Origin of the sequence: Schinkia azotoformans LMG 9581 (assembly GCF_000307855.1) — a bacterium.
GTDB lineage: Bacteria > Bacillota > Bacilli > Bacillales > Bacillaceae_J > Schinkia > Schinkia azotoformans.
Map to the genome: position 1 here is coordinate 1 of NZ_AJLR01000148.1, position 57,671 is coordinate 57,671.

Genomic DNA, 57,671 nt, shown 5'->3' on the forward strand with positions numbered 1-57,671 from the left:
GCCCGTCGCACAAAAAGACTGACAAAAGTCAGCCCACTATTTCAATATCGTTTTGTGTGTCTTCTCTCTTTTTCCAAAACACCCTGAGGCTCGAGGCGATAAAAGCAACTAAAAATGTGCACAACCCCATTAATAAAAGGACTAAGCAATCCTTCCAAATTAATTCAAAGCCAACACCTTTAATAAAAATATTTCGTACTCCATCAAGAAAATAGGTTAATGGTAATAAGTGACCAATGACACTTAACAATTTAGGCATTGCCTCAAATGGCCAAGTAAAACCAGACAGTAAAAATGATGGAACGGCAATTAACATCGTAATTTGTGTTGCCCCGACTTGGTTTGCAGAAAACAAACTTGCAAGATAACCGATCCCTAATAAAGCAAACGTAAAGGAAACGGCTAATCCAATGGCAGCAAAGAGATTTCCATTTGACGGTAAGTCAAAGCCGTAAATGGCAACTAAAAACGTTGTTATAAAATTAAAGATTCCAATTAAAAAGTATGGTGCAGATTTTGCGTAAGCAATCCGCCAAGGACATTCACGCCATTCTTTAAATCTGTTCCAATTACCTTGTTCTTTATCACGGGTAATCGTTAATGATAAGCCCAACAACAATACTTGTTGCAAGGCAACCCCTATTAAGCCGTAGACTAGAAAAGTGCTGTAATTAAATGTTCCATTATAAAGAACCCTTGAGCGAAAAGGGATGGATTGAAAGGTTAATTGTATTTGCTCTGAATTAAATTTGTTTTGCGCGAGTTTTTTCGCTGCTGTTCCAAAATTGAAATTAGCAATAACCTCATTTGCTGCTTTCGTGGCTGAGTTTGAAATAAGCATATTACTTCCATCAATCATTGTTAAAATAGGCGCTTCTTCCCCGCGCAATACTTTGTTAAACATATTGTTCGGAATAACGATAGCAACCTTTGCTTTTCCCGCTTCAAGCAATGGCTGGATCTCCGCTTCCGAATTCACTAGTTTAATAACATTAAAGCTTTCTGTTTCATCAAAAGCCTGGACTATTTTTTGACTTAATTGACTGCGGTCTCGATCGACTATAACGGTATCCATTTCGGTTACACGATGATGGGAGTAGAGATAACCAAACATGGCTGTATATAATATTGGTATAAGGAAAAGCACAGCAAATAAACGCTTGTCCCTAAAAATATTTCTCCACTCTTCATTAATGATATGACCAATGCTTAATTTCATTTTAGCTCACCATCTCCAACCCATTTTACAGTCATGCCTGTTGGGATTTCAGCAGGTAGGTCCGGTAACTCAACCTTAAGCGCAAATGAACGGATATCAGTTTCACCAATACTTTGCGTAGCCTTTTTTATCGCAAAATCACCGGCAGGAGAAATCGTTTTAATTTTTCCGGCCAATTTTTGATGGGATGCCACTAATTCAACAATAACAGGATCACCTGTTTTTAAATTTACAATTTCCGATTCATCAAAATAAAACTGTGCATACCTCGTATCATTCGTTTCGATTGTAAAAATAGGAAAACCTGTGTTTACGAGCTCTCCTATTTGCGTTGATTTGGTTACAATCACGCCATCTGCAGGAGCAACTAATTCTGTATAGGAAAGGTATGTTTTAGCCTCATCCAAAGCTGCTTGGGCTTGACTTTTTCCGCCTTGGGCTGAAGCAATAGCACCTTCTGCTTGACCGATTGAGGCATTTGCCAATTCCACATCTTTTTTACTTACATCTACTTTGCCACGGTTGGCAATCGCATTTTTTAATGTTGCCTGTGCTTGATCAATTTGTGCAGCTGCTGACTTTTTCTGTTCTTGGGAAGCGAAGTATTCAGCCTTTGCTTGCTCCATTTTTGCTTTTGCTTCATCTACTTGAATTTGTGCTACTGCACCAGCTTTTTGCAATTCTTTCATCCGGTCATAATTAGTTGTTGAAATTTCGTAGAGCTCTTTAGCAGAATTAATTTTAGCATCCAGTGCTTGAACATTTGCCTCAGCTGCCTTTACTGCAGCTTCCGCTTGTTGAATTTGACTTTCAATTGACTGTTCAGTAACCGTAACAGCTTGATTACCCTGTGCTTCTTTAACGGTAGCCGCTTTTTTCGCGCTGCTGGCTTCCGTTATTTTTCCTTCCGCTAATTGAACTGCCGCTTCTGCCTGCGCTACTTTATTTTCTAATTCTTTGCTTTCCAAGCGAGCTATAACTTGACCTTTCTTTACAACTTCTCCTTCTTCCACTAATAACTCAGTTATTCTTCCTCCAATTTTAAAGCTGGCATTAATGGTAGTCCCCTCAATATAGGCTGTCGGACTAGCGGTAGTTAGACCTCCATCTGAGGCTTGACTTGTTAGTAGTACCCCAAAACCACCAGCAATTAAAATGAACATCCCAATAAATATGATCCACCGTAAATTCTTCATCTCGCCATCACTAATCCTTCCATTAAATAAAGCTTAAACAATTCAAAAACCTCTTCATTCGTAAGCATCCCATGCCGAATATCATTCAATTCTACAACCAACGAAACATACATTTTATAAATGACAAATGCTGTTATTTCCGGGTTACATTCTTTGAATTTTTTATTAACGATTGCTTTTTCAATGAAGACCTGTATGTAGGAAAGTAATTCTTTCTCAATTTGAACAAGGACTTGTTTCGCCACTTCTGTCCCAAATTCTTTAACCTCTTGAGAAAGCTTAATCATTAATACATGTTCTTTCCGGTAAAGTAAAACACTGTAAAGCACTTCATGTAAATTTTCAAATGCTGTTCGATCTATTCTTATAGCGTTTTCGGCATTTTCCTTCATTTCGCGAATAAGGGCTTGGATGATTTCCTGAAGAATGACCTCTTTATTTTCAAAATATGTATAAATCGTACCTTTACCTACCCCTGCAATCTTAGCTATATGGTCTACCGTAGTCCCTTTAAAACCAAACATTGAAAAAGATTGAGTTGCCGCTTGCATGATTTTTTCTCTTTTATCCACTTTCTCACCACCGATTGACCGTTTTAGTTTTTTGGTCAGTTTTCAAGAAATAATTTACCATATTTAATACACCTCGACAAGTTTTAACTTCATTCAACTGAATCGCTCAGGCTTCCGTAAATATCCATTTAAAGACAGAATTATGAATATTTTTCAGAAAATTGTTAAGATATTGTGAAATTATCACCAAAATAGTTGAAAATGTGATAAATATCATATATTGTCGAATTAAGCAGACATTATAATAAAGGCATAAACAAAATATTAGAAAAACACGTAATTTGCCCACAATGGCAAATTGCGATGTATTTTCTTATACTATCGACAAATAAAAATATAAATTCTGATAGTATAAAGAAATTAGAATAAATTACTATGGAGGATCATGAATAATGAAAAAAAGAATTCCATCTTTCGAGGAGCTAGTAAGGGAGAACAAATTAGAATTAATGCGTGATGAAAAAGAAATAGATCGCATTGAAATGAAATTAGAAAAGAAACGCGAAAAACAACTAGTTGCAGCTACATCAAGAAGATAAAGTAAGGGTCAGGCACCTTACTACGAATTAAAATGTTAGAATCTTTCTAATATTTCGATTCAAAGGAGCCAGACCCTCTTTTTTTAGAGTACATATTAGTAGCAAATACACCTGCAATGATAAAAAACGTTACTAATAATCCACCTTCAGGACCAAAGTTTCCCCCTGTCAAGAGCTTCGCACTACTTTCTGTAGTTATTTGATATAGCCCATGCGGGTCTGTACCGCTAACCGGAAAACCAAACACATTCCCTTGAAAATAATTCCATGTAATATGATACCCAATTGGCATCCATAGACTTTTTGTAGCATCATACATATAAGAAAATAACAGCCCTACAAGACCAATGTTAATCAATCCAAAAACCGAGACATTGGGATTCATACCATGGAATAAAGAGAAAATTAGAGCTGACATTACATATAGGAGCCATTTCGAATTATGACGATCTTCCATCGTTTTCATGATATAGCCGCGAAAAAATATTTCCTCGGAAAAGCCGACGGCAATAAATAAAATTAGAAAAGTTAACGAATAAATAGAAAAGTCTGGTGCAAATAGACTCACTTTTAACGATAGCTGCCCCGTCAATAACAATAGGATAAAAATAAGCGTCATCGAGGCCCCACCTAAAAATAACCCGAACACAAAATCCTTCATATTTAAACTATTAAGTTCTAAACCAAGCGCTACAATTTTCTTTTTATTAATATATCTCCAAATTAGCAAACTGCTAAAAATAGCACCTACTACCCCACCGCCATTCATTAAAAGCTCGATCCATGGGTAATATCCTGGATCGAAAATCTCCCTATGCAAAAATATCCCCGGCAAGGAGAAAAGCACTTGAAAAACAATTAGCATCAGACTAGCTAAAAATATAAGCCACCCCGACCGTACTAATCCGAATCGATTTCTAAAAATAATTATAATCCCCCCTATACTCCTTACACGCTTGTATTATGTTTACGCAGCTTTGGTTGAAATATTCTAATTCGTTTCGCATTAGATAAAGAATAAATGACAAGTGCAAGCCAAATAAAAGCAAAAGCAATAAAGTCGATCTTCGTAAATTGTTCATGGTAAACAAATATGCCTAAACACAATGTTATCGTTGGTGAAATGTACTGAATAAAACCAATCATTGATAAAGGTACCCTTTTTGCAGCTTCCGCAAATAATAATAGTGGGATAGCAGTCACAATTCCTGTGCCAATTAATAATAAATTAGTAGTATTAAAAGAGAGAAGTGCAAATTCTCCTTTTCCATCTAAATAAAGACTAATTAAATAAACTACGGCTATTGGAGTTACTACCATAGTTTCAACTGTCAATCCAGTAGTTGAACTTAAGTTTGCTTTCTTTTTAACTAAACCATATAAGCCAAAGCTTAATGCCAATAATAATGCAGCCCAAGGAATTTTCCCGTATTGGAACATCAGCACCAAGACACCAATTGCCGCCAAGATAAAAGATAGCACTTGAATGAAGCTAAGCCTCTCTTTAAGAACAATGACCCCTAATAACACACTAATTAATGGATTAATATAGTATCCAAGGCTAGTTTCAAGGACATGATTGTTATTTACAGCCCAAATATAAATAAGCCAGTTGCCGCTTATAAGAATCCCAGACATAATAACAGATAATGCCAATATAGGCTTTGAAATAATAACTTTTAATTCTGTTAGAAACTGCTTCCCCTTTTTGAAACATAGTAATACTAAGATCATAAGGGCAAACGACCAAAAAATACGGTGGGCTAATATTTCTTCTGCAACGATAGTATCTAATGCTTTCCAGTATATTGGGAGGACCCCCCAAATCATATAGGCAAAAACCCCATTTAACACACCTATCGTTTGTTGTTTTTGTTCCTCTTCCATTTAAAATCCTCCGATTCCAAAAAAAAAAATAATAAAGTAATTATATGACTGCTGTTTAGTTATTGCTAGTTTAAATTATTTCTATAAAATATAAAAAGGTAGGCTCTAATTCATGTAAGGAGTGGAGAGGCTTGAAAAACTATCTTAACTACAAAGATATGGTTGATATTTGCAACGAAATAAATGAACAACATATTCCAGCCGAGGATGCTTTTTTAAATAAAATTGATGAGTTATTCGAACATACAAATTTAGAAGGAAAGGAGCTAATTCTTTACTCCTTCAAAGAATTGTTAAAGGTCGTCGATTCTGAGATCAATAATATAGAAAAGAAAGTGAATATTTCTCCAAGCTGCGAAAAAGGCTGCGCCAATTGCTGTTATTTCCCAATTATTACGACAAAATTAGAGGCTAAGCTTATGATTGGCGTGATTAATCGTATGCCTGATGAACGAAGAAACCAAATCATGAACCATTTACAAACATATTTTACCAAACATCATGATGCTATTAATAAACTTTGTTCTATTAATTTTGAAGAAATAAGCGACTTTAAGCTTCAATATATTTCAAGTCAGCTGCCATGCCCTTTGCTGAATGTGGAAACGAATGAATGTATCGCTTATGAAATTCGTCCACTACCTTGTCGAACATATTTAAATTATTGTAACCCTATCGTTTGTAAAGATGATTTCATTCCAAGTGAACCTTTTAGCTACGAATTTTTACGTGACTATTATATAGAAGCTTTAAATGAACTCGTTCAAACTATACTTTATGAAGATCATGATGATTATGGAATTCAATATCCAGATGATGTATTCCAAGTAGACTATTTGCCTACTTTGTTAAAAAATGAACAATTTATGAAAAAAGCGAAATAGGTACTGATCTATTTCGCTTTTTTTATTTTTTAATCAATATTTGTTTGGCAATATAAGGTATAATAATGGTGAAACTTGTCATATAAGGTGGGTGATTTTTGTGAAAAAAGGAAGATTTGTGGTAAATACTATAATTTCAGCTTCTCTTTTATTATCACTACTTGGTTGTACTTCTGAGCAAACAAACAAGAAAGTTGAACAAAGTAACCCAGATTTAACGACTATTCACATCATTGCGGAATCTCCTGAAGCAATCACTTTATTTCGGATGGAAGAACAAGAAATTTTAGAAAAGTATCATATTAAGCTCGTTTATAATTATCCGCAAAGGATTACAGATCGTTTAGAAGACTATCTTTTCTCAACAGACGATACGTATGATATATTTGTTGTTTTTCCAGCGAAAATACCTTTATATATTGAAAGAAATATGCTCCTCCCACTAGATTCATATATGGCTAAAAACAAAGAATTCGATAATGAAATTATCCCTGTATATCGAAAACTTTATATGAATTATGACAACCATGATTATGGCGTGGTTTATGACGGCGACACCCGCCTACTGTTTTATCGAAAAGACTTATTTGAGAAGTATAATAATGAATATAAACAACAATTTGGAGTTGACCTTACTCCTCCTGAGACATGGGAGGAATATGAACAGGTTGCAAAATTTCTAACCCGTGACATCGATGGGGATGGAAAAATAGATATATATGGTACGGCAACGCTTAATGCCGATTCGAAGCGGTACATTTGGTTTGCTGAACGTTTCATTTCAATGGGCGGCAAATATTTCGATGAAGACATGCATCCGCTAATCACATCTAAAGAAGGGATTCGTTCCATCGAGGAGCAGATGGCATTAGAAAACAGTGGAGCAACACCACCGCAATCGATGTTTGACTGGGTCGATCTGAACAACGCTTTTCTTCAGGGCAATATTGCTATGGTTGTTCAGTTCAGTGATACGGCAAGGTTTTCATTTGATGAACATGAAGAAACTTGGAATTCAAAAATACCCGGTAAGGTTGGATGGTCATTAGTTCCAGGAGAAACCCCAGAATCATCTAGAGGTGGTACCTGGATCGGTCGTGTCCTTTCCATATCAAAAGACTCCAAACACCCGGATCAAGCTTGGCAGGTTATTGAACATATCACATCATTTGATGCTAGTAAGGATGCAATTGGATCATTTGAAACAATCAATGACCCTTATCTTAATAGTCATTTAACAGCAAATGGGAAGGGCCCTTTCCCTAGTGAAAAAATGAATCAAAACTTTCTGGATACGGTAAAAGAAAGCCTAGAAAATCCGAATGTCGATTTAATGATCCCAGGCGGTTGGGAGTATATGCAAGTGTTAGACCACTACTTAAATCTTGCGATGATTGGTAAAATTACTCCAGAAGAAGCACTTCAAAGTACAGCTGGTGAGTGGGAGAAAATTACCGACAAGTTCGGTCGAGAAGAACAAAAAAGATTTTATAAAGAATGGTTACAAAAACTGGAGGAAATAAAAAATGTTAGCAAAGAGAAATAGCATTACATTTCGAATATGGCTAACGATGAACGCCCTTCTTCTAATATGTATTGTTTCACTTGGCTCCATGTATCTTTATCATGAAGCCGATAACTTAGAAGATGGGTTAAGAAGTGAAGGACGTACAGCAGCAACTACTTTACGTTCAGCCATTTCTCTTTCAATGCTTAATGAAGATTATAGCAGCATCTCTCCCCTTGCTTACTCACTATTGGATCAGCCAAATATTCAGTATGTTATCGTAAGAGATCAGGCTGGGACAGTTGTCAATCAAAAAGGAGAAACATTTACAAATAAGGAACTATTTATTGAAACCGTGCCATTAGTTTATTTTAATTCGGATTTGGGTGAAATTGAAATCGCCCTTAAAAAAGATAATTTATTGTCAAAACAAAGGGATTTATACACATATACAATCTTGATTATGTTAATTGTTTCTGCTTGTTCCATGTTCATTTCCATTATTTTGAGCAGAAAATTGACTTTACCATTAAAGGAACTCATGGCTGCAACAAAAGCTATGAGTGAAGGAAAACGCCATATACAGGTAAAAGAAGTGGGTACGAATGAAGTCCATTCCTTATCTGTCGTCTTCAATCAAATGGCAACAACGATTGAGCAAAATGAGGATAATTTGAAAAAGGAAGTATTACGGGCGACTACTAGACTCTCTGAAAAAGTGAAGCAATTAAAAACGCTCGGTAATATTTCTCAAGCTGTACTAAAACAAAATTTAAGTCACTATGATGTTGTAAGTATTATATTAAAAGAAATAAAAGCGTTTATTAATCCTGACAGACTTTCAATCTCATTATTCGAGGACAATAAAGATATTGTTTATATTTACTATATTACACATAATAACAGTATTACGATAGGTGAAGTCCCGTATACTGATACCCCCTTTGAAATCGTAGCAAAAACACACAAGCCCTTTGTTCGGAATGACCTTTCAATGAACAAAATATTACCTTGTGAACAAGTTCCATTAAGACAGGGCATCAAATCAACGATTTCATTGCCATTAATTATTAACGAAAGAGTTATCGGAACATTAAATATAGGAAGCCTACAAAAAAACTTTTTTAACGAAAATGGCAAGGAAGATACACTCACCGTTTTCGCAAATCAGATTGCAATTGCGATAGATCGAGTTTCAGCATATGAATCATTAAAAATTTCTGCTTATCACGATTATCTAACAGATTTGCCAAACTATCGCTATTTTAAAGCAAGTTTGAACAGAGCTTTAACGTCGATTAAAAATCAAAGTAATTCCTATATGCTTGGAGTCATGTTTCTAGACCTAGATCGTTTTAAAATTATTAATGATTCACTTGGACATGAATTTGGCGACCTTCTATTAAAACATGTTGCTCATCTTATTGATTCATGTGTTGAACCTGATCATACTGTTGGTAGAATTGGCGGAGATGAATTTATTATCCTCCTGCCTAAAATTAAAGATGGCAATGAAGCGATACAGCTTGCTGAAACAATTACCAATGTGATCAATCATCCGATTACGATATCGGGGTATGAAGTGCACATTACATGCAGTATCGGTATTGCTATCTATCCGACTGACGGCGAGGATGCCGATACACTTATCAAGCATGCTGATATTGCGATGTACAGGGTGAAGGAGTTAGGACGAAATAATTATAGTATTTATTCGCCATTGGAAAAGGACTCCACTTATGAACAGCTTATTTTCGAAAATGATTTAAGAAAAGCATTGGAGCGAAATGAATTTACAGTCTATTATCAGCCAAAGGTGAATATCCAAACTGGAAAAATTAGTGGCATTGAAGCACTTGTTAGATGGATTCATCCGGAAAAAGGAATTATCCCTCCTGGCAAATTCATCTCCATTGCAGAAGAAACTGGGCTGATTATTCAAATCGGAGAATTTGTTCTAAGAACTGCCTGTAGGCAAGTGGTAGAGTGGCAGAAGAATGGAATGCATCCTATCATTGTCTCAGTCAATTTATCGACCAAACAGTTTTTACAAACAAATCTGGTTAAAATGGTCGAAGAAATCTTATATGAAACCGGACTTGCCCCGAGCCAGCTTGAGCTTGAAATAACAGAGAGTATGACAGTGGACTTTAATCAAGCCATTACTACACTTAATCATTTAAAACAATTAGGGATCCAAATTAGTGTTGATGATTTCGGTACAGGCTATAGCTCGCTTAATTATTTAAGAATGCTGCCAATCGACCGCCTAAAAATTGATCGTTCTTTCATTAGTGATATTACGACAAATGCTGAAAATGCTGCCATTGTCTCGACGATCTTAACGATGGCTTATAACTTGAAATTGGATGTTATTGCTGAAGGTGTTGAGGAGGAAAATCAAGTGGACTTCCTTCAAAAAATAAATTGTGATGAAGTCCAAGGTTATTATTTCGGTCATCCACTTCCAGCCGACGAACTGGAGCAAAAATTTCCTGAAATTTACGACAAAGCTAAGCTTTGGACTAAGGTTATTGACTAATATAAAAAACCGAACTAGACACAAAGTTGTTTAAAAATAGACACAGAGATGTTATAATTAAAATATTCAGATAAGATGAAACAGAAGGGAAGTATTTGGATTTGTATCGTGCTGGGACTGCTTTATTACTTGGGTTAGGTTTAATTTTAGTTGAAGCGTATATTGTTATGGTCATTAAAGATTACAGTGCGGTCAGACTGGGTACTATTGGGCAATTCTTAACTGTGTGGGTTATTAATTCTTTATTGGCTTTCGCGATTTTGACAGACATCAAACAATGGTTGTCCAAGCGCGATAATACAGATTTACAACACGAACTTTAATAACATGATATTTTCGGGGGCTGTTCAATAAGAACGGTCTCTTTTTTCGTCTATAACATTATTGCATACCCATTATTCAAAATATATATTTTCAAAATAGGCTGACAACTCTTATAATGAAAATATTAAAGAAAAATAGAGATAAAAAAATATTTTTATGTTCAGGAGAGAACTATCTTATTTAGAAACGATTTAATTTAGGAGGAAATAGAAAATGACTAAATATGTAAAAATCGGTAATTTACAGGTAGCTTCGATCCTTCAAGACTTTATTAATCATGAGGCCCTTCCTGGAACACGGGTCACCTCTGAACAATTTTGGAACGGCTTAGAATCACTAATAAAGGATTTATCACCCGAAAATAAAGCATTGTTATCCCGTCGGGACGAGCTGCAAAGAAGAATTAATGAATGGCATTTGAAAAATAAGGATTCGTTTGAATTTGAAAAGTACAAATCCTTTTTACAAGAAATTAATTATCTTGAACAAGACGTGGAAGATTTCGAGATTGCTACTCAAAATGTAGATGATGAGATTGCTATCCAGGGCGGCCCTCAGCTTGTAGTGCCAGTTGATAATGCCCGCTATGCAATCAATGCAGCCAATGCACGTTGGGGAAGTCTTTATGATGCGCTTTATGGGACAGATGCCATTAGTGAAGAAAATGGAGCAGATAGAAGCGGTGCTTATAACCCTCTACGTGGTGAGCTTGTTATTAATTTCGCTAAAGATTTCCTTGATCAAACAATTCCTTTAAACAATGGGTCCCATAAGGAAGCTGCAGCATACCAAATCGTAGATAATCAATTATATGTGCTTCTTACTAATGGAGAAACTACAACTCTTAAAGACAAAGAAAAAGTGATTGGGTATCAAGGGGAAGCCCAAAACCCTTCCGCAGTATTATTTAAAAATAACCGCCTTCATTTTGAAATTCAAATCGATCGAGAGCATCCCATTGGTAAAACCGATCAAGCAGGCGTAAAAGATGTGCTTATGGAAGCTGCAACGACAACGATTATGGATTTTGAAGATTCCATCGCAGCTGTTGATGCTGAAGATAAAGTAGGCGTGTATCGCAATTGGTTGGGTCTTATTAAAGGAGACCTCGCAGCTACTTTCCAAAAAGGCACTAAAACAATGACACGGGTTATGAATTCTGACCGCACTTATACATCCCTAACTGGTGATACTATTACGCTGTCTGGAAGATCATTAATGTTTTGCCGTAATGTAGGACATTTGATGACAAGCAATGCTGTTTTAGATCAAAATGGAGAAGAAGTTCCAGAAGGAATTTTAGATGCAGCGATTAGCAGTTTAATTTCAACACATGAGTTGATCGGAAATTCTAAACATGTAAATTCACAAAAGGGTTCAATCTATATCGTTAAACCAAAAATGCACGGTTCCGAGGAAGTTGCCTTTGCCAACAAGCTGTTTGAACGTGTTGAAGATATCCTTCAGCTGGAACGCAACACCATTAAAATCGGTGTTATGGACGAAGAGCGCCGCACTTCATTAAATTTGAAAAATTGCATTTATGAAGTTAAAGACCGGATCGTATTCATTAATACAGGATTCCTTGACCGTACAGGTGATGAAATGCATACATCAATGGAAGCTGGTCCAATGATTCGTAAAGGTGATATGAAGTCTGCTACATGGCTTGGCTCTTATGAAAAATCAAATGTAAATGTGGGCTTAACTTGTGGACTTCAAGGCCACGCCCAAATCGGTAAAGGAATGTGGGCTATGCCAGATTTAATGGCCGAAATGCTAAAGCAAAAGATCGGCCATCTAAAAGCAGGCGGTAATACAGCATGGGTACCATCACCAACGGCTGCCACACTACATGCATTGCACTATCATCAAGTAAATGTAATTGATATTCAAAATGAAATTGCTAAAAACATTACGGACCTGCGTGATGATATTCTACAATTGCCTGTCGCAGAAAATCCAAATTGGTCACCTGAGGAAATCCAACAAGAGCTTGATAATAACTGCCAGGGTATTCTCGGCTATGTTATTCGTTGGGTAGAACAAGGTGTTGGGTGTTCTAAAGTACCGGATATCAACAATATCGGATTAATGGAAGACAGAGCAACACTTCGTATTTCCAGCCAACATGTTGCGAACTGGTTACACCATGGAATTTGTACGAAGGAACAGGTGGAAGAAACATTGAAGCGAATGGCAAAAGTTGTTGATGAGCAAAATGCAGGCGATTCTGCCTATCGTCCAATGGCACCTGATTATGACAGCTCTGTAGGCTTTCAAGCTGCTTATGACCTTATCTTTAAAGGCTATGATCAACCAAGCGGTTACACTGAGCCGATTCTACATCAAAGACGTGCGGAGGCAAAAGCTAAATTTGCCGTTCAAAATTAAGAAAAGCGGAAGCACCCGCTGGGGGCTGGAGCTAGACAAGTAAAAAAGACATGAGGGCATTTAAGTGCCTTCATGTCCAATTAATGTTGATTACCCGTAAACTTTTTTGCTATATCTATAAATTCTTGAACAGCAAAGGACTGGTATTTATTTTTCTTCCAAATCATCCCTAGCTCTAAATAAATTTCCGGATGTTCAAAAGGGATGGCAACAATATCATTTTTTAATTCCTGACAAATCTTGCTTGGCAACAATGCAATCCCTAGTTTTGCTCCGACCATCTCAACAATAAAGTCCTTCTGAGAGGTTTCACAGACAACATTTGGTGTAAATTCATTTTTCAAACAAACATCTAGGATTCGATCATGAAGTGAAAAATCTTTTCGATATAGGATAAACGGTTCGTTTTCTAACTGAGAAAAACTGATAACTTGATTAGCGGCTAACGGGTTTTCTTTGTGAACGATAACCATTAAGGGATCTTTTAAAAGTTTAATAACTTCAAAGCTATCATTTTTAATCGGGATATTACAAATTAATCCAATATCTAAATTTCCATCCTCTACTCCCTCTTTTATTACCTTTGAACCAACTTCAGTAAGATGTATGTCAATTAAAGGGTAAGTTTCTTTATATTGACTGATTAAAGCGGAGAAAAAAGCCGCTCCCATGATTGGTGGGATCCCAATTTTAACTTCACCTTTCTTTAATTCAGCAATATTATTCAATTCCGATGTCAAATTATGAAAGGCATCTAATACATTTTTTGTATTAATTAAGACAGCCTTCCCAGCATCTGTAAGCTCAAGTTGTTTTGGCGAACGATAAAATAAAGGAACCCCCAACTCACCTTCTAAATTTTGAATTGCCTTACTTAAAGATGGCTGGGATACATGTAGTGTTGATGCTGCCTTTGTAAAGCTTAAGTGTTTGGCTACCTCAGCAAAGTATTCTAAATGCCGAATATCCAATTCATTCACCCCGTTTTAAGCTCTGTCAAACCTATAATCATCTTTTATATACTTACCTATAAAGTGAATAATTCGGTCCTCATAAGCTTTCTTTTGATGTTTGTAATTTCGAATATGTCCACCTTTTTTTGTAATCCATAATTCCGCATTAGGAGCATTATGATAGATTTGCTCACTTTCTTTGTACGAAATAGCCCCGTCCTTTTTGCTATGAATGAGCATTAAGCCCTTGTCCTTATAGGCTTTAGCTGCAACGTACGGTTTAACCTCTTTTAAATCTAAATCAAGAAAAACATTTTCCGCAATATCGATCATATACTTGCCAATCGGATTGGGAAGACCTGTCCAGTACGTAAAGTTTTTCTTCGTGTATTCCTCCAAGTCCGCGAATGGGCTGTCAGCGATAACAGCCTTCACATCATCTGACTCGCTTCCGACTATGATCGAAGTGGCTGCTCCCATTGACCAACCGATAAGGGCAATATTATGAATTCCTTTTGTTTCTTTTACATATTGAATAGCTGACATTAAATCCGTTCTTTCTTTTGCTCCGATCGTTGTGTAGCTTTTCTCCGACTCACCGCTATTGCGGAAATCATACATAAACACATGAAAGCCTTCAGTTGAAAACCTTTTTGCAAGTTTAAGCGTATCAATCGGCATATTTTCTCTGTTATCTCCATAGCTGTGGGAAAAAATCACAGCCTTCTGGCTAATAAAATCATGATTAGTACTTGGAATCCACCAACCTTTTAATCGGACATCATCATAAATATTAGGAAAGGTTACATTCTCATATTCTAAATCATATTTAGAAGGTAGCTGCAAGATGGCAAGTTTCATCGGGTTCATGACCTTATAACCTGTATATACCGATACCCCGGTTACAACGATAATTAATACTAAAAAGACTATTAAAACGTCTAATAATAGGGCTCTTCTTTGATCCTTTGTTAAAATAAAGATTGATCTCATGATGGCTCACCAATTCTGCTTTCATCTTTTATATTTATTATTATAATATATTTTCAGAAAAATGAGTTAAAAACAAGCAAAAAAGCGTCTCAATTTTAAAAATTGGAGACGCTATATAATGTTATAATATTCACAAATTATAAGACAATGCAACCGTGCGTATCGCTTATAATAAAAATTACTCAACATTTATTAGATATCTTTTTGTTATATTAATATCATTATGTCCAGCAAGCTGGGCCACTACTGCAATATCTAACCCTTTTTCAATTAAATCCCTGCAAAATGTATGACGCAATTTATGAGGATTAATTTCATATTTTTCTAACATATATTGAATAGATCTTGTCGTTAATCGATTATTCTGTTTTGAAATAAATAACGGTCCTTCATAATCCTTCGGTAGCGTTTCCAAATAATTCTTCAAAACTTTCAGCGCATCCTTTGGAATCGGGACTATTCGTTTCTTATCCCCCTGGGGATTCGTAATCGTTACTGTTCCTATTTGTCCATTTATATTAATATCACTGCGATCTAAATTACATAATTCAGTTAACCGTACCCCCGTATACAAAAGCATGTGCACGATTGTAGTATTTCGAATATCTTTATCTTTTTCTACATCTTTTAAAAGCTTTATCCGTTCATCTTCTTTTAAAAACTCAGGGATAGTTTGATAAATATTTTTTTCTTTTTCCTTACGTTTAATATTATCCGCCATTGCAGGATGCTCCAGGAATTGGGCAAATACACGAATAGTAGCATAAATTTTGTCAATTGTTGATGCACTTTTTCCTTCTGCCTCAAGCTCATTCATATAGTTTTGAATACTGCTATGATTAAGCTTCCCTAAACTTAAATTTCTTTCTTCCAACCAATAACTCAATTTTTGAATAGCACTTTTGTAAGTATGAATTGTATTAGGAGATTTCTCTTGATGAAATAGCCATTCTTCAAAACCATCTATTAGACTAGCATCTGAATTCAAATTGATCACCCCATTACCAGACTATTACCATTATACTCTTATTATTCGTGGAAGTAAAATAATAACATGGAATTATCGGAATTCTTTAATCAAATACGCCAATGAAGTTAAACCTTTTCAACCTTAACCGTGCGGTTTCTTCCTAAATTTTTCGCACAATATAGAGCATCATCTGCTTTTACAATCATTAATTTGGGCTCCGGATTTACAGTTTCACTGGACACAACCCCGACACTAATGGTTACATATTTACTAACTTTTGATTGGCTATGAAGGATCTTTATATCTTCAACGGCCTTTCTAACTTTCTCAGCGACCTTGGCAGCACCTTTCAGGTCTGTTCCAGGAAGAACAATGGCGAATTCTTCTCCCCCATATCTTGCAAACAAATCACTTGAACGATTAATTTTCGGGCTTATCGTGCTGGCAATAAGCTTCAAACAATCATCGCCTGCCTGATGACCATACGTATCATTGTATAATTTAAAGAAATCAATATCGAATAAAATAAGTGAGATGGGCAGACCGCTATCTATGGATCGCGCACATTCAACTTCCATGAACTCATCGAACCTCCGTCGGTTCGCAATTCCCGTCAGCCCATCCATTGTTGATAACTGTTTAAGGAATTCATTGGTTCGCTGAAGCTTTTCTTCAAATAATTTTCGCTCTGTAATATCTCGGGAAACAGCGATGAATCCAGCAATTTTATTTTCTTCTTGGTCATAAAAGGCTTTTATCGTGCTTTCCAAAAAAATAAAGTTCCCATTTTTCGTTTGCATTTCATAGCTAAAGGTATATATTTCACCTTTTTTCAAATTTAACACCCGATGATCCACTAAATTAATAATGCTTCTTGTTTTCGGCGGATTTTCAACGAAGCTTTTCATTAATTCATTGGGTGTATAGCCGAGGATGTTTTCAACTATAGGCGAAATATACACAATCGAACCGTCTGCGTTATGGCGTGAAATGATATCTGTTGAGTTTTCTGTGATAAATCGATAACGTTTTTCGCTTTCAATCAAATCCATCTCAACCTGTTTTTGTTTTGTAATATCGATCGCATATCCAATAATTCCGACTACCACATGATCAACAATGATTGGAACAGCCGTTACATTCATATCGAGTAAATGCCCATCCTTATGAACAATCTTCGTGTAAAAACTAACGGAATTCCCTTGTAGTACTTTTGAAAATTGCTCATTAATAATGGGATATTGGTTTTTATCAATAAAACTATAGATTGGTTTTCCAATAAGGTCCACTACCTTATAACCAGAAACTGTTTCCGTAACTTTATTTAACTTATGAAAATGCCCATAAAGATCTAATGAAAAGCAAATTTCTGGATTATTCTCAAATAATGATTGATAGCGTAGCTTACTTTCTTTTAATTCCGTATTTAGCTTGATTAATTGATCCTTAAAATTAATTTCATTCGTTTTATCGGTTATGATTGAGAATAATAGTTTTCTTCCTCTAATATTAACAACCGATGAAAATACTCCTACATCCCTAATTGTTCCGTCAACTAATCTATGTTTAAATATAAATTCTTTATTTTCACCACGTTGAACTTGCTCCATTCTTTTGAACAGCTCCCCATTGGTTAAACTATTTATATCCTTTATTTTCATTTCTTTTAAAATTTCAATTGGGTAACCATAAAATTTGCTAGCCGCCGGATTGGCGTCTATTATTCTTCCGTCATTTTCAGGGTCAATTAATAGCATGATCGCACTATGGGAGTTAAAGATATCGGTCCATAGATCATTTTTGTATAGTAATGCCTCTTCAAAAAGCTTAGTACTCGTTATATCGAATAATGTAGCAAAACCAATATACTCACCATTTTGATTAACAGTGGTTGTTCCTACTTTTAGCCAACGAACTTCATTACTTTTTGTATAAAATTTATACGTATACTCTTTAGTAGGCATTTTATTTATCAATCTATTATGAATGCCGGTCATAAAAGGCTCTTTTGCATCCTCTTCAAAGAAATCCCAAACGTATTTATTTTCAAGATCTTCCTCGTTATATCCGCTCATTGTAAAAAATGCTTCATTCGCATATATGAATTTTTCTTTATATAAAACCATTGGAACTGGAGATGCATTTAAAAAATTAAATTCCATTTCATTCTCGCTCCTTTTGGAAGACTCCACTTTTGAGAAAAATATCCTTCTTTACATTTTAATATAAGATTTGTCTCTATATAATACTTTTATTCTTTGTTCCTTAATTTGTAACAGACTGCCTAATCATTAAGCCTTTCAAAATTTTATAATTATAATAATGGATTGCATTTGATTATGGGACAGGATAGGTGATTAAGAGTGGAAAAAAAAGGACATCCACATGGAATGGGACATGGAACGATGATCGATTATAATTTGAATCCATTTATAGTAATTTGGGAGGTTACAAGGGCCTGCCAATTAAAATGTGTTCATTGCCGTGCTGATGCACAAACGACACCAGACCCGAATGAATTAAGTCATAATGAAGGAATTAAACTAATTGATCAAATTTATGAAATGGATAATCCAATGCTTGTATTTACAGGTGGAGACTGTATGATGCGGGAGGACCTATTTGAGCTTGCTGATTATGCAGTTAAAAAAGGAATGCGAGTTTCTATGGTACCTAGTGCCACTGATAATGTTACTAAGGAAAAAATGGAAAAGGCAAAATCTGTCGGTCTTTCCCGCTGGGGCTTCAGCCTCGATGGACCAACACCTGAAATCCATGACCATTTCCGAGGCACACCTGGTTCATTCAAGCTTACTTTAGAAAAAATTAAATATTTAAATGAACTTGAAATGCCACTGCAAATAAATACGGTCATTTCCCGCTACAATTATCATCATCTCGAACAAATGGCCGAGCTTGTCAAAGATTTAAAAGCAGTGATGTGGTATATATTCTTACTTGTTCCGACTGGTCGAGGTCAACTCGAAGATTGCCTAACATCGGCTGAACATGAAAAGGTATTTTTATGGCTATATGAATTGAGTAAAACAGCACCCTATGATATTAAGACTACCGCTGCCCAACATTATCGTCGCGTAGTTATTCAACAAAAAGCAAAAGAACATAAAATTGCCAAAGGTGAAATTCACTATGAAGATAGTATTACGACAGATGCTGCCTCTCTAGTAGATGGCCTAAAACGTGCACCTAAAGGGGTAAATGACGGTAATGGCTTCATCTTTGTTTCTCATACCGGCGATGTTATGCCAAGTGGATTATTGCCGCTTGTGGTGGGAAATGTGCGGGAAACTTCTTTAAAGGAAATTTATCGTGAAGCACCAATATTAAAAGAATTGCGGAATCCAGACCTTTATAAAGGAAAATGCGGTGTATGTGAGTTCCGAAATGTATGTGGTGGCTCCCGTTCCAGAACATATGCAATCACCGGTGATTACTTAGAAAGCGAACCTTTCTGTGTCTATATACCGGAAGCCTTACGGAAAAAGGCCCAGCCATCGGTATAGAGAGTTAGTTATTAAATAGCTGTCAAATCGTTGACAGCTATTTTATTTTTGCGACATGGGGACAGGCACCACCCAGCAGTCCGTACTTCACTTTAAAGCGCTCAAGGATGGTTTTCCACCTTGTACTAAAGACGTACAGGAAAAATAGATTGGATAGGGCATGGGCTAAATCAAAATAAAAGCTTGATACCATACCAGCTACCACCATACCCAGCGTTATATTCTCCCCAAACCCGACAAGATACCATAAATCCATAATCCAGCCGAATAGAAAGCCCCAGATAAAGCCAAATGGGAGTAATAATAGCCTTCTCCGAGGCCAGAGCCAATCCTTTAATAGTCCAGCCGAAAGCCCCATCATCCCCCATGAAAACATTTGCCAAGGCGTCCACGGCCCTTGCCCAAGAAATAAATTAGATACTAACGCTGCAATTGCCCCAACTAAGAAGCCCGTTTCTGCACCAAATACAATAGCCGCGATAATAATTACAAACGAAGTGGGCTGAACGCTAGGTATGGCGGCAAAGGGGACACGGCTAACAGCAGCAATTGCAGCTAAAATGGCAATTAACACAATTCCTCTTGAATCAAGCTCTTTCCTTTCAAACCGAGCAAAAAAAGGAAACATGATAACAAACAAGGTCAAAAAACTAAGAAGCATATAATGGTCTCCTTCTAGGAGCACCATTACAAACAATAAAAGAACGACTAATAATGTGGAAATAATTAATAGCAGCCTACTGCGTCCCATGCCTTTAACACATCCTCATAATTTAGTGCTTGAGGGAGATCGCCTCGCACCAGCCGATTAATAGCTGTTGTATAAAAATAATTGTCGCTAAACATCTCTTTCGCCGTACCTTCGGCCACAATCGAACCTGCAAACAAAAGTGAACAATGATCCGCGTATTTTGCAGCAAATTCAATATCATGTGTAACCATTAATATGGAGATCCCCTTTCGTTGCAGCTCCTTTAATAAATTACCAACATCCAACTTCAATATCGGGTCAAGTCCCTTTGTCGGCTCATCAATTAATAAAATCTCTGGATTTTTCAATAAAACACTAGCCAGCGCCAGCTTTTGTCTTTCTCCCCCGCTCAAATCATAAGGGTGTTTATGCAACGCCCTCTCTAACCCAAAAAATTCAATCGCTTCGGCCAAAGCATTAGTGGAACGTTTTCCATCAACCAATTCTTCAGCAACAGTTAACTCTTCTTTTACGGTGTCTTGCGTAAAAAGGGCCAGTGGATTTTGTGATAGATAGCCTATTTTGTTATAACGTTCTCGTACTTTCATTTTATGTAGGGGGTGACCCTCGATCAAAACCTTTCCACGTCTCGGATTCTCTATACCGGCTAAAATCTTAAGCAACGTCGACTTCCCAGCACCATTTCCACCGATAATCGCTGAAAACATCCCCTTCGTCATTCCATACTGAACACCTTCCAGCACCATCTTGCCACTTCGATCATATTGAAAAAAAACATCCTTACATTCAAGAATCGAAGTCCCTGTTACTTCTTTTTTATTAATTAATAAATTCCCTTGCACCCCTTTTGGAAAATGCCGATCATTTTGCTTTGAAAGCCATTTTCGCCCCTCTCTAACAGTAATCGGAACTTGATCCTGTAACAGCCAGTTTTCGTCACTGATCAGAAATAGCTTCGTAATTTCAGGTAAATATTGAAAGTAAGCATCATTTTTGTCAATTTGCTTAATAACTTGTTGTGGTGTGCCCTGTAGCTTTATTTTTCCATCCTCTAAAATGACAACACGGTCAACAATCGGAAAAACTTCCTCTAATCGATGTTCAATAATGACAATGGTCGTATTAAACTCCTGATTGATGCGATGAATCATTTGCAAAAATTCCCGCGCAGCAATTGGATCAAGCTGAGCTGTTGGTTCATCTAAGAGCAAAACCCGTGGCTGTAAAAGCAAGACTGAAGCTAAATTTACAAGCTGCTTTTGTCCGCCAGAGAGCTCATGAATGGATAGGTTCAACCAAGCTTCAATGCCAAAAAACGAAGCCATTTCTGCCACTTTTTTTCGAATATCAAAGGTTGAATAACCAAAGTTCTCTAATGAAAAAGCAAGCTCATGCCAAACTGTACTAGTCACAATTTGATTTTCCGGGTCTTGAAAAACAATCCCGATTTCTTTTGCGGTAATAACGGATGGAATGGAGTCCATTTCTTTTTGATCAAAATAAATACTGCCAGATCTCGTTCCAATAGGGGCAATCTCTTTTTTCATTTGCCTTAGAAGGGTAGTCTTTCCACATCCCGTTGGACCGCAAAGTAACACCATTTCACCTTCTTCAACTAGTAGGGATATATCTTTTAATAATCGCTTATCCTCACCCGCATACGTAAAGGAAAAGTTTCTTATTTCGATAAGCGCCATTTACAGTACTCTCTCCCTTCAATAAAATGAGGTGTGAATAAAAACAATAGAACTAAAACAAATAAATTATTTTCACGATTTGAAAGGGGCAGTGCTTCTAGCTGTGGGTAGATTTCCAGTTTCCCATAGCCTGATATTCCTTGGATAATGAAAATAACCATAAGCAGACTGAACCAAATAAGAAAAAAAACATCCTGCTTATAGAAACGATATACATTAAATGAACTTCGTTTTCCTAGTCCATATCCTCGCGCCTTCATCGAATCAGCTGTTTGCAACGCTTCTTCCATTGACCATGTCATCAATATAAACAGGATGCTCATTCCGGCTTTCGCCCTTTGTTTAATTGTGCCTGACTTTATACTGATTCCTCTAGTTTTTTGGACATTTGCAATTTCTATTAATCTTCGTTTTAATAATGGCACGAAACGAAATGCCATCATAATTAAAAGCGCTGTTTTCGGTGCAAAGGATGAAAATAAATAAATAAATTTATCCTCTGTAATGATGAAATTAAAAGATAAAAAAGTAATTATAATCGTAACGATCGATAACATCATTAAAAAGCCAAACATCATACTTTCTAAAGTGATGGGCTGATCAAATAAGTAAAATAAAATAGTAGCCCCGCGGTGTGAAAACAAAGGATTTATGAGTAAGATGACAACACCAATAAAAATATAAAATTTAGCACCTTTTCGTATTTCTTTTCCACGATTATGGAAAAAATTTAATAGGATTACAGATACTAAGGCTGCAAGTAAAAAATAAGGGTGTATAAACAGCATGCTGATTAAAAATAATCCAATGTAATATAAAAAACATATAGCTGGGTGTAGACTATTAAACCCAAAGGAATTATTCATTCACAGTAGCCCCTAAATCTTTTCCAAGGTCTAGCGTATAAGCCCATTCAATTTTATCTCCGGGTTTTACTTCAGTAGTCCCTGCACCTTTTTTCATAAAAGCGCCATTAACACTGTACATCCATCCACTTTTCGGCCCTTTATCAAATTCATATAGATTCTGAATTCCTTCGATGTAGGCAGTGGCACCGCTGCCTCTATATTCCATTTGGATTCGATTTTGTTTTGTCACTTTTTTCAGTACGTCTAGGACTGTATCGCCCTCATTAATCGAAACCTTTGTTGCTTTCAAAATGACCCCTGTTTCAGCATCAGCTCTAATTACAATGATCGCCTCAGTTATTGGCGTATTTGGTTTTAATTCCTGCTCAACCTTTTGACTAGTGGTTGGCACATTGCTTGGATTGTTCGTTGCTACTTGTTTTGTCTGTTCTTTTTCTTGTGGTTTATCAGCCGTTTCATTTGCTTGTTTTGGTGTATCATTTTTAGGATTAGTCACAGCTTCCTGTTGTTTTTTTACTTGTGGTTCACTTTGTTGCTTTGTTACTACAGCTTCTTTCGTATCTGTTGGTTTTTGCGGCTCTTCCTTACCTGCAGCTTCATCCGTTGGTGAAGCTGCTTTTTCAGTTGTTGAATTCTGACTATTGTCTGTTTTACCCTCTACCTGGAGAAGATCTTCCTTAGATAGTTCCTGCTCGGTATTTTCACTATTGCTATTAGACTGACTGGCATTGTTTGCTCCACAGCCTACAAGAAACGCCGTTATTATTATCATAGTAACTAGTAATCTCATCATTTTTTTCATAAAAAAACGCCTCCCATGAACAGCTAAAGGAGAACGAAAATACCGTTCTCCATTACCTATTTTATGACTGCTTGATTCTGCCATCAATTAGCTTTTTCACTTAAGCGGACGGCAATAACTGCACCCATTTCTCGCGTTACATAATTTTTCGGTTTAAATTGACCACCTTCATAGCCCTTCATAAGATTATGATCGTAAAGGGCTTGAATTGCAGCCTGATTATATGGACTCAAACTTGCGATATCGTTATAGACCGCTGTCTTCGGTTCATTCTCGTTTGCCATTAAATCAAACGCTCGGGCAAGGATAACCGCAACCTGCTCTCTTGTAATTGGATCGTTCGGACTAAAGGTCGTATCGGATGTACCTCTCACGATTCCAAGCTCATTCGCCTTCATTACAACGTTGTAATACCATTGTCCAGGCAAAACATCCTTAAATACAATGTTACTCTGTTCGGAAACTTCCCCTTCCAATAAATGAACTAAGATCGCTGTAAATTGTGCTCTTGTTAAATTTTGTTTTGGCGCAAAACGAAGTGGACTTTTCTCTACACCAACCATAACCCCTTTATCAAATACATCATAAATAGATTGAAGGGCATAATCTGAGATTTGATCAACGTCAGCAAAATCAGGAATACTAGTTGCGACTTCCTTCTCAATCTCTTGATTTGCAAATTGATAAATGGACGGTAAGTTTTTACTATCATGATCTAGTGCCAACAAAGCTAACAATGCCTGCTCTGACGCAATTTGGTTTGACTTTTCATTTTTCAGATTTGCGAATCCGCCATCTTTTGACTGATATGAAAGTAAATTATCGACTACATTACCATTAGCTTTTGTAAATGATGGGCCTTGTGGATCAATACCAGCAGAAGCTAAGGCAATAATGACTTGTGAGGCACTTTCACTATTTTCTTTTCCATCTGCAATAAAGCCCCCACTAGCCTGTTGAACACTGCTTAACCAATTGACAGCTTTGCCAATGGCAGTTTTTACTTCTGGCCGGATGTCTTTGTAGTTTACTAAACTGCTAATAGCCATCGCTGTAATGTCAACATCTGAAGCATCACCATTTACTAATGAAAATCCGCCATCTTTGTTTTGGTTTGTTAAAATATCAGCCAAGATTTTTTCTCGATTCCATTTTGCAGTGCTTGGAACTTGATAATTTCCACTATCTAAGGCAATCAGTGCGAAAATCAAACCATTCGTTCCTTGCATTGTCATTCGTTCATTGTTGTAGATTTTTTCGATTAAATCATAACCGCCAATATTCATTGGATCACCACCAAGCGCTTTAACTGTTAACACATAGCGTTCATAATCAGTGATTTTACGGAAATATCCGTTTGCTTCTTTTATTACCTTACTAATCTCATTTAATACAGCTTGGTTATCAGCTTTTCCAAGACGCGCCATACCAAAGTCTTCCCATTCAGACTGAGTTTTATCAGTTTGAAGGTGTTGAACTAGTTTTTCCAACTCAACCGTCATATCTAACTTATTTTGCTGTTTATTAGCAATTACTGCAAATTTCGTAAAGTGGTCTACTTGACCAGTTATCGTTCCAGTCTTGGCATCAATAACAGTCGGAATTGGAATCCATTGATTTTTCGCTTCGTCAAACCATGCCATTACAAGATGGTCTAAATCATCATCTTCAATTGGGATATTGATAGAAATATAGACTGGCTTCTCAAATTTCGTACCCTTTGGCAAAAATTGATAAACAGAAGACTTAAGATTTCCTTCTATATTTGTAGTAGAAGGAGCTAATTCTTCTATTTTGATTGTTTTTTGCTCTTTTAGTGCGTCTTTTGGAATGACGATTTTTGCTTCATCAACCTTAGGACTAGCAATTACTGTTTCTTCAGTTGGTACGACCGTCCTTTCGATCTTAACAGCATTTGCGTTAAGGGCCTCTTTTAATTTTTGTGCTTCTATAGATGACATTTTTTGTTCTTTATTTAAAACTGCATTTTGTTTTTGTGAATCTGATTTTATTTTTTCAAAAGATTCAAAGACTGCAACAGTAACTCCATCCGGCTTAGCAGTTGCTGCGCTGCCCCCCATAGCCGCTTTTTCTTTCGCCGCATCCTTATCCTCTGTTACATAAACCCATTCAAGTTGGTCTCCATTGCTTAATTTGTATGATCCAGCACCACCACTTGGAAAATAACCATTAACCGAATACTTCCAACCACTTGTTGGACCATGGTCAAATTCGGCTAATCCGTCAATTGCGATTACATATCCTGATGATCCAGAGCCACTTGTTTCAACCCTACCTCCCAGTTCATCCACTAAAGCACTTAATGCAGTTGCACCTTCATTAACTTCCAATGTTTTTGAAGATAGAATAGTTGATTCATGAGTTCTAACTGAAATTGTAATCGATTGTTTCTTATTTTCTCCGGGAGTAGTAGAGCCACCTTGATTATTATCGTTTCCTCCTGTTTCATCTATAACTAATGGTGGTAAATTCGATAAGTCATAAATCGAGCCTTTTCCTTCTAAAAATCGCTCATATGAAACAAGCGCAAGTAAACTCTGACCCGTAGGAACTAACTCTGAGTTTCTGTCTTTGAGATTTAAGAAGCCGCCATCTTTATTTTGAAATGATAGTAAGGCATCGAATATATCTTTATTTTCATTTATAAACCCTGCTTCTTCAGGATTTATACCAAGTGTAGATAAGGCGATAATGACCTGTGCGATACTCTGACTATTTTCTTCTCCCTTAATTGACAAAAACCCACCGCTAGGTTGCTGTGAATGTCTTAGCCAAGCCATTGCTTTATCAATGGCGAGTTTTACTTTTGGTTGATCTTGATACTTAACTAAGCTGCTTAGGGTCATTGCTGTCATATCTACGTCAGATGTAGAATTGTCTAATGACCAACCACCACTGCTTAATTGATTATCTAAAATGTATTGAATTAATTTTTCTCTTGTCCATTTTGCAGTTTCTGGAATACTATAGTTCTTGCTATCAAGTGCAAGTAATCCATAAACTACCCCATTCAACCCTTGCATAGTTAAATTGCCATGGTTATAGATTTTTTCTATTAAATTAATTTCATTAAAATTCGATGGGTCTTTGTCTACAATAATTAAGCCAATGACAGACTTTTCAAGGTCCGTGACCTTAGTAAAATTACCGCTATTTGCTCCGACACTCTTTTCAAGACTAGCAATATATGCTTTAGGAATCACTTTTCCTATTTGTCTTAAAGCAAGTGCTCCCTCAAATGTCGGAGGCTCGTCATTGTTTTGAATCCATTGGACCGCTTTTTCTACAGGAGTTCCTTCAGGAAATTGCTCATCTGGTTTTTCAGGCGTAGTCCCTCCATCTGGTGGATTATTGCTTATTGGTATCCCTGCAATTGTGTATTTACCGCCAGGTAGTATTTCATCTGACTCCTCTGCCCAAGACTTATATATGAAGGTTAGAGCATCACCCGCTTTTGGTTTATAAGCTCCTGCTCCTACCGATGCTTCCTCACCGTTAACATAAAAAGCCCAATAAAAGGTTCCTTTAGCGGCAAGACCATTAATTGAAGTGAGCATTGGACCCCAGTCTGTTTCCTCTATCTCTATTGTTTCAGATTCTTGTAGCAATGATAAGGCAGTTGATTCAGATGTCAACCCTACTATTTTTATTGTTTCCTCGGTTGTAAATGTTTTTGAATCGTCTTCCCATGATATATACCTATATGAAAGAGTATCATCAACTTTTGGTATATATGTGCCTGCTCCTTCTGATGCCTCTTCACCATTAACGTAAAAAGCCCAATAGTATGTACCTTCAGCGGCAAGCCCATTAATTGAAGTAATCATTGGGCCCCAGTCTGTTTCATCAATTTCAACTTTTTCTGCCGCATCAATGAGCGTTAAAGCCGTTATCTTGTCAACTGTATCTTGTATCGTTTCTGCAGAAACTCCAACATTAACCCCAGCCAACAACTGCGCCATCAACACAACTATCAAAACTGTCATTCTCAAAAACTTCTTCATGCTTCTCCTCCTGTCTTTTTATCCAACAAAAAACCACCTCGCCCTAATTGGGAAGGTGGTTGCTGGTAACAAAAATATAATCAAAAACACATTTTTATTCGCTCACTACACCTCCCTATTCCTCGTAGGGGTATTGGGTGTTCTCGATTAGGTAGGTCTCCTGACTCATGCCTCAAACGAATCTCATAGCCTTCCCATTTCTTAACAGTGGCTTTACTAGAATGTGAGATTCTTAGCATTTACAGTGGCGGGACCGTATCGGATTTTCACCGAACTTCCCTATTAAGCAACTAATTTGCGCCTAATCAAAACTTTTTTAATTATTAAAAATCATATTACACCTATTTATGCGAATTGTCTATCATTCAATCGACAACTTTTGTCTGAATTTTTAATTCGGCTAGACCATTACTATCAAAAAATGTACTATTATTAATGAATGCATACTGGAGGGTTCATTATGGAGCAGCTAAGCCAACAAAGATATGACGACTTAAAATTAGGAGAACGCGGCGCATATATTAGTATTTTCGCTTATATTATTTTAGCTGTATTGAAGTTGTTCATAGGATTTATGACAAACTCAGAAGCCTTGAAAGCAGACGGATTTAATAATAGTACCGATATCATCTCCTCCGTCGCTGTTTTAATCGGATTAAAAATATCTCAAAAACCAGCAGACAAAGACCATCTATACGGACATTGGAAATCCGAGAATGTTGCCTCCATGGTTGCTTCCTTTATTATGATGGCAGTCGGTCTTCAAGTATTATTTGCTGCCATTACATCTGCCTTTGGGGGAAAGGAAGAACCCCCGGATATCATCTCTGCTTGGACTGGAATTTTCTGTGCTGCCGTTATGTTTATCGTTTATTTTTACAATAGGAAGTTGGCAAAGAAAATCAATAGTCAAGCGGTTATGGCTGCCGCGAAGGATAATTTATCAGATGCCTGGGTGAGTATTGGTGCAGCTGTTGGTATTATCGGCTCTCAATTTAACCTTCCTTGGTTGGACCCAGTTGCAGCTATCGTTGTTGGTTTCCTTATTTGTAAAACGGCTTGGGATATTTTCTGTACGGCATCCCATAGCTTAACAGATGGCTTTGACGAAAAGCTGATTGAAGACTATAAAGACACGATTGTACATGTTTTAGGCGTAAAGGATGTAAAGGAGATTAGAGCAAGGAATTACGGTAATAATACCGTTGTTGATATTGTCATCCTAGTAGACTCTAATCTGCCGCTAAAAAAAGCCCATGATATTTCTACAGCAGTAGAAAACATTTTAATGGTGGAACATGATGTATTTAATGTGCATGTTCATGTGGAGCCGATTTAATTAGCTTATTTCGATAATAAATTGCTGGTCTTTACTATCCGCTCCGTTATAAACACGTTCGTTAAAAATAATTTCATCATCATTCATGAATAAAACTGTTGAGCTTCTTGTGCCATAGCCTTCGCTTTTAATAAAAATGGATGATAGCAACCGCTCCAATTCGATGGTTACACCTGTTTTAGGCAGTCTGTCGTCTGGAGCAACATCATTATTTTGGAGAATTTTGAAAAGTGATTCAATCATTGCATCATCTTTTTGAGTCAAAATGTTGAATAGGCTTTCTTTACCATGTACAACCTTGGGCCATTCAGTATTAAGCAGATGATTGCTGACACCATGAATGCCTGGCTCTATTTTCATGGATTTTTTTGTAATGTTTGAAAAGTAGTAAAGCTCATCAGGGCTCCCAACTAACAAATTATAGCCAGGATACAATTCGGAGTTTTCCTCCATTACCTTCATATAATTTTCTGGCATCTTACTACTTTTTAAATAGTTTAATATAAGCTCTCCACGTGAAAGTTTTCCGTCGGTAACCTCTTTAGGATCACGATAGTTCGTAACGGCTGCAAATCGGCCGTTTTTTGTTACCCCCATCCATGTTCCCATTTTTTCTAAATCCCGGCCTGCCAATATTTCAGGATGATCCTCCCAAAAATGAGCAGGTGCCGTCTTTCTTCTGTAAAATTCATCGCGATTGGCTGCAACAATCAACTTGTATGTTGGATGGACATTATAGGCGAATAAAATTAAACACATGATTTAACACAACCTTCATATTTGCTTTGTCAATTTTATCATTTTGAACGATCAATCACTAATTAATTGTTCTTCTTAAGTTCTTTATAATTTACTCATTTAGTGTCGTAGATAGCAAGTGTATTGAAAATAATGAGCTGAAAAATAGACTAGGTGAAGTTGCTATCGATATACTAAAAAGAAGAGGAGGTTTTCATGAATGTTAATTGAAATGTGGACCGATTTTGCTTGACCATTTTGCTACATTGGTAAAAAGCGTCTGGAGGACGCTCTTCAGAAGATCGATCATCCTGTTAAGGTAGAATACCGTAGTTTTGAGCTAGACCCTACGATGGAACGTGAAGTTGACCAAAATATGTATGAAAAACTGGCTGAAAAGTATGGAATGAGCTTAGAACAAGCAAAATCAAATTGCCGAAATATCGAACGAATGGCGGCAGAGATTGGCTTGGACTATCAATTCGATACACTCATTTTAACAAATACATTTGATGCACACCGACTCACAATGCTTGCTAAATCGCATGGATTAATGCAGGATATGACAGAACGAATTTTGCGTGCTTATTTTTCAGAATCAAAGCATATTGGTGACCATGCCACTTTAACTGAGTTAGCGGTGGAAGTTGGGTTAAATCATGATGAAGTTGCAGCAATGCTTGCTAGTGATGATAGGAGCGATGAAGTTCGGGCTGATCAACAAGAAGCTGTCACGCTTGGAATTAGAAGCGTTCCGTTCTTCCTAATCAATAGAAAATATTCGCTGACAGGGGCCCAACCGACAGATGTATTCGTGCAAGCCCTTCAACAGGTCTATTCGCAGGATGGGCCATATAAGATAGATGCAAGTGAAGATTCGAATGTTAACACGGATAAAGTTGTAGCTACCGGTTCGGATGAAAGCTTGGTATGCGACGAAAACGGTTGTGAAATACCGAAGAAATAGCTTACCGATTTTCCGGGCTTCAACCTGTTGGTGAAGCCCGTTTCCAAATTATCATACAAACTAATCCTCTTTTACATCGGCACTTTTCCTCCGCTTAATTGCCATAAATACCGTTACAAAAACAATTAGCCCAACAGCAAGTAATACCAACGTAACAACATTCAAAACATTTAACACTTTAGCCTGCAAGTATATTTCATTATTTTGTCCAGGCAAAAGATCCCACTCAAAAGTTTTGATATCATCAGTTTCCCCATCAATCACCCTACTGGCATTATGCCCCTCTACATCAAAAGGAAGTGTCAATAATATCCGCAAATCCATTTTATCTAAAAACATCTGAAACAAAGCATTATTACCTTTAGCAAAACTCGTTAAATCAACATTAGTTTCTATAGTATAAATATTAAAAAAGAAGCCTTTGTCAACAATAAAATTTAAATGATCCTTCGAAGAATTAACGGATGATATGTATGTAATTAACTCCCCGCCAATCCCTTCAGAGATTTTATTAACATGCTTTTTCGCTTCAACACCAAAATATCCGTTATCTTTAAAATTGGAAACTATGAATCCATCCTTTTGAGCAATTTCTCTAAATTTCTCAAGGGGATTGTTTTTATCATTAAAAGTGGATAATAAATCGGAATCGATCGCTAACCGATAATTTAATTCACCGCTGCCATCTTTATTTACTGTGACATGAAATACACCACTCACACACCCCGTTAGGAAAAAGAGTATGATGACACCTACTACTATTAGCTTGATCCTCATTTTTCATCACCTTCTACTTATTCACTTTTTGCCCTAATAAACCATATTCAAGCTGTTTCAAAAAATAATCCTTCCTTTAAAATAAAGGAGCTACTGAACACCCAGCAGCTCCCCCAAAAAACACTATATATACTTCCGATGCATTGCCTTTCCATCATAGGTAAATAATGCACCTTTACTCTCAACAATCGTTTCCATATGGACAGGGCGTCCCCATAGCTGATAAATGTACGGCATTACTTTTTCCAGATATTTAATATCAAGTTCAATTCCTTCGTACCAATGCTTCAGATACAATTCCCCATTTTTTAAATAATCACCGTCATTTACGGTAATATACGGAAACCCGCCATTTACACGCATATTTACTAGTTGATCACGGACGCTCTCCCATTCTTTATCAATAATTTTATAGTCTTTCCCTTGTTTTTGGAACAAATACATATCCTCACGGTAAACTAAGTCTTTTGTTAGATAGTTACGAATAAACGAAATATCCGATTCGACTTCTCGAACCTCGAATAATTTTTCACGCCCTGAACCAGATTCCACACCGAGCTTTTTCATTTCATCTGTCGGGTTATTGTAACGCTCCTCAATGTCTTCGAATATTTTCAAACCGAGGTAATACGGATTAATTGATGTCCTGGAAGGCTGAACAACACCTGCATTCAGTTTCGCAAATTCAATTGCTTCATCCGAAGTAAGTTCCAATTCCCGGATAATGCGGGCATGCCAGTAGGATGCCCAGCCTTCGTTCTGCTAAGGTGCTTTTTGTTTAAAGTTATATCAAAAAGTTTACCCAATATTAAGAGTAAAACCTCTTCCAATATATTAGAAAACTTTTATTCTGTTAAAATCTTTAATACAAATTAAATTTCCTTGTATCAATTATCAATTCTAATTAGATTTAATTAACTGAATTAGCGATGTGCTATTCGCCATTCCTTGGTATAAACTTGCTTTCCAATAGTTCACTCCATATATTTCAGCTTCATCATCTGAATGATCCGTTAACTCTAATTTAATATCAAAGGTGCCATTTCGTTGATATTTTCTTCTTAAATTGCTTATTGCTTTTTTTATTTCTCCATTTGATAATAAAGAATATTTGCTAAGTAAACCTAAATTATTATAATGCTTCTCAATTACTTGATAATCTTGTTGATTAATCATTGTAGGTTTTTCTAAGAAAAATCTTGCAACTGGGATATTGGTTTTCACGGTTATTTCACAATATAGAAATTGACTATAATTATCTATGGAATCATAGTATAAATTTAAAAATTCCCTAATACCATTATCATTGATCCATCTATCATTTTTTTCCCTATTACAATCCGAGCAACAAGGAAATAAATTGATACCTAATACACTAAACTCAGGAAAGTTTGACTTTGGGAGATAATGATCAAAAGTACTAGGTATACCTATACCACAGTATTGACAAAAAGCAGCATAGTCGTCAGGCTGTGCTTTTTTTATGTTAGCTTTTAACTTATCAAGCGGTGAAGTTGTAGAGTCATAACAATGTATTAAAGCTTCCTTAAGCTTTTTTAAATCCTCACTTCTTTCGTAGTCTTTGACATGATTATTCATCATCTCTAAGTTATTTACATTTGATAAATAATTACTATAATCTCTACTAACTTCATTCAATGCATTAACTAATATTCCTTTTCTTGGTTCTTGCTTAGAGTCAATTATGTCTATTAGTGAATTATTATGATTCAAAGAATATGGTAATAAATTACGCATTATTAATCCTCACTTATTGATTGCTCTAATAAAGTTTTTAGGTATATTTTGGCATTAAAACTTAGTTTATTATTGAAAATATTCTCAAGTATGTGATTATAACTCTTTTCTTGTTTAACCAAGGATTTAAAGGTTTCAGAATAGGTGTTATTTGTATTAATTGTACCAAAAATTTCTTCTGTTATTTGTGAATAATCTGCGCCAAAACATTCAATTCCAAGTTTTTTAACAATTGGGTAATCACCTACTCTATCTAACACATGTACTCTTTTTGAAGGCACAGATTGTATAATTATTGGTGAATGTGTTGAGACAATTGCATAAGAGTCATAAGTATCGAGAATTTTATAAAGCATATAAATATAATTTGAAATAGCATTAGGATGAAGAAAAAGCTCTGGTTCGTCAAATAATAGTAAAGATTCTTTTTTTATATTTGCTAATACGTCTGTAATAGTAGTTAATATCATGTTTTGACCAGAACTGAGTTCGGATAAATACAAAGGAGATCTCTCGAGATATTCCAACATATTTACATCAATCATTGTACTTAGAATGTTCTTCCAATCTATAATCCTTTCAGGATAATTATGTCTTATGTGATTAATAGATTCTTCAAATCTTCTTTCCATTTGCCTTAATGACATAAGCCCTGTCTTAGTCCTTAAACCACAATATCTATAACTGTAGAATCTTGTTGATTTAGGTTTTCTAAAATTATCGAAATAGCTATATGAGATAGCAATTACTCTGCTGAATACTGGAATATTAGGGTGAAATTCACTATCTTTACTTGTTAATCCTCCTAGGCTATTTGCTAAGTTAGCTAAAAGTTGAGTTTTCCCTGTACCATTTTTTCCAATTAAAGCATTTATTCTATAGGGAATCTTATCACTTAAAAAATCAAAATTTAATTCATGTAAATCCTTAGCACCTTCAACTTTAGTTCTAAAACTAAAATTGTATAAATTATTTGGCTTTATTTCGCCCGAATCACTAAAAATGTAAGGTGCTTCTTTTAAGGTTTTCCTAGCTTCACTATTTCTAAGCAAAGAGGTTTCAAATCCTTCTAAACTTTGTACGATATATCTAAGGTCTTCATTAAACACAACATCATTTAATGTAGTTAATATTTGTTCATAATCATCTACGCTTAACTCTTTTAATTTTTCATAAAATTCTATTTCTTGACCTAATGAAAAAAACCTTTCTCCTAGTTGTTCAAATTCATCTGGAATATTACTATTAAACGAACCGTTTTCTAAGATCTTAACAATTCCAATTGATATTTCATATCCATTAGCATCATAATAAATTAAATTGTGTGAGGTTTTATAAGAATAATCATCCCAATTAGAATAAATAAGCACAACACACGGGAGAGAAGCATTAGTTGGTTTTGAATTCTTAAAAAATTTCACCATTCCACATCCTAGTGTTTTTTTGAGTAAGCTCTTATTACTAAACCATGTAATACTTATAAAAAAATTTCTTATTTAAAGTTATTTATTCTAAATCAAGGAATGATCTAAAGATTTCATTGGACATTTAATATTTCTACCTCTGATTCATTAAACCATCCTTCTTGTATAACATGTTTTTTAACTAATTCTGGTTCTGTTGAATAAGCTACTATGGCTAAACTCTCTTCTGCACGGCTACACGTGACATAAAATAAACGTCTTGTTCGATCTATACTTGTATCTTTTCCTTCATTTTCATTCTTTTTATCTGCTTCAGTTTTGTCTTTTACACCAAACAACTTCTCATAGCTAAATAAGAATCCACGTGCTTCGCTGTCATCAATAATAACCATCACTCTTGGAAATTCAAGTCCTTTTACTCCCTGATGTGTCATAAACCTTGATTTATCATTAATATATGAATCATAAGCTCTAATTTGGCTAAATGGTGCATTTAATGATTCAAACCAAGCAATTAATACATCACTTTTCCCATCCGCAGTTATTTCCTCACTAATTAATTCCTCTTTTTTTTCTTTTACTGAAAGAGGAAAAATACTATCCGGTATTTCAAATAAATTTAATTCTGCTACGCATTGTAATATATCAATACAAGTTGGATCTTTGGAATCATCCCATAGTGATAATAACTTATCTACTGCACCACGGGCCTTACTAATTCTTAATAGTTGGTCTCTTTCACCTTTCTGGAATTTTAATAAATTAGAATACTCCCTTGTAATATTGGTAATCTTTAACTTATCTCCAATTTCATCGGCTTCTACTATTGGTAATATTATCCTCGTAAAAAACTGCAATCCTGAAAGTGAGCCATCTAATAATCCTGTTTTTAATTTATCATTTTTGTATAGGGGTTCGAACATATCAATGAAGCCTAGTCTATTTGCAGCCATATGGTGCTCAAGAATAAGTGTTGTATAATCAGCATCTACAATTTCCCACTTTGGATCACCAGTAATTTCAGCCATTCGTTGTACAACTTTCTTTTCTGCATTTCTTTTATCCGTTTTAGAATGAAGGATAAACATATGTACAAATCCCTCATTCTTATCAGTTCTTTCTCTCTGTTCTTGACCATCGACAGTAGAGCGAATTTTATTAATTAACTTAATAACTCGGGGGGGACATCGATGATTCATTTTTTTTACTGGTTTTGACCAGCTGTCCGGTAAACTATTCCCCAAGTTTACTTCACCATCAGAATAAATTCTTTGCATTGTGTCTCCGAATAATCCTAATGAGAAAATATTGTTGTTCTTCCTTTCAACTTCAAAAAAAGCATTAATTAATTCTTTATTCGTGTCCTGGCTCTCATCGATCAAAAGAATAGGAAATTTTCTAACTAATATTTTTCCCATCAAAGGCTTATTAGTTAAAAAATATGCTCCGATACTTATTACCTCACTATGACTTAATGATTCTTTACTTTGATTAAGCCCAGATGGATTATATGTGAAATGTTTAATATTTTCTAGATTATTAATTCGTTTTTCCTTTATTTCTAAACTCTTCACTCTATCGACATAAGTTTTGGTTCCTTTACGCCCTTTTGAAAGCTGTAATTTTAAATCATCTATTTGATTATTCAGATTAGCATCTAACCATTCTCTAATATCTTTATCGAATTCTCTAATTAACTCCCATATAAACGAATGAATTGTAGATACAGAGAATAATGGATCATAGTCAAGTCGACGCTGTATTTCTTCACATGCTGCATTAGTAAAAGTAATAATAGCTATCCTTTGACCATTCAGTTGTAACTGTTGATAATTTTGATCTCGAAATCTTTCTAAAACTGAAACTAACGTTCTGGTTTTACCGGATCCAGCGCCTGCAAATAAGAAAAAACTTTTTAGGTTTTTAAGGTTTAAGCAATTAAATATCTCTTCATCTACATGGTCATCTATATGATCATCATTACATTTTTCAATATCAATCATAGGACACCCGCCGTTTCATCCACTGTTTCACCTATGGTTTCACCTGCATCAACATTAAAACTGGGCTTCACCTGTAATTGTTCCTCTAACCAATGTAGACCCTCATAAATATACTTTGGTACTTCAAGCTCATTAGGGTCAATTTTAAAAATGAGTTCAAGAGCAAATTCGGCCTTTTTTCCATTCCTTAAAGCTTCAAAAAATTGCTTACCTAACTCCGTCATTGTACCTTTCTCATTAATAGCATTTCTAAATTTCTTTACTAACCCATTTCCTTCAATATTTTTAAAAAGATTTAAATTTTGAAATACCAATGCATCTTCAAAAGTATATGGAAGCGCCTCCTCTTCTAAACCATCATTCACAATTTTTACTTTTATTGGGCTTTGATATGCAACTCTAACTGAATAAAAATGTTCTTCAGATGTCTTAACTTTATCTTCTTCTTGTAAATTTAATAAATCATCAATATTTTTCTTATTAGGTAACCATGTTTTTAATGTGTAGTTTCCAGTAACATAGCTTTGGTTTCTTGCAGGTGGAATTGCAGTATTATTATTATTGGGATCGACTGAATCTAAATCAGTAATTATTAAACTCGTTAATCCTAAATAATCTATTAAGGGCTTTAAAGTATGAGCGTGACTACCACCAATCTCCAATAATGAAATATACTTATTATTTAAATCAGAAAATTTATGACGAATAAAATGCGGAACCAACATTCTTTCAGCTGGTCCTTCAACGAGAATAGCAGCATCCGCAAAAAATAAATCACAATGTGTAGATTGAAGATATCTGGTTACAAAACGCTCTGTTTCATCCCCTTGCCCAAACACATCTGATAGATTTACAACAATAGAAGTTGGAACTTCACCTTTGTTTTTAGGAGGTATTCTTCGAAAATACCTTAAAGATGAAAATGGCATTTCATGGGCAATGTGACCTGAATGTGTACTAACAATTAATTGAGTTGTAAAATTCGTTTGTTTTTTTAGATTGGGATGATTACATAATACTTCATAAGCTTTACGGATAAAGACCTGTTGAACTTGTATATGAAGATGTGCTTCTGGTTCCTCTACTAACACTATATGCAATGGAGGAATGATAAAATCCTCTTGGTTTTTAGGGGCATTCTTTGCTACTTTCCCTACCTTCATCCATTCATCTCTAAATCTCATTAATTTAAAGATTATAGATATTAAATTTTGATAACCCAAGCCATTATACTGTTCAGGTAATCTTAATTCGTTCCCATTATATCCATCAATTAAGTCAAATTGGACTGCTGATTCATGATTAAGCCCGTCCATAGGTTCTAATCTAGTGGAAATACTTATTTTAGGATTAGAAAATCCAGGGTACCCTAAATTCTCCAGTTCATCTAATGCATTTTTAAAACCTTCACGAAGTTTTATATCAAACGTACTTTGAGCTTTTTCTATAGCCTGTAATGCATCTATGTCAGTTGGATCAGGAGACTTTGTTGGATTTAAATGTGTATTATAATATTTTCTTAGCTGTGTAGAGAGATTACCAACTATTCTTTTTGCTGATTCATCATCGTCAGTTTTTTTATTAGCAGGATCAGAGAACCCTCGTTGGGCATTAATATGATGTACTAAAAATAAACTTTTAAAAGGATCTCCATCAATAGGCTCATTTCCAATCGGTAATATTTGGGGCTGAGCTTGTCCTTTATTTATCGGTAAACACTTAGTTGGATCAAGTAAATAAGACTTAATTGCAAGATGGTTTTGAAATTTTCTGCTCAAATAATCCCTTAAATCTTTAGGCCATAATGATATGTCGTTCTCTTTATTATTCGGGTTCACTGCTAATAAAATTCCTTGTGTTGATTTAACAGAATTAAGAAAATCCTTGTAAAGAGATTCTATATCTTTGGGTTCAAGCGTTAATCTAACTCCTAGCAATCCTCCAGACCAATCTAGAGAAGGTATTAGATGAGTTACATAATGAATTTGATCATCTTGTACATGTAACCATATATCCATAGTCGGTAAAAAGTTTCCAATTTCATCTTTATCAAGTTCAAGATTTTCCCCATTACATTTTAACCATCTTTCACCTATTTTGTTTATCCCTAACCAATTTGATAATGTAACGTCATTAATAGTAAAATCTTTTACATCTAAAAATTTTATTAGAGCATCCATTGCAGTTGTTTTCCCACTATTGTTAGCCCCAACAAATAAAGTTGTTTCATTAGTAAATTCAACCCGACATGATTTTAACTTTCTAAAATTTTGGATTTCAACAAACTTGATGTGCATTTCTACACCTCCATATTTTGATAAACAGCGTGTTGTACTTCCCATACTTTCGTGTTAATAACATTTTTTGCATAATTTAATTTAATTCGACAAGAATGTCCCAAAACCCCCTATAAAACACAAAAATTATTGAAAATTTTGTAACAAATAGTAATTTTTTCAATAGTGATTAAGCTTATATTTTTATAAAATTCTTGTAATTTAAAATGATGAATTCCCCTTTCACATTCCGTTTTGATGTCCATAAAAAAACCTCTGAGATTGATGACATAATTCACCCGCTAAGATGAACCTATCTTCAAAATCACAGAGGTTGTCATAATTGCTAAAAATACCTTCAAATTCCAATATTGAGATTAATATAAACAGAAAACAAGAAAGGGGCTTTCAGAATTTGAGATATTTCCCTTTTACCAATAACTTTATAGAAGTTTTCATCATTTTTATGATAGATAAATCCTCCCTTATTCCTCATCAACTTCTTGTAGTATCTGTTGTATCATTTTTTTCGATATTCTAAACTTCTTTGAAATAAGTAAATCTAATAAGGGTTTAATCTCTTGAATTTTCCCCTTAGCTTTAGCAAGTTTTAAAATTCCAAGTATACCAAGTGGCTTAAGCATGAGTGCCTCCGCAAAATTTCTAGCCGAAATTTCATCAATAATAACAACGCTTATTCCTAATTCTTTAGCACCCACGATTACTTCAAGTTCCCCTCTATGCAACCGTCCATAAGCTTTTGAAACAAAGTCTTGGTCTTGAATTTGATAAATTTTTATATATCCTTCTGCCACAGCGTTCCGTAATTCATATTTACCAATTGCATGATCGCTACTTTCGATCACAACCTCATTGTATACCTCTTGTGGAATATAAAGATCAAATAATTCCCATAATAATTCAAGTTGGCCAATCATAGATAAACCAATAATAGGGCTTGTATTACTTATCGCTTTAATCATGCTTTTCAACTTCTTTTAAAAGAAATTCAATGGTTTCATCGTCTTGCTTCTTGTGCTCCTCCGTATATTCAGCCCAATGAATGTTGTGATTGATTAATATTTGAATAAAATCAGCTATACTTATGCCTGCTAGTTCAGCTGCTCGTGCAAGTGTAACCTTTTTAGCTGTGAATAAGTAAATTGCAAGCGACAAATTAACATCTTCATCAATTGAATCATCATTAATTCTTTTTAAAAAGGGTAAGAATTCCGGATTGATCTCAACCCTTGCTTTTGATTCTTCCATTGCCATGATAAAACCTCCCTAACACAAATCTTTTCTTAGTACCATTATACCATTTTCTTGCAATGAATTATGCAGGATTAATACTATGGAACAGTTAAATCATTATTAATTTCCCAACACCTAATAACCGAGAAATATGGATACCGAAGTGTACTCAGCTCACCTAATCACCGAACATGTTTATTTTTCGAAATTACTGTCCATACTTATAAATATAGACTTGACCAATATTTCCAAGGTATAAACCTTTATCCAGTAATATCAAGCTCGGTATAAAGGTAGGGGCGGTATACCGCCCCTACCTTATGGCAGAGAAACTTCTGTTCCAACATAAAATTCTACACCTAAAAACCGAGTTTTATTCAAAAATAAAGCCTCCTATCGCTAGGAGGTTTCTTAGAAAAGTAATTCCATTTGGTTATTTGATGTTTGCTTAATCAAGTTATGCCGTAACTGATACTCGATCCTTAATTCTTTATCAATAGTGATCGTTGATACTAAATAAATTAACAGTCTGCGAAGATCACTTGGGTTGATATCATTCCTGTTATTAAAGGCATCTTGAAGGATGATATTCCATGATTCTTTTGCCGCATCCACTTGTTTAAATTGCTCAATCTGTTTTCTTTTCTCATTGATTAGAATTTTTGTCTGCTCAACCCGATTCTTCAAAGTTAATCTGTATGTAGTCATAATATTAAGCATTTTTTTATTTTGATCGGATAACTCTTGTTTTAGCCTTGATTGAATTTCATTTTTCACTTGATTACTTTGAATCGAGTATGTTCCTAACGCAGACTCAAGTTCAATAATTTCTGATTCTATTTTTTGAATGTCTTTATAAATCCCTTCTATGACACCTAAAAAAATTTGTTCAGGCTGGTTTGTCCTAATATCATTTAGAAGGGAGTCGATAATGACATGTAGCGTATCAGCTTCAATTCGTATCTGACATGATGAACAAAAGTAGATCTTATCACCATATTTCTTACCATTATTCCCTGTTGTTTGTTGGTTTTTACAATCGAGTAACTGATTACAATTCTTACAATGGACTAGGTCTTTCAGTAAAAAGCTAGTTTTATAATGCTTTGGAGATACTTTTCGTTGACGCTTTTGTTGATAAAGTTTCCAACAAAACTCCCAATCTTCTTTTGAAATAACCGGATCAATAAAATCACATTTCGCATAAATCCATGTTTCCCTGTCAGATAATGAATTTTTGGAATCTGGCTTTGTCTTTCCCCAGGCTAGGTATCCAGAATAAAAGGGGTTTGTTACAATTCGTTTCACTTTTTCCTTTGTCCATTCTTTCCCATTGCTATGTGTTTGGGATAGCTTCTTAGAAATGGAATCAAACCCTTCGGCCTTTTTGTATAAGTCAAAAATCTGTTTTACTAATACTAATTCCTCCGGATATGGGATAAATTGATGGGTTTTCCTATCATAAAGATACCCGAATGGTGCATTCCCACCTGTCCAGTGGCCTTTTTGGGCTCTTGATTCAAGACCATTACGTGTTCGTTGGCGAATATTATCTGCTTCAAATTTAGATAAGCCGTCTTGAAGCAATTGAACAATAATATTTTCACCGTGGGTATATAAGGTTTCAGTAGAGCTTTCAATAATCGGAATGTCATAAAGCTCCATTGTCGTTCGGATAAAATGATGTTCGATTGGATCTCTTGCCAAACGATCACCTTTGTAAACGACAACAAAATCAAATTTATTTGATGAAGCGTCATTGATTAATCGTTGTAGTTGTTTTCTTTGATCAAGATTCTTTTTTACAGCTGATACCCCTGCATCTAAATATTCATCAACGATATCACACCCATATTTAGTCATTAAATTTGCAACTGAATGCTGCTGCATTACCATTTCTTGCTTGTCAGTAGAATGTCTACCATAGAAAACGCCTTTCATCCCAGGATGAATTATCTCAGCTAACTTCATCTACAACAGCCTCCTTTACAGTTAGGAAAGGATGTTTAAATGTGATGTGCATGGTATATGAATTGAGTACGACTTCTTTTACAATATCTTGAAATAATGATTTTAAATTGGTTTCAACGTAGGAGGGCTCATCATAAACCAATAATGATAATTTGGATTTCATTAGATGTTTTAGTGTTTGTAACTCTGCTATTTCTTGATTAATTTTCTCGATTTGCTTCCGGAGATTTTCTTGCTTGTCGTACAAGGTAAGTAACTGTATCTGTAATTTTTCTTTTTCGGGCTCACTTGTTTCTTGAAACCATTTTTCAGTTTTGGTTATCAATTGTCGCTCTATGGCATCAAACTCATTTTCAATGTTATTTTTCTCTTGCTGCAACTTTTGTTCATTAGCCTGCTGGTAGCGGTCAAATAGCTTCTGTAAATTCGATTTAAGCAAAGTTTGAAAAAATTCTTTGCAAGCATCTAGCACTTTAGCTTCAATCAAGTTTTTTTCAATTTTTATTGAGTGTTCTTTGCATCGATAGAAAAAGGTTTGCTGATTATTTCTATTGCTCGTGAATGGTGTTAAGGGTTGCTTGCATTCTTTGCAAATAAGTAGTCCAGCTAACGAATAGATAATTGCAGGTTGTTCATTTATTAACCTCGGTTTTGCTGTTTGTTCAAGAAATTGTTGTGCCTTGAGCCATAGTTTTTCATCTACAATGGCTAATTGTTGATAATGACTTTTTAATACTTCACCCGAAATATTAAGTACTCGCTCCCCCATATAAGTGGGGTTGGCTAAAACCTTTTTAATCATTTGTGTAGACCATTTTTTGTCTTGAGGAATTTCATTTTGGATATCCAATAAATTTTTTAGCTCCTTTATAGAGCTGATCGTATCCGTGGCAGCTTGGTCGAATAAAAACTTCACAACGGAAAGCTGTTCTTCATTACGATGGACCGTTTTCGTATTGCGATCATAGCAGTACCCATATGGAAGATTTCCCGGTGTAATACCTCTTTGAAAGTTAGCTTTAATCGTTTCCTGAATTCTCTCAACTATTTGCTCGCCTTCACGTTGAATCACACCAGCCATCAGCAACTCAATCAATTCTCCAGCAGGAGAATATTGAATAGGGACTTCATTCTCAGCTGTAAAAATGACATTAATCTTTTTTTCTCGCAGTAGATGATAAATTTCAAGATACTCAAGAGCGTTCCGAGCAAGCCGGTCTCTTTTATAAACAAAAAGCGTCTGGATCTTTTCTTTTTCAATTTCAATAAGTAGCCTTTGCAGAGCCTGACGTTCTTTTATTGTCTTTTTACGGCTAGATACAGCATCATCGACATACTCTTCGTCGATCAAAAGAGCTTTTTGATAGGACAGATTTCGAGCCATCTGTCTTTGCATTTCTATGGAGTTCTCTTGAATATTGGTAGATCGGCGATAATAGGCAACGGTTTTCATGTTAACCTCCTAACGCTAAGATTTGTAAAAATTTATGCACTGATTTAAAAGCCTAGTCCAATTGTTTTTTGACATTCTCAAGCAACTGTTTTTTCACAATATCTATATAGATTTCAAACCACTTCTGGGCAGCGCATGGATCATGCACATAACTTATAGATTGAATAAATAGTTCACTTTTTTTCTTCATCTAACTCAACCTTTCAAGGAGGAATTTTCATGTTTGAAAATTTTGGTCAAAAAATCAGAACGATTAGACAACATAAAGGAATTGGATTGAATCAATTGGCTAGACAACTAAAGGTATCACCAGCTTATTTAAGTAATCTTGAAACAGGAAAAACAAAAAAAATCGAAACTTCTTTCTTACATAGTCTTGAAATGGAACTAAATATCCTTTCAGCTGAAAATGACAACATCGATACGTCTGAATTTAGTGAATTTCAATATCGTATAAACAGGGCAAGCTCCATGCTGATTAGTCTAGAAAAGCAAAATCCTACGATAGCGAACTACTTATTGCAAATGGTTGAACAAGGAGTGAACCTGTTTCATAATCAACCAGATCTGGAAACCAATGACCTTCAAAAATATCATTAGCCAAAACATAAATAACTATTCCTGAAAATAAACAGTCATTTCATTTCGTGAATAATTCCGAACAAAAAAGAGAGCCTATTCCATGACGGATAGCTCTCTTTTTTGTTCGAATACCTTTACGTCGACTGCTATTTGTTTTGCATTTTCTTTACCGACTTCTTGATTCAAAAGATGTACGATAGCTGCTTCTTTTATTTTTTTATCAAAGGTAAGAATCTGATTTTTTATCATATCGAAGGTCTCGTCATTAACAATATCCTTCAAATCGAAAAACGAAATGGTCCTATCGTTATCCTGATATGAAAATTCAATTTTAACATCAGCCAATCAAATCCCTCCCTATTACACCCTATGCAGCGTCAAGAAGGGATAAACCAAAAATCATGTTTTTGCCATAGGTCTCATATACTGTGACAAGCCATTTAAAGGGGACTTTTAGATGCTAAGAGAATCAGAATTTAACGGAGTACGTTCAATCGCTTTGTATTGTCGAGTATCAACAGATGAACAAGCACGTGAAGGTGTTTCTTTAGATGAACAACAAGAACGGCTAAAAGCATACTGTCGTGCCATGGGATGGAATCATGAAATCGAGCTTTTCATTGACGATGGTTATTCCGCTAAAAATACGGAAAGACCTCAGTTAAGGAAACTCTTAAACTCAGTGAAGATAGGCCAAATTTCAAAAGTCATGGTAACCAAATTAGATCGAATGAGTCGTAAATTATTAGACTTATTAAATCTAATTGACTTATTTCAAGAACATGAGGTTTCATTTATTTCGATTAGTGAATCCTTTGACACTAACACGCCGTCCGGACGGCTTACCTTACAAGTATTAGGAGCTGTTGCCGAATTTGAACGTGAACGGATTCGTGAACGTGTTTTTGATAATATGCTTCATGCAGCCAGCAATGGAAAATGGTTAACCCAAAGTCCATACGGATATCAATTAGTGGAGAAAAATTTGGTTATCAATGAATCAGAAGCAGCCATCGTCAGAAGAATATTCAACTCGTACCTGCATGAGGGGAAAGGCTATTTTGCGATTGCTAAGCAGCTCAATGAAGAAAATATCCCTTCTAGATTCAACAAAGAATGGTCTCTTAGATCCATAAAACTCCTGCTTTCTAATCCAGTATATAAAGGAACACTCGTATGGAATCGAGTAAATTCAAGCAAAAAGAAACGACAAGAAAAGGAAGAAGAAGAATGGGTCATTGTTGATGATTGCTTGCCTACCATTATTGATAAAGAAACTTGGGAAGCAGTGCAAAATAGATTAAATAAAAAACAAATACCGTCACGTGCACAATCAAGTCCACACCTACTCGGAGGTTTATTAAAGTGTGGCAACTGTGGCGGTGGCATGAGCATATCGTGGTCAGGTTCCAAAAACAACAGATACCGGGTCTATCGTTGTTCGAATAATAAAAATAAAGGAACGTGTACCAGTAAGCAATTTAAAGCCGATGAAGTTGAAGCTTGGTTTAAACAGGGATTGCTCCAATTAACAAAAAACTTTAGCTCAGAAATACTATTAAAACTTTCTGAACAAACAACAGATAACCGGAACATTAACAACGAACAAAAAATTAGATCAGCAAAAGCAAGGTATAACAGAAAAGTCGAGGCTTATACAGCTGGGCTCATAGAATTAAATGATTTAACTGAAGAAAAGCAGCGGATGGATCAGATTATCGAAGCATTACAAAGTGAGGAAAAACATCAAGAAATTGATTTAGAAAAAGTGCAGAAAAGTATTGAGTCAAAAATAGGAAATGTTGTGAATACTATTGACACCTTGCCTATTGAAGATGCTAAGGCTTTGATTTCTACACTTGTGGAAAAAGTAGTAATTAAAGGGGAAAAAGAAATTGAAATAAAACTTTCTATTTTTTAATCCCCTTTTTATTAATTCGTAATTTTGATCTACAAAATTATTTTTGTGAAAAATGGGTCATTTTTGAGTTTATTAATAAAATCGATATTTTTTAAACAAATTAAATCAAACCTATCTGAATCATTGCAAATTTTTTCAAGTAAGTGTAATTTATATGAACATTTACCTAAATGTATAGACAGGTTGATCGGTAATAAAAAGTCAGTTCTTTTAGCAGATTCAGTTAATCTTAAGTTATATTCTAAGCTCCATTTTTGGTGTAAGTAAATTAGCAGAACAATTTTATTAAAATTATATTCATATATTGATTTATTGAAATCAAAATCATATTTTAATTTATTTGATATGGGTCTTTTTCCTAATAATTCGTCTATTAATACTCTATTTTCTTCAACTTTACATAAAAAATCACTTATTTCCTCACCACTATAATTAGTAACTAAAACTTTTAAAAGTAAACCAGTTACTTCATAATGGGAGAGCTCTGCACTTTTTATCAATGATTGTAAAAGTAAATATATAGTGATTTCCTTAAAATTAGTCGGTTTAGCTTGTTCTTTATTTCGATTTAAAAATTTGTTATTAAGCTTTTTTATATCTATTTTAATTCCAAGTAATTCAGTTCTATTTGTATTAATCCCTAAAAAATTTTCACTTTTGAATTTATCAAATTCACTCACATATCTTAAGACAGATGTTAAAAATTTCAAATCATTTCTTTCAATTGCATTAATCAATAATGCCTTATAAACAATAAGTAAATCCTCTTTTTCTATCAATTTGTCATCAATTAATCCGCTTATTTTTTTAAAAACCAAATTTAATGAACTATGGTTCTTAATATATAGTCCCATCGAAAGTTCATAAATTGATTGCAAAAATTCAGCAACTATTTCATAGTAATTTAGCTTTAATTCCTTTAGCACTCTAGCGTCATGAGATTGTAGAGAATAATTAAACCCTTTTGGTCCCATATTAAAAAACTGGAGTAAACAATCATGACCCTCATCTAACTTATTTTTTTCAAATAACAAGAAGACTAATCCAATATGGTTTTTTAACAAAGATCTATAAAGTGAAATATAATGTTGTTTATCTCTCCTAAGAAAGAATAAATACCTATCTTCGTTTATTAAATAATATAATCTGTGATCATTATGTATGTAATCCATGGTTATTTTCCACGACTTATAATTACTTACAAATAATTCATTCATGTTATTATTTACAGTTATAGTAAACATTTGATAAATAGACTCTACTTTTGTATGTAGACTATCATAAAGAAGCTTCCTACATAAATAAGTATTATCATTTGATCTAATAGTAAATAACGTAGACGAAAAAGACATTTCTAAAATAAGTTGTTTAGTTTCTTTAATCGACTTTTTTAACTGGGCTCCTAAATTCAATCTTCTCCATAGACTTTTGAAGCTCGAATAAGCTAAAATTATAGAAATAATAAAAAAGATAAATGTAACAGTAACGTTAACAAGACCATCATTAATTATATAGAGATTCGCTTCCCCGTTAATGGCATTAGCCCTTTGAATCAAAAATACCTGATAACGAGATAAAATTATCGTAAATAATGAAAATAACAAAAAATGTAACATCAATAAGTCAGTTTGATTTTTATTCATTGAGGATAATGAAGTTAATTTTTGTTCTCTATATGTAAAGATATAAATAGTGATACTTGTCGGTAAGATTACAGACAATATTTTCCATAATAAATCTAGAAATGTTACTTTATTTAATAGTTTTTTTTCTATTATTCTATTTATCTCTCCAATATTTACCGGATCTAGATTCGGTATATGTTGAAATGTAATTATATTAAAATATTTGTAAATACCTATTAAAATATTTACTATTTCATCCCTCTGAAAAACCTTAACAATTAATGAAAAATAAATAATCAAAACAATCATCATGAAAATTAATGGTCTTCTTAAAAACCATCCTACTAAAATCCTGAGATAATGTTTAATCGTAAAAAATACAACAAGTACAATTTGCGTTATTAATTTTATTACAAAAAATATTAATTTATAATAAAAGTTTTCTTTCCATCCTGGTGGTATTATCTTATCAATACTATCTATAAATTCTTTCCAATGTTTTATTATTAATACTAATACTGTTATAAGTCCAGTAAACAAAGCTACATATACATCTTTCATTGGAAATCTACTCCTAACAAAAATAGAGTGACATAACAACATCACTCTTCAAAAATAATTGATTTGAAATACTCTCTCATACTTTCTTTTGTTATTACATTATTTGAAGACTGGAACGGAAGTAAATCTCCTCTGGCTATAATCCAAGGTTTCTCTTCATGTGTAAAATTCTCCAATTGCTTGCCAGTATAGTGACCAAAATTTTCCCAAATAAAATCTAATATTTCTTTTGCTTTTACATCTATATTTAGCTCGGAACCATTTTTTTCTATATCAAGATAGCCATTTTGACTATAAACTCCATATAAATCAGGTGAAACAGGACCGTGTACCCATGCCTCTAGCTGCTCATCAAAAAGCGGTTCATTTGTTAATGCTAGATACCATCCTTGTGCATAATAAACTAACTTCTGTAACTTTAAGTGTGTAACAGAATATTTAGTGTTTGGAGAACTTTTGGCTATAAAATAATCAGCAACTTGTATAACAGAAAGAGGTACCAATTTATTTTTCCTCCTCTTATTCATTTTTTCTATAATACACCATATAACCTTATAAAAGAAAGAGGTTATTTGAATATTCAATTTTAGCCTTCCTTTCCGTATAAGCTCCTACAGAGAAGGAAGCCCAGCCTTCGTTCATGATTTTCGTTTCCAACTGTGGCCAGAAATACAACATTTCCTCACGCATCATCGTTAAAATATCCCTTTGCCATTCATCTAGTTCACGGCTGTATTCTTGAATAAATAAGAGGATATCTTTTTCAGGCTGCGGTGGAAATCTTTTTCTTTTCTTTTTGGGCTGATCTTTTTTTACATTCCGATCATCCATCCGCCACAAATCATCATATGGTGTGACATTGGTCTGTTCATCCTCTTCTTCATCAACAAATATATCCTCAATCGACCAAGAAAGCTGTGGTCTTAATATTGAAGGATCAATATGCTCTTGAATCGCAAGCACCGCATCTAAAAATTTCTCAACCTCAAGCTTCCCATGATCATGTTCATATTTCTTAATTCGATCAGCTGTTGCCGCCATGCTTTCAACCATATCCCGCTTCGTATTACTAAAGCGAACATTGTTTTTGAAAAAATCACAATGTGCTAAAACATGAGCAACGATTAATTTATTTTGAATTAAACTGTTAGTATTGAGCAAAAAAGCATAACATGGGTTGGAGTTAATAACGAGTTCATATATTTTACTTAATCCTAAGTCATAATGAAGCTTCATTTTATGAAATTGCTTTCCGAAGCTCCAATGCGAAAATCGTGTTGGCATACCGTAAGAACCGAATGTATATATAATATCGGCAGGACATATTTCATAACGCATTGGATAAAAGTCTAGACCAAAGCCTTTCGCAATTTCGGTAATTTCCTCTATAGCATATTGTAATGCTTGATGTTCATTTCTTGCCATTTTCATCTCCCCTTTTAGTCAAGCTGTTTTACTCTGTATGTTCAAAAAACTTGAAAACAACTTCTCTTTATGTAAATTTATGTGTTATACCTAGTTTTAATGAAAAAGATTAGCAAGAAAAAAACAGGTGTAATAAAAACTCACCTGCGATTAGCATTATTCATTCTTTAATTTATCCTTTAAAGCAAAACCAACAAGCCAAATAAATAGCGGCACACAAATTGCAATCGATAGGGAAATGCCGATCCATTCGTGTTCAATAAATCGCATTGCCCGTGCATGGTCAAAAACGATCCAATAGCCGAATCCACCAAACAAAAGCCCGACCGGGATTATTAGCGGGCGATAGCTTTTAAGTCCAAAGACTTTTTGTAGGGAAATCGAAGCACAATATAGACTCATCATACTTTGTGTTAAAAGTGATACTGCGAAAAATGCAACCATAATCATTTCATATCGATGTATGTAAACTCCAATTTGTGCACTTCTCGCCATCTGCATACAAGAAACAATATATTCTCCGGCCACACGTGCTGACAGTACACCCGTTTCAACAATTGGCCACATTAATATAAATCCTGCTCCATATAAAACACCGGCCAGATTTGACCGTTTCCATACCTTGATTTGCTTAACATTTGGCAAGATCAGCGCAATCATCATAAACACCATTGTCCAGTCAGCAAATAAATGGCGCCCCGCCCATGCTGTATTTACTACACCTGATTCGAAAATTGGTAAAAGCTCGCGTATATCAAACTTCGCTATCGATCCAAGCAGCAATAATATATTTAAGCTTAGGACTGAAAAAACACCAACTAGTGCCATTCTTGCAATGACCTCTATGCCAAAATATATTGCATAACACCCGACTACCATCGCAACAATAATAAATACCATTGTATGTGCATCAGGCAAAAAGTAGTCTTTTAAATGGTAGACAAATGTTGCCATAATGGGTCCCATTGAACAAAGAAAATAAATAAAAAAGATAATCGCCAACAACTTTCCAAACCAAGCTCCAATCATCTTTTTACCTTGTTCAATTAGGTCTCCCTTTGGCATCCGCTGTATAACCAAAACAACGAAAACTATAAAAGCGGCAGCGACCATATTCGCAATAATGGTTGAAAGCCAAATATCCCGCCCAACTTCACGTGCCATACTTCCCTGTGTTAGACCAATCGCTTTTGCATAAACCATGTTAATGATTAATCCCATTAACATTCCATTTGTAATTTGAACTCTCATCGCTCATCCCTCATCATTTTCCGGAACGGGTTGGACTGTATAATAAAACTCCACCTTTTACCTTTGCGTCGACATTTACTGTAAACTCCACATCTGAAAAAGTTGAATTCCATGACTTTTTAATGGTTTTCCACTCACTGGGAAACTTATTATTAAATCTTTGACCCAATTCTAGAAAATCCGATTTATACTCTTTTTGAGCTTTTGTTAGTAATTTTTCGATATTCCCCTTAACGGTTCTCTCTAGTTCTTTTTCTATCGTTCTTACATCTTCCTCATCTTCAATGGTAAAAGGACAACCTGCTTCGACAACATTCACAAATGCTTTAAAATTAACAGTAAAAGAAGGCTTCCCATTTTTATACGCTGGAGTCACATCGAATCTATCATGAACAATTTCCGCTGTTAGTACATCCTCTGGATTTTTCGGACATGATAGTACAACTATTTGCGATCTTACCTTTTCAATAAATAATACAGCTGCTTTAGAATCATCCCTGTCCAAAATACCAACAAGTTTGTCTCCCTTAAATACACCGGCTCCTTCTAACTCAACTTGTTTATAGGCCCCTGCTTGACCTACTTTTTTATTAGAAACCCCGCGTTCAATCAAACGAACTCTTGCAATAACCGGCTGGGTTGTTTCACTTAAGTAGGCCGATTGGACGTCAAGTAATTCCGTCCTTGGGGATGCCCCTGAAATATCTGTGTAACGATAAAGCTTGTCAAGTGCTTCCCCGGGAATAACCTCCAACCCAGTCACAGTAGAAATTACGTCTTTTGCCTTATTCGGTGTTATGGCTACCCAAGTCCGCATACGCAGCTCGGGATTTCTTGTAAAAAAATCAATAACATCCTTAATTCCTTCCCTTGCTACATCTTCATTTATTACGATGATATAGTTATGGGCCCAAAACACCCTCCGTGTTGAAAATGATGCCAAATGCCGAATTGCTTCAAATAATGTTTCACCTTGGGAAGATGCGGACCAAATTGGATCACCTGTACCACCAGAAGGTGCTCCCGTTTGTCCCCTTGAATCTGCAGGGCGGGCAACTTCTATCGTTACTTCATACCCTTTATCTTCAGAATTTCCCTCTGTAGGGTTCTCAATTTTATCAATGCCTACGGCCATAACTATTGCCAAATCATTAATTTCTCTTTTCCCACTGCAACCTGAAAGGATAATGATCAGAATAACAAATGATAAGTAGATCGGCTTTGTCATTCATTTTTCTCTCCTTTCAGTTTTTTTGGTTTTCTAAAGCCTTTCTTAGATTCTTGAACGTCTTTATCAGCCTTATCAGCCTTATCATCCGTTTTTTCGTTCTTTTTACCTGGTTGAATTTCCGGTGGCTGCGGTATTTGGTTCTCTTTTACCCGGTCTTCCTGCCCTTCAGCTAGTTCAGGTTGACTTATCATTTTCCACCATGGGAAACGGATGAGTGCATCTTTTTGATCTGATGGTTTAAAGGGCGTGGCAGGTGCTAAATAAGGTTCACCAAAGGAACGAATGGAAATGGCATGGATGGCCAGTAGGGAAAAGCAAGCAGCAAATCCTAACAACCCCATCGTTCCTGACGCAATTAGCAGTGGAAATCGGATAAGCCGAATGGAAAAGGATGCCGCATAGTTTGGAATTGCAAATGAGGCAATACCAGTCAACGCTACAACAATGACCATAAAAGGTGACACTAGTCCTGCTTGAACAGCAGCCTGTCCTATAATTAATGATCCAACGATACTTACAGCCTGCCCAACTGGCTTAGGCATTCGTAAACCAGCTTCGCGCATGAGTTCGAAAGCCGTTTCCATAATAAGGGCCTCTAACAATACTGGATATGGTACAATCTCACGACCAGAAGCAATTGTTAACGCCAACGAAGTAGGAATCATCTCTTGATGGAAGCTTGCCAACATAACATAGAACGATGGCAAAGTTAGGCTTATCAGAAAAGCAATGTAGCGAACTATTCTATAAAAAGTAGCTGTATAGTATCTGGAATAATAATCATCACTTGCCTGTAAGAATTGCCAAAAGTAGGTCGGTGCAACCAACACAAATGGTGAATTATCAACAAAGATGGCAACTCTGCCCTCAAGAATAGATGCTGCTACCTTATCAGGTCGTTCTGTGCTTTGAATCGTTGGGAATGGTGAGAGCGGTGCGTCCTCAATCAATTCTTCTATATAGCCACTTTCTAAAACTGAATCAATTTTTATCTTTTGCAGTCTGCTCCTTATCTCTTTTAATACTTCCTCTTTTACAGTACCTTTCAAATAAGCGATATTTATATCTGTTTTAGTTTTTGTTCCGATTTTCATTGCCTCTATTCTGAATAACGGGTCACGTATACGGCGACGAACTAAGGCCGTATTCGAACGGACATTTTCAGTAAACCCATCACGTGGTCCTCTAACAACCTGTTCTGCGACAGGTTCATCTACGGAGCGCGTATTCCAACCTCTTGTTGAAACAGTAAAAGCTTCTTTACTACCATTTATAAAAAAAACGGTATTACCGCTTAAGATTTCATCAATAGCCTCTTCTAGCTTTGTTAAAGGCTTTGTTGAAGGATGTAGAATCAAATTTTCAATCATTTTTTTTGTAATTTCATCTTTAATAGGACCAACTTCACTATTTACAATTAATTCTGAGGTTTTGAAAAACATCACTTCTATAACGTTTTGAATTTCTTGTGTATTGACAAGACCATCCGTATAAAAACAGACCATCCGAATATCAGTATGTGCATGAAAAATGAATTCCCTTTTTGCGAGATCGACACTGTCTTCTAGAATGTCTTTAATAATCTTTACATTCTCATCTATATTTTCTGCAAATTGTTGCTGGAGTTTTTCTTTAATTGAATTGTTGTCCATATAAGTACCCCTTCACACGGCATGCCTATTATTTTCTTTCCTTTTCGACAAGGTTTTATTCAATTTTTGGTTAAATCTAGTACGGGACGGAAAAAATAGTGAGTGAAATTCCGAATAATTTTTTTATGAAAGGGCGTTATTAGTGTGGATTTGTATCATTCTTGGATATATGTAAATGTTTTAAATACAACCCCGTTTTTGTGGACAGTGGTAATTGCAGTATTTACCTTTAATTTTTTAGGCCCTTTGCTAATTTGGTTTGTGATGAATAGTAAAAGTATTCCAATATTAAATACGTTCACTCAGAAAAAAGAAAAAGAGCCTACTGGTTAACAGGTGGACTCTGGTTCTTCATCTTTAGTTGGCATACCTAAATATTCTTCAATTTTGTTCTCAATTTGCTCTTGGGTTGGTTCTATGCCTGCAAATGGGAATGTCAATTCTCTAACGAACTGTCCTTTTTTAGTTACATGTATTGCCACTGTTTTGGCAATTTGGCTATATTCAACATGAAAAACGTAGCCTTCTCGTTCAATCGCACCCATGAAATTACCACCTTTATTGATTCATTGTCCTGTCGATTATTTTAACCATAATGAATTATTTATATTTCTTATTTGATTAGTTTTGTATTCCCATGTCAACATTTACTGAAATCGTCGGAGTGTAAAACTTTTTTTTTATCATAAACTATATTCAATTCTTCGAAAGGGGAATGTGAATATGAGTGCTGTGGATTATGACAAAGCATTGTTTTATATGAATAGGGGAGAATGGGATAATTTACTGATATTAATGGTGCGTACAAAGGATGATTTTTTATCAAAAAAGATTGAACAATTCCTCCATGCCTGTAATTTCAGTCGAGATTATTCAGTCATCGAGAATAAAGCGTATCATCTTCTTACGTATGTGGACCATGCCTTATCATCTGTTCCGTCTTCCGCTTCCGTTTATGGCTAATTGTTAGTATGATTAAATAAATTTTAATATATACGAGTAAAATTAAGGAAGGTGTCATTTCTGACAGCCTTCCTTTTTGGAAAACATAGTACCTGAGGTGAAAGAAAATGGACATTAGACCAACTGAAGATGATATTCAACTGCAAGATACGTTAAATAATTTAAATGGAAAATTAATTCACATTACAAAGGAGCTGAATCGTGATACGGATGAAACAACGATGACTCTATCTAGGGCTAACCTGCATGAACGGCCTCCCACAATTGACGGTTATGTATCACCTTACGTTTTACAGATACATGGAAAAGGAAGAATCGGTACATCGTCCGCCCAATACGAACAAATACCCTATGAGATATACGAAATTCCTTTAACGAATAAACTCCATACTCATGTACAGCCAAACCATATATCGATCAAAACGGAGGACGGCACATATACGATTACGTACCATTAAAAACCGCAGTATGGGGACAGGCACCAAAGCAATAAAGCCCACAATGTGGGCTTTTTGTTAATTAAGCAATTGATCAATTTTATTCATTAGATCTGTGCTGATTTCATCTAATTTTGCGATACTGTTGTCAAGTGAGTTGCCTCTAACACCAAAATAGAATTTCACTTTTGGTTCGGTGCCGGATGGACGTAAGCAGAACCAAGAACCGTCTTCAAGAATGTATTTTAGTACATTTGATTTTGGCAAATCGATTTTTTCAGCCTTCCCGGACTTTTCATTTGCCACACTCTTTTTCTCGCTTGTTAAATAATCCTCAATTTGAACAACCTGTAAATGGCCCATTTCTGCTGGCGGATTCTTGCGGAATATCGTTAATATTTCTTGAATTTTCTCGGCCCCTTCTTTTCCTTTTAACGTCAATGATTTTAATCCTTCACGGTAAAAACCATACTTGGCATACAGATCAAGAAGAGCATCATATAATGTCATGCCTTGTTTTTTATAGTATGCAGCAACTTCTACTGCCAATATTGCTGCTTGAACAGCATCCTTATCCCTTGCAAAATCACCGATTAAATAGCCATAGCTTTCTTCGTAGCCAAATTGGAATATGTATTCTCCGCTTTGTTCATATTCTTTAATTTTTTCACCGATGAATTTAAATCCGGTTAACGTATCAATTGTATCCAAACCAAAATCTTCTGCAATCGCACGACCGAATTCAGACGTTACGATCGTTTTCAAGACTACACCGTTGGAAGGTAAGATACCCTTTGTTTTCTTCGCTGATAACAAATAATGAAGAAGGATTCCTCCAGTTTGATTTCCCGTTAAAATCTCATAATCACCAGAGCCGTTTCTCACTGCAATTCCAAGGCGGTCGGCATCCGGGTCGGTTCCAATTAACAAATCAGCATCAACCTTCATACCTTCTTTAATCGCTAATTCAAAGGCCGCATGCTCTTCCGGATTTGGAGATTTCACAGTTGAAAAATTAGGGTCGGGGAGCTCCTGCTCTTTCACAATTGTCACATTTTTAAAGCCTAATGCTTCCAGTCCCGCACGCACAGGTTTGTTGGCAGTACCATGTAAAGGTGTAAAGACAACCTTGACATTATTTTCTTCAAACAATTGTGGATTAAGGGAAATGGTCTTCACTTGCTCAATATAAGCTTTATCGATATTTTCACCAATGATATGTAACAGACCTTTCGCCTTTAAATCTTCTTCCCTTGCCACTTCAATCGTTAATTCATTTTCAACTTCATTGACTTTTTCGATCACTCTATCAGCAGCAGCCGGTGGTAATTGACATCCATCGTTTCCGTACACTTTAAAACCGTTATATTCTGGCGGGTTATGGCTAGCCGTAATGACGATTCCGGAATAAGCATGTAAGTATCGCACTGCAAATGAGAGCTCCGGAGTAGGTCTTAATTCATCGAAAATATAGGTTTGAATACCGTGGAAACCTAAAGTTTTGGCAGCCTCCATCGCAAATTCAGGTGATTTATGGCGACAGTCATATGCAATCACCACTCCTCGGGCTTTCGCTTCCTCACCATTTGCTTCTATGTATTTTGCCAGTCCCTCTGCAGCTTTTCGAATTGTATACACATTCATCCGATTTGTACCAGGTCCCATCTCCCCGCGCATTCCACCGGTTCCAAATTCTAAATTTTTATAAAAGCTATCCTCTAGCCATTTTTCATCGTCTTTTTTATCTTGTAAAATTAGTTTTAGCTCCTCTTCTAAATTTTCATAGGTAGCCCATCGTTCATACTGCTCTTTCCAGTTCATTCAACTTCCTCCCATTTTTTACTTTACCTCTCCTAATAGTATTTATATTTTCTCACTTCATTCTCCTTTTAATTTCTTTATTTTTAACAATAAATTCACAAGGAATTTTTTAGATGGTATACTTAGGTCTTAAATAAGCGGTATGTTCTGAATATTTTTACTGCAGGAGGATTAACTAAATTGAACTGGAGATCACCATATATATTACTAGTCATTGCAGCCTTATTATGGGGCGGTAACTTTGTGATTGGAAGAGGATTTGCTGCCACAATGCCGCCCTTTACATTAGCTTTTATCCGCTGGGTAGTCGCTTTTTTATTCTTTTTGCCCTTCGCCAAAAACGAGCTCGTGGCGAACATTCCTTTATGGAAAAGGGAATGGAAAACATTGTTTTGGATGTCACTAACAGGAATCGTTGGGTTCAACACGCTTTTGTATATTGCCGTCCACTATACAACATCTATTAATGCAGCTCTTATTAACGCGCCAACACCAGCCTTAATCGGACTCCTGTCATTTTTATTTTTAAAAGAAAAAGTCTATACAAGACATATGATCGGGATTGTTTTTTCGATTATTGGTGTAACTTGGATCGTTAGCCGTGGTTCACTTGAAGCGCTTCTATCCTTCTCC

Annotated in this window: 46 protein-coding genes, 2 pseudogenes and 1 riboswitch (1 of these 49 running past the window's edge); of the genes and pseudogenes, 14 read left to right on the forward strand and 34 right to left on the reverse strand. The window is 35.3% G+C overall.

The window, feature by feature from the left end; all coding sequences use genetic code 11:
• Window positions 1-28: 28 nt before the first annotated feature.
• Genes BAZO_RS18285 through BAZO_RS18295 form a run of 3 tightly spaced genes read right to left on the reverse strand, consistent with a single transcriptional unit; the run spans window position 29 to window position 2,966 of the window.
• Complete coding sequence (locus tag BAZO_RS18285; RefSeq protein WP_003332924.1) at window positions 29-1,219, reverse strand: ABC transporter permease; 1,191 nt, start codon at window positions 1,217-1,219, stop codon at window positions 29-31.
• On the reverse strand, window positions 1,216-2,415 hold the full coding sequence (locus tag BAZO_RS18290) for an HlyD family secretion protein (protein ID WP_003332925.1): 1,200 nt from the start codon (window positions 2,413-2,415) through the stop codon (window positions 1,216-1,218). Before BAZO_RS18290 ends, BAZO_RS18285 begins: the two co-directional genes overlap by 4 nt.
• Window positions 2,412-2,966, reverse strand: coding sequence for a TetR/AcrR family transcriptional regulator (locus BAZO_RS18295; RefSeq protein ID WP_039957745.1), 555 nt, complete (start codon window positions 2,964-2,966; stop codon window positions 2,412-2,414). The genes BAZO_RS18290 and BAZO_RS18295 overlap by 4 nt, the downstream gene beginning before the upstream one ends.
• Window positions 2,967-3,379: 413 nt before the next feature.
• On the opposite strand from BAZO_RS18295, the gene BAZO_RS21940 reads away from it, so the two are divergent.
• Entirely contained in the window at window positions 3,380-3,526 is a 147-nt protein-coding gene (locus tag BAZO_RS21940; protein ID WP_081585771.1) for an FbpB family small basic protein, read from the forward strand.
• Between the two features lie 46 nt (window positions 3,527-3,572).
• On the opposite strand, the gene BAZO_RS18300 is transcribed toward BAZO_RS21940, so the two are convergent.
• Both BAZO_RS18300 and rarD read right to left on the reverse strand, forming a co-directional pair.
• Entirely contained in the window at window positions 3,573-4,346 is a 774-nt protein-coding gene (locus BAZO_RS18300; protein WP_235786754.1) for a CPBP family intramembrane glutamic endopeptidase, read from the reverse strand.
• A 128-nt stretch (window positions 4,347-4,474) separates the two neighbouring features.
• Complete coding sequence (gene rarD / locus BAZO_RS18305) at window positions 4,475-5,413, reverse strand: EamA family transporter RarD (RefSeq protein ID WP_003332928.1); 939 nt, start codon at window positions 5,411-5,413, stop codon at window positions 4,475-4,477.
• Between the two features lie 131 nt (window positions 5,414-5,544).
• Between rarD and BAZO_RS18310 the strand changes: the two genes are divergently transcribed.
• The 5 genes from BAZO_RS18310 to BAZO_RS18330 all read left to right on the forward strand — a co-directional run bounded on the left by BAZO_RS18310 (window position 5,545) and on the right by BAZO_RS18330 (window position 13,064).
• A complete protein-coding gene (locus BAZO_RS18310) occupies window positions 5,545-6,297 on the forward strand; it encodes a YkgJ family cysteine cluster protein (protein ID WP_003332929.1) in 753 nt (250 codons plus the stop codon).
• Window positions 6,298-6,397: 100 nt separating this feature from the next.
• On the forward strand, window positions 6,398-7,843 hold the full coding sequence (locus BAZO_RS18315) for an extracellular solute-binding protein (protein WP_003332930.1): 1,446 nt from the start codon (window positions 6,398-6,400) through the stop codon (window positions 7,841-7,843).
• Entirely contained in the window at window positions 7,824-10,346 is a 2,523-nt protein-coding gene (locus BAZO_RS18320) for an EAL domain-containing protein (RefSeq protein ID WP_003332931.1), read from the forward strand. Before BAZO_RS18315 ends, BAZO_RS18320 begins: the two co-directional genes overlap by 20 nt.
• A 95-nt stretch (window positions 10,347-10,441) precedes the next feature.
• Window positions 10,442-10,669 (forward strand): hypothetical protein, encoded by a 228-nt coding sequence (locus BAZO_RS18325; RefSeq protein ID WP_003332933.1) that lies wholly within the window; start codon window positions 10,442-10,444, stop codon window positions 10,667-10,669.
• A gap of 214 nt (window positions 10,670-10,883) precedes the next feature.
• Entirely contained in the window at window positions 10,884-13,064 is a 2,181-nt protein-coding gene (locus tag BAZO_RS18330) for a malate synthase G (RefSeq protein ID WP_003332934.1), read from the forward strand.
• Window positions 13,065-13,144: 80 nt separating this feature from the next.
• Here BAZO_RS18330 and BAZO_RS18335 read toward each other — a convergent pair whose 3' ends face one another.
• From BAZO_RS18335 to BAZO_RS21330, 4 genes are all read right to left on the reverse strand, one after another.
• The gene (locus tag BAZO_RS18335) at window positions 13,145-14,035 is read right to left on the reverse strand and encodes a LysR family transcriptional regulator (RefSeq protein ID WP_003332935.1); all 891 of its coding nucleotides are present in this window, start codon (window positions 14,033-14,035) and stop codon (window positions 13,145-13,147) included.
• A gap of 15 nt (window positions 14,036-14,050) precedes the next feature.
• Window positions 14,051-15,010, reverse strand: coding sequence for an alpha/beta hydrolase (locus BAZO_RS18340; protein ID WP_003332936.1), 960 nt, complete (start codon window positions 15,008-15,010; stop codon window positions 14,051-14,053).
• Window positions 15,011-15,188: 178 nt separating this feature from the next.
• Entirely contained in the window at window positions 15,189-15,998 is an 810-nt protein-coding gene (locus BAZO_RS18345) for a tyrosine-type recombinase/integrase (RefSeq protein ID WP_003332937.1), read from the reverse strand.
• 107 nt (window positions 15,999-16,105) lie between these two features.
• Complete coding sequence (locus BAZO_RS21330) at window positions 16,106-18,142, reverse strand: sensor domain-containing diguanylate cyclase (RefSeq protein ID WP_003332938.1); 2,037 nt, start codon at window positions 18,140-18,142, stop codon at window positions 16,106-16,108.
• Between the two features lie 243 nt (window positions 18,143-18,385).
• Here BAZO_RS21330 and BAZO_RS18355 point away from each other — a divergent pair, with 243 nt between their 5' ends.
• Window positions 18,386-19,504: a TIGR04053 family radical SAM/SPASM domain-containing protein gene (locus BAZO_RS18355; protein ID WP_003332939.1), complete on the forward strand. Its 1,119-nt coding sequence runs from the start codon at window positions 18,386-18,388 to the stop codon at window positions 19,502-19,504.
• A gap of 37 nt (window positions 19,505-19,541) precedes the next feature.
• Here BAZO_RS18355 and BAZO_RS18360 read toward each other — a convergent pair whose 3' ends face one another.
• The 5 genes from BAZO_RS18360 to BAZO_RS21340 all read right to left on the reverse strand — a co-directional run bounded on the left by BAZO_RS18360 (window position 19,542) and on the right by BAZO_RS21340 (window position 27,609).
• Window positions 19,542-20,255: an ECF transporter S component gene (locus BAZO_RS18360; RefSeq protein WP_051015830.1), complete on the reverse strand. Its 714-nt coding sequence runs from the start codon at window positions 20,253-20,255 to the stop codon at window positions 19,542-19,544.
• Window positions 20,231-21,913: an ABC transporter ATP-binding protein gene (locus BAZO_RS18365; protein ID WP_003332941.1), complete on the reverse strand. Its 1,683-nt coding sequence runs from the start codon at window positions 21,911-21,913 to the stop codon at window positions 20,231-20,233. Before BAZO_RS18365 ends, BAZO_RS18360 begins: the two co-directional genes overlap by 25 nt.
• Window positions 21,895-22,779 carry an energy-coupling factor transporter transmembrane component T gene (locus tag BAZO_RS18370; protein WP_003332942.1) on the reverse strand — a complete coding sequence of 295 codons (885 nt, stop codon included), beginning with the start codon at window positions 22,777-22,779 and terminating at the stop codon, window positions 21,895-21,897. The genes BAZO_RS18365 and BAZO_RS18370 overlap by 19 nt, the downstream gene beginning before the upstream one ends.
• Window positions 22,772-23,584 (reverse strand): DUF4430 domain-containing protein, encoded by an 813-nt coding sequence (locus BAZO_RS21335; RefSeq protein WP_003332943.1) that lies wholly within the window; start codon window positions 23,582-23,584, stop codon window positions 22,772-22,774. The genes BAZO_RS18370 and BAZO_RS21335 overlap by 8 nt, the downstream gene beginning before the upstream one ends.
• Before the next feature lie 83 nt (window positions 23,585-23,667).
• Window positions 23,668-27,609 (reverse strand): DUF4430 domain-containing protein, encoded by a 3,942-nt coding sequence (locus BAZO_RS21340; RefSeq protein WP_003332945.1) that lies wholly within the window; start codon window positions 27,607-27,609, stop codon window positions 23,668-23,670.
• A 133-nt stretch (window positions 27,610-27,742) separates the two neighbouring features.
• Window positions 27,743-27,929: riboswitch (cobalamin riboswitch) on the reverse strand.
• A gap of 140 nt (window positions 27,930-28,069) precedes the next feature.
• On the opposite strand from BAZO_RS21340, the gene BAZO_RS18385 reads away from it, so the two are divergent.
• Window positions 28,070-28,948 carry a cation diffusion facilitator family transporter gene (locus BAZO_RS18385; RefSeq protein WP_003332946.1) on the forward strand — a complete coding sequence of 293 codons (879 nt, stop codon included), beginning with the start codon at window positions 28,070-28,072 and terminating at the stop codon, window positions 28,946-28,948.
• Here the strand turns inward: BAZO_RS18385 and BAZO_RS18390 are convergent, their stop codons facing one another.
• Window positions 28,949-29,707, reverse strand: a complete 759-nt coding sequence (locus BAZO_RS18390; RefSeq protein ID WP_003332947.1) for an NRDE family protein — start codon at window positions 29,705-29,707, stop codon at window positions 28,949-28,951.
• Between the two features lie 244 nt (window positions 29,708-29,951).
• Here BAZO_RS18390 and BAZO_RS18395 point away from each other — a divergent pair, with 244 nt between their 5' ends.
• Entirely contained in the window at window positions 29,952-30,653 is a 702-nt protein-coding gene (locus BAZO_RS18395; protein ID WP_087946170.1) for a DsbA family oxidoreductase, read from the forward strand.
• Between the two features lie 60 nt (window positions 30,654-30,713).
• Here the strand turns inward: BAZO_RS18395 and BAZO_RS18400 are convergent, their stop codons facing one another.
• From BAZO_RS18400 to BAZO_RS18445, 10 genes and pseudogenes are all read right to left on the reverse strand, one after another.
• Window positions 30,714-31,430 carry a DUF3153 domain-containing protein gene (locus tag BAZO_RS18400; RefSeq protein ID WP_003332949.1) on the reverse strand — a complete coding sequence of 239 codons (717 nt, stop codon included), beginning with the start codon at window positions 31,428-31,430 and terminating at the stop codon, window positions 30,714-30,716.
• Between the two features lie 123 nt (window positions 31,431-31,553).
• Window positions 31,554-32,189, reverse strand: a pseudogene (locus tag BAZO_RS18405) (SpoVR family protein); the annotation flags it as partial.
• A 141-nt stretch (window positions 32,190-32,330) separates the two neighbouring features.
• Window positions 32,331-33,188, reverse strand: coding sequence for an HNH endonuclease (locus tag BAZO_RS21345; protein ID WP_003332951.1), 858 nt, complete (start codon window positions 33,186-33,188; stop codon window positions 32,331-32,333).
• Between the two features lie 2 nt (window positions 33,189-33,190).
• The gene (locus tag BAZO_RS18415; protein WP_003332952.1) at window positions 33,191-34,609 is read right to left on the reverse strand and encodes an ATP-dependent nuclease; all 1,419 of its coding nucleotides are present in this window, start codon (window positions 34,607-34,609) and stop codon (window positions 33,191-33,193) included.
• A 116-nt stretch (window positions 34,610-34,725) separates the two neighbouring features.
• Window positions 34,726-36,615: a UvrD-helicase domain-containing protein gene (locus BAZO_RS18420; RefSeq protein WP_003332953.1), complete on the reverse strand. Its 1,890-nt coding sequence runs from the start codon at window positions 36,613-36,615 to the stop codon at window positions 34,726-34,728.
• Window positions 36,612-38,912: an AAA family ATPase gene (locus BAZO_RS18425; protein ID WP_003332955.1), complete on the reverse strand. Its 2,301-nt coding sequence runs from the start codon at window positions 38,910-38,912 to the stop codon at window positions 36,612-36,614. Before BAZO_RS18425 ends, BAZO_RS18420 begins: the two co-directional genes overlap by 4 nt.
• Window positions 38,913-39,376: 464 nt before the next feature.
• Window positions 39,377-39,874, reverse strand: coding sequence for a PIN domain-containing protein (locus BAZO_RS18430; RefSeq protein WP_003332956.1), 498 nt, complete (start codon window positions 39,872-39,874; stop codon window positions 39,377-39,379).
• On the reverse strand, window positions 39,867-40,166 hold the full coding sequence (locus BAZO_RS18435; protein ID WP_003332957.1) for a UPF0175 family protein: 300 nt from the start codon (window positions 40,164-40,166) through the stop codon (window positions 39,867-39,869). Before BAZO_RS18435 ends, BAZO_RS18430 begins: the two co-directional genes overlap by 8 nt.
• Window positions 40,167-40,556: 390 nt before the next feature.
• Entirely contained in the window at window positions 40,557-42,116 is a 1,560-nt protein-coding gene (locus tag BAZO_RS18440; protein ID WP_003332958.1) for a recombinase family protein, read from the reverse strand.
• A complete protein-coding gene (locus BAZO_RS18445; protein ID WP_003332959.1) occupies window positions 42,103-43,569 on the reverse strand; it encodes a recombinase family protein in 1,467 nt (488 codons plus the stop codon). The genes BAZO_RS18440 and BAZO_RS18445 overlap by 14 nt, the downstream gene beginning before the upstream one ends.
• A gap of 219 nt (window positions 43,570-43,788) precedes the next feature.
• On the opposite strand from BAZO_RS18445, the gene BAZO_RS18450 reads away from it, so the two are divergent.
• Window positions 43,789-44,169: a helix-turn-helix domain-containing protein gene (locus BAZO_RS18450; RefSeq protein ID WP_003332961.1), complete on the forward strand. Its 381-nt coding sequence runs from the start codon at window positions 43,789-43,791 to the stop codon at window positions 44,167-44,169.
• Between the two features lie 75 nt (window positions 44,170-44,244).
• On the opposite strand, the gene BAZO_RS18455 is transcribed toward BAZO_RS18450, so the two are convergent.
• Complete coding sequence (locus tag BAZO_RS18455; RefSeq protein ID WP_003332962.1) at window positions 44,245-44,496, reverse strand: hypothetical protein; 252 nt, start codon at window positions 44,494-44,496, stop codon at window positions 44,245-44,247.
• Between the two features lie 112 nt (window positions 44,497-44,608).
• On the opposite strand from BAZO_RS18455, the gene BAZO_RS18460 reads away from it, so the two are divergent.
• Window positions 44,609-46,072, forward strand: a complete 1,464-nt coding sequence (locus tag BAZO_RS18460; RefSeq protein ID WP_003332963.1) for a recombinase family protein — start codon at window positions 44,609-44,611, stop codon at window positions 46,070-46,072.
• A 29-nt stretch (window positions 46,073-46,101) separates the two neighbouring features.
• On the opposite strand, the gene BAZO_RS18465 is transcribed toward BAZO_RS18460, so the two are convergent.
• The 7 genes and pseudogenes from BAZO_RS18465 to BAZO_RS18500 form a co-directional block, all read right to left on the reverse strand.
• The gene (locus BAZO_RS18465; protein ID WP_003332964.1) at window positions 46,102-48,258 is read right to left on the reverse strand and encodes a hypothetical protein; all 2,157 of its coding nucleotides are present in this window, start codon (window positions 48,256-48,258) and stop codon (window positions 46,102-46,104) included.
• Window positions 48,259-48,299: 41 nt separating this feature from the next.
• Complete coding sequence (locus tag BAZO_RS18470; protein WP_235786755.1) at window positions 48,300-48,842, reverse strand: Panacea domain-containing protein; 543 nt, start codon at window positions 48,840-48,842, stop codon at window positions 48,300-48,302.
• 34 nt (window positions 48,843-48,876) lie between these two features.
• Window positions 48,877-49,683: pseudogene (locus tag BAZO_RS18475) on the reverse strand (SpoVR family protein); the annotation flags it as partial.
• 156 nt (window positions 49,684-49,839) lie between these two features.
• Window positions 49,840-50,934, reverse strand: a complete 1,095-nt coding sequence (locus BAZO_RS18480) for a GerAB/ArcD/ProY family transporter (RefSeq protein WP_003332968.1) — start codon at window positions 50,932-50,934, stop codon at window positions 49,840-49,842.
• 13 nt (window positions 50,935-50,947) lie between these two features.
• Window positions 50,948-52,162: a Ger(x)C family spore germination protein gene (locus BAZO_RS18485; protein ID WP_003332969.1), complete on the reverse strand. Its 1,215-nt coding sequence runs from the start codon at window positions 52,160-52,162 to the stop codon at window positions 50,948-50,950.
• Window positions 52,159-53,817 (reverse strand): spore germination protein, encoded by a 1,659-nt coding sequence (locus tag BAZO_RS18490; protein ID WP_003332970.1) that lies wholly within the window; start codon window positions 53,815-53,817, stop codon window positions 52,159-52,161. The genes BAZO_RS18485 and BAZO_RS18490 overlap by 4 nt, the downstream gene beginning before the upstream one ends.
• Before the next feature lie 329 nt (window positions 53,818-54,146).
• A complete protein-coding gene (locus BAZO_RS18500) occupies window positions 54,147-54,362 on the reverse strand; it encodes a DUF5370 family protein (RefSeq protein WP_003332972.1) in 216 nt (71 codons plus the stop codon).
• Window positions 54,363-54,540: 178 nt separating this feature from the next.
• Here BAZO_RS18500 and BAZO_RS18505 point away from each other — a divergent pair, with 178 nt between their 5' ends.
• Window positions 54,541-54,780, forward strand: a complete 240-nt coding sequence (locus tag BAZO_RS18505; protein ID WP_003332973.1) for a YhdB family protein — start codon at window positions 54,541-54,543, stop codon at window positions 54,778-54,780.
• Between the two features lie 107 nt (window positions 54,781-54,887).
• A complete protein-coding gene (gene ymzB / locus BAZO_RS18510) occupies window positions 54,888-55,238 on the forward strand; it encodes a protein YmzB (protein WP_003332974.1) in 351 nt (116 codons plus the stop codon).
• Between the two features lie 57 nt (window positions 55,239-55,295).
• Here the strand turns inward: ymzB and BAZO_RS18515 are convergent, their stop codons facing one another.
• Window positions 55,296-57,038 carry a phospho-sugar mutase gene (locus tag BAZO_RS18515; protein ID WP_003332975.1) on the reverse strand — a complete coding sequence of 581 codons (1,743 nt, stop codon included), beginning with the start codon at window positions 57,036-57,038 and terminating at the stop codon, window positions 55,296-55,298.
• A 180-nt stretch (window positions 57,039-57,218) separates the two neighbouring features.
• Here BAZO_RS18515 and BAZO_RS18520 point away from each other — a divergent pair, with 180 nt between their 5' ends.
• Window positions 57,219-57,671, forward strand: partial view of a DMT family transporter gene (locus BAZO_RS18520; protein ID WP_003332977.1) — the beginning only. 480 nt of this gene lie beyond the right edge of the window; 453 of the gene's 933 nt are visible here — the first part of the coding sequence; its start codon is at window positions 57,219-57,221; its stop codon lies off the right edge, out of view.

Bases quoted from the DNA above. Each gene is read 5' to 3' on its own strand.
- BAZO_RS18285 (WP_003332924.1), bottom strand. From the start codon at position 1,219: ATGAAATTAAGCATTGGTCATATCATTAATGAAGAGTGGAGAAATATT.
- BAZO_RS18290 (WP_003332925.1), bottom strand. From the start codon at position 2,415: ATGAAGAATTTACGGTGGATCATATTTATTGGGATGTTCATTTTAATT.
- BAZO_RS18295 (WP_039957745.1), bottom strand. From the start codon at position 2,966: ATGCAAGCGGCAACTCAATCTTTTTCAATGTTTGGTTTTAAAGGGACT.
- BAZO_RS21940 (WP_081585771.1), top strand. From the start codon at position 3,380: ATGAAAAAAAGAATTCCATCTTTCGAGGAGCTAGTAAGGGAGAACAAA.
- rarD (WP_003332928.1), bottom strand. From the start codon at position 5,413: ATGGAAGAGGAACAAAAACAACAAACGATAGGTGTGTTAAATGGGGTT.
- BAZO_RS18320 (WP_003332931.1), top strand. From the start codon at position 7,824: ATGTTAGCAAAGAGAAATAGCATTACATTTCGAATATGGCTAACGATG.
- BAZO_RS18330 (WP_003332934.1), top strand. From the start codon at position 10,884: ATGACTAAATATGTAAAAATCGGTAATTTACAGGTAGCTTCGATCCTT.
- BAZO_RS18340 (WP_003332936.1), bottom strand. From the start codon at position 15,010: ATGAGATCAATCTTTATTTTAACAAAGGATCAAAGAAGAGCCCTATTA.
- BAZO_RS21330 (WP_003332938.1), bottom strand. From the start codon at position 18,142: ATGGAATTTAATTTTTTAAATGCATCTCCAGTTCCAATGGTTTTATAT.
- BAZO_RS18355 (WP_003332939.1), top strand. From the start codon at position 18,386: ATGATCGATTATAATTTGAATCCATTTATAGTAATTTGGGAGGTTACA.
- BAZO_RS18360 (WP_051015830.1), bottom strand. From the start codon at position 20,255: ATGGGACGCAGTAGGCTGCTATTAATTATTTCCACATTATTAGTCGTT.
- BAZO_RS18365 (WP_003332941.1), bottom strand. From the start codon at position 21,913: ATGGCGCTTATCGAAATAAGAAACTTTTCCTTTACGTATGCGGGTGAG.
- BAZO_RS18370 (WP_003332942.1), bottom strand. From the start codon at position 22,779: ATGAATAATTCCTTTGGGTTTAATAGTCTACACCCAGCTATATGTTTT.
- BAZO_RS21335 (WP_003332943.1), bottom strand. From the start codon at position 23,584: ATGAAAAAAATGATGAGATTACTAGTTACTATGATAATAATAACGGCG.
- BAZO_RS21340 (WP_003332945.1), bottom strand. From the start codon at position 27,609: ATGAAGAAGTTTTTGAGAATGACAGTTTTGATAGTTGTGTTGATGGCG.
- BAZO_RS18385 (WP_003332946.1), top strand. From the start codon at position 28,070: ATGGAGCAGCTAAGCCAACAAAGATATGACGACTTAAAATTAGGAGAA.
- BAZO_RS18390 (WP_003332947.1), bottom strand. From the start codon at position 29,707: ATGTGTTTAATTTTATTCGCCTATAATGTCCATCCAACATACAAGTTG.
- BAZO_RS18400 (WP_003332949.1), bottom strand. From the start codon at position 31,430: ATGAGGATCAAGCTAATAGTAGTAGGTGTCATCATACTCTTTTTCCTA.
- BAZO_RS21345 (WP_003332951.1), bottom strand. From the start codon at position 33,188: ATGCGTAATTTATTACCATATTCTTTGAATCATAATAATTCACTAATA.
- BAZO_RS18420 (WP_003332953.1), bottom strand. From the start codon at position 36,615: ATGATTGATATTGAAAAATGTAATGATGATCATATAGATGACCATGTA.
- BAZO_RS18425 (WP_003332955.1), bottom strand. From the start codon at position 38,912: ATGCACATCAAGTTTGTTGAAATCCAAAATTTTAGAAAGTTAAAATCA.
- BAZO_RS18430 (WP_003332956.1), bottom strand. From the start codon at position 39,874: ATGATTAAAGCGATAAGTAATACAAGCCCTATTATTGGTTTATCTATG.
- BAZO_RS18435 (WP_003332957.1), bottom strand. From the start codon at position 40,166: ATGGCAATGGAAGAATCAAAAGCAAGGGTTGAGATCAATCCGGAATTC.
- BAZO_RS18440 (WP_003332958.1), bottom strand. From the start codon at position 42,116: ATGAAGTTAGCTGAGATAATTCATCCTGGGATGAAAGGCGTTTTCTAT.
- BAZO_RS18445 (WP_003332959.1), bottom strand. From the start codon at position 43,569: ATGAAAACCGTTGCCTATTATCGCCGATCTACCAATATTCAAGAGAAC.
- BAZO_RS18450 (WP_003332961.1), top strand. From the start codon at position 43,789: ATGTTTGAAAATTTTGGTCAAAAAATCAGAACGATTAGACAACATAAA.
- BAZO_RS18460 (WP_003332963.1), top strand. From the start codon at position 44,609: ATGCTAAGAGAATCAGAATTTAACGGAGTACGTTCAATCGCTTTGTAT.
- BAZO_RS18465 (WP_003332964.1), bottom strand. From the start codon at position 48,258: ATGAAAGATGTATATGTAGCTTTGTTTACTGGACTTATAACAGTATTA.
- BAZO_RS18480 (WP_003332968.1), bottom strand. From the start codon at position 50,934: ATGAGAGTTCAAATTACAAATGGAATGTTAATGGGATTAATCATTAAC.
- BAZO_RS18485 (WP_003332969.1), bottom strand. From the start codon at position 52,162: ATGACAAAGCCGATCTACTTATCATTTGTTATTCTGATCATTATCCTT.
- BAZO_RS18490 (WP_003332970.1), bottom strand. From the start codon at position 53,817: ATGGACAACAATTCAATTAAAGAAAAACTCCAGCAACAATTTGCAGAA.
- BAZO_RS18500 (WP_003332972.1), bottom strand. From the start codon at position 54,362: ATGGGTGCGATTGAACGAGAAGGCTACGTTTTTCATGTTGAATATAGC.
- BAZO_RS18505 (WP_003332973.1), top strand. From the start codon at position 54,541: ATGAGTGCTGTGGATTATGACAAAGCATTGTTTTATATGAATAGGGGA.
- ymzB (WP_003332974.1), top strand. From the start codon at position 54,888: ATGGACATTAGACCAACTGAAGATGATATTCAACTGCAAGATACGTTA.
- BAZO_RS18515 (WP_003332975.1), bottom strand. From the start codon at position 57,038: ATGAACTGGAAAGAGCAGTATGAACGATGGGCTACCTATGAAAATTTA.